General features: G+C 42.1%; 47 protein-coding genes, 2 tRNA genes and 3 pseudogenes. 19 read left to right on the top strand and 33 right to left on the bottom strand.

Annotated elements, in window-relative coordinates; translation table 11 throughout:
- Window positions 1–44: 44 nt before the first annotated feature.
- Window positions 45–327: pseudogene (locus HMPREF3034_RS12330) on the bottom strand (PaaI family thioesterase).
- A gap of 192 nt (window positions 328–519) precedes the next feature.
- Between HMPREF3034_RS12330 and HMPREF3034_RS08370 the strand changes: the two are divergent.
- The gene (locus tag HMPREF3034_RS08370) at window positions 520–1,185 is read left to right on the top strand and encodes a B3/B4 domain-containing protein (RefSeq protein ID WP_036899999.1); all 666 of its coding nucleotides are present in this window, start codon (window positions 520–522) and stop codon (window positions 1,183–1,185) included.
- Here HMPREF3034_RS08370 and HMPREF3034_RS08375 read toward each other — a convergent pair.
- Window positions 1,182–2,084: a YitT family protein gene (locus HMPREF3034_RS08375; protein WP_036900011.1), complete on the bottom strand. Its 903-nt coding sequence runs from the start codon at window positions 2,082–2,084 to the stop codon at window positions 1,182–1,184. The two genes, HMPREF3034_RS08370 and HMPREF3034_RS08375, sit on opposite strands and share 4 nt — an antisense overlap.
- 394 nt (window positions 2,085–2,478) lie before the next feature.
- Here HMPREF3034_RS08375 and coaW point away from each other — a divergent pair, with 394 nt between their 5' ends.
- Genes coaW through cbiD form a run of 5 tightly spaced genes read left to right on the top strand, consistent with a single transcriptional unit; the run spans window position 2,479 to window position 9,586 of the window.
- Window positions 2,479–3,309 (top strand): type II pantothenate kinase, encoded by an 831-nt coding sequence (coaW, locus tag HMPREF3034_RS08380; protein WP_036900001.1) that lies wholly within the window; start codon window positions 2,479–2,481, stop codon window positions 3,307–3,309.
- A 5-nt stretch (window positions 3,310–3,314) separates the two neighbouring features.
- A complete protein-coding gene (gene cobJ, locus HMPREF3034_RS08385; RefSeq protein WP_062434761.1) occupies window positions 3,315–4,724 on the top strand; it encodes a precorrin-3B C(17)-methyltransferase in 1,410 nt (469 codons plus the stop codon).
- Window positions 4,725–4,750: 26 nt separating this feature from the next.
- On the top strand, window positions 4,751–5,956 hold the full coding sequence (locus HMPREF3034_RS08390; protein WP_062434764.1) for a bifunctional cobalt-precorrin-7 (C(5))-methyltransferase/cobalt-precorrin-6B (C(15))-methyltransferase: 1,206 nt from the start codon (window positions 4,751–4,753) through the stop codon (window positions 5,954–5,956).
- Complete coding sequence (gene cobM / locus HMPREF3034_RS08395; RefSeq protein WP_036900006.1) at window positions 5,953–7,713, top strand: precorrin-4 C(11)-methyltransferase; 1,761 nt, start codon at window positions 5,953–5,955, stop codon at window positions 7,711–7,713. Before HMPREF3034_RS08390 ends, cobM begins: the two co-directional genes overlap by 4 nt.
- Complete coding sequence (cbiD, locus tag HMPREF3034_RS08400) at window positions 7,661–9,586, top strand: cobalt-precorrin-5B (C(1))-methyltransferase CbiD (protein ID WP_231725649.1); 1,926 nt, start codon at window positions 7,661–7,663, stop codon at window positions 9,584–9,586. The genes cobM and cbiD overlap by 53 nt, the downstream gene beginning before the upstream one ends.
- 9 nt (window positions 9,587–9,595) lie before the next feature.
- Here the strand turns inward: cbiD and HMPREF3034_RS08405 are convergent, their stop codons facing one another.
- A complete protein-coding gene (locus tag HMPREF3034_RS08405; protein WP_062434769.1) occupies window positions 9,596–10,621 on the bottom strand; it encodes a FecCD family ABC transporter permease in 1,026 nt (341 codons plus the stop codon).
- Window positions 10,622–10,634: 13 nt separating this feature from the next.
- On the bottom strand, window positions 10,635–11,792 hold the full coding sequence (locus HMPREF3034_RS08410) for an ABC transporter substrate-binding protein (RefSeq protein WP_062434846.1): 1,158 nt from the start codon (window positions 11,790–11,792) through the stop codon (window positions 10,635–10,637).
- Window positions 11,793–12,016: 224 nt separating this feature from the next.
- Between HMPREF3034_RS08410 and HMPREF3034_RS08415 the strand changes: the two genes are divergently transcribed.
- The 3 genes from HMPREF3034_RS08415 to HMPREF3034_RS08425 all read left to right on the top strand — a co-directional run bounded on the left by HMPREF3034_RS08415 (window position 12,017) and on the right by HMPREF3034_RS08425 (window position 19,478).
- Complete coding sequence (locus tag HMPREF3034_RS08415; RefSeq protein WP_062434771.1) at window positions 12,017–13,483, top strand: SLC13 family permease; 1,467 nt, start codon at window positions 12,017–12,019, stop codon at window positions 13,481–13,483.
- A gap of 642 nt (window positions 13,484–14,125) precedes the next feature.
- Window positions 14,126–17,032 (top strand): TIM-barrel domain-containing protein, encoded by a 2,907-nt coding sequence (locus HMPREF3034_RS08420; protein ID WP_062434774.1) that lies wholly within the window; start codon window positions 14,126–14,128, stop codon window positions 17,030–17,032.
- A gap of 1 nt (window position 17,033) precedes the next feature.
- Window positions 17,034–19,478, top strand: coding sequence for a glycoside hydrolase family 2 TIM barrel-domain containing protein (locus HMPREF3034_RS08425; RefSeq protein WP_062434777.1), 2,445 nt, complete (start codon window positions 17,034–17,036; stop codon window positions 19,476–19,478).
- 224 nt (window positions 19,479–19,702) lie between these two features.
- Here HMPREF3034_RS08425 and HMPREF3034_RS08430 read toward each other — a convergent pair whose 3' ends face one another.
- Window positions 19,703–20,473, bottom strand: a complete 771-nt coding sequence (locus HMPREF3034_RS08430; protein WP_082721739.1) for a DUF4230 domain-containing protein — start codon at window positions 20,471–20,473, stop codon at window positions 19,703–19,705.
- 4 nt (window positions 20,474–20,477) lie between these two features.
- A complete protein-coding gene (locus tag HMPREF3034_RS08435) occupies window positions 20,478–21,158 on the bottom strand; it encodes a DUF4230 domain-containing protein (protein WP_062434780.1) in 681 nt (226 codons plus the stop codon).
- Window positions 21,159–21,410: 252 nt separating this feature from the next.
- On the opposite strand from HMPREF3034_RS08435, the gene HMPREF3034_RS08440 reads away from it, so the two are divergent.
- Window positions 21,411–21,998 carry a DUF4738 domain-containing protein gene (locus HMPREF3034_RS08440; protein WP_062434782.1) on the top strand — a complete coding sequence of 196 codons (588 nt, stop codon included), beginning with the start codon at window positions 21,411–21,413 and terminating at the stop codon, window positions 21,996–21,998.
- A 14-nt stretch (window positions 21,999–22,012) separates the two neighbouring features.
- Here the strand turns inward: HMPREF3034_RS08440 and HMPREF3034_RS08445 are convergent, their stop codons facing one another.
- From HMPREF3034_RS08445 to HMPREF3034_RS08460, 4 genes are read right to left on the bottom strand one after another with little or no spacing between them, the layout of a single operon-like run.
- Window positions 22,013–22,393, bottom strand: a complete 381-nt coding sequence (locus tag HMPREF3034_RS08445) for a DUF6557 family protein (RefSeq protein WP_062434785.1) — start codon at window positions 22,391–22,393, stop codon at window positions 22,013–22,015.
- A 22-nt stretch (window positions 22,394–22,415) separates the two neighbouring features.
- Complete coding sequence (locus HMPREF3034_RS08450) at window positions 22,416–22,913, bottom strand: 3'-5' exonuclease (RefSeq protein ID WP_062434789.1); 498 nt, start codon at window positions 22,911–22,913, stop codon at window positions 22,416–22,418.
- Between the two features lie 12 nt (window positions 22,914–22,925).
- Entirely contained in the window at window positions 22,926–23,402 is a 477-nt protein-coding gene (gene ribH, locus HMPREF3034_RS08455) for a 6,7-dimethyl-8-ribityllumazine synthase (protein ID WP_036896514.1), read from the bottom strand.
- Window positions 23,402–24,103 carry a tetratricopeptide repeat protein gene (locus tag HMPREF3034_RS08460; RefSeq protein ID WP_062434792.1) on the bottom strand — a complete coding sequence of 234 codons (702 nt, stop codon included), beginning with the start codon at window positions 24,101–24,103 and terminating at the stop codon, window positions 23,402–23,404. Before HMPREF3034_RS08460 ends, ribH begins: the two co-directional genes overlap by 1 nt.
- 164 nt (window positions 24,104–24,267) lie before the next feature.
- On the opposite strand from HMPREF3034_RS08460, the gene HMPREF3034_RS08465 reads away from it, so the two are divergent.
- Window positions 24,268–25,371, top strand: coding sequence for a DNA replication/repair protein RecF (locus tag HMPREF3034_RS08465; protein ID WP_062434796.1), 1,104 nt, complete (start codon window positions 24,268–24,270; stop codon window positions 25,369–25,371).
- Window positions 25,372–25,377: 6 nt separating this feature from the next.
- Window positions 25,378–25,668: a DciA family protein gene (locus HMPREF3034_RS08470; RefSeq protein ID WP_062434799.1), complete on the top strand. Its 291-nt coding sequence runs from the start codon at window positions 25,378–25,380 to the stop codon at window positions 25,666–25,668.
- 9 nt (window positions 25,669–25,677) lie between these two features.
- Here the strand turns inward: HMPREF3034_RS08470 and HMPREF3034_RS08475 are convergent, their stop codons facing one another.
- The 13 genes from HMPREF3034_RS08475 to HMPREF3034_RS08535 all read right to left on the bottom strand — a co-directional run bounded on the left by HMPREF3034_RS08475 (window position 25,678) and on the right by HMPREF3034_RS08535 (window position 40,300).
- A complete protein-coding gene (locus tag HMPREF3034_RS08475; protein ID WP_062434802.1) occupies window positions 25,678–26,220 on the bottom strand; it encodes a 5-formyltetrahydrofolate cyclo-ligase in 543 nt (180 codons plus the stop codon).
- A 46-nt stretch (window positions 26,221–26,266) separates the two neighbouring features.
- Window positions 26,267–27,916 carry a S41 family peptidase gene (locus HMPREF3034_RS08480; RefSeq protein ID WP_062434805.1) on the bottom strand — a complete coding sequence of 550 codons (1,650 nt, stop codon included), beginning with the start codon at window positions 27,914–27,916 and terminating at the stop codon, window positions 26,267–26,269.
- Window positions 27,903–28,340: a deoxycytidylate deaminase gene (locus HMPREF3034_RS08485; protein WP_036896505.1), complete on the bottom strand. Its 438-nt coding sequence runs from the start codon at window positions 28,338–28,340 to the stop codon at window positions 27,903–27,905. Before HMPREF3034_RS08485 ends, HMPREF3034_RS08480 begins: the two co-directional genes overlap by 14 nt.
- A gap of 2 nt (window positions 28,341–28,342) precedes the next feature.
- The gene (locus tag HMPREF3034_RS08490; protein ID WP_062434808.1) at window positions 28,343–30,424 is read right to left on the bottom strand and encodes a M3 family metallopeptidase; all 2,082 of its coding nucleotides are present in this window, start codon (window positions 30,422–30,424) and stop codon (window positions 28,343–28,345) included.
- Between the two features lie 322 nt (window positions 30,425–30,746).
- Window positions 30,747–32,828: a M3 family metallopeptidase gene (locus tag HMPREF3034_RS08495; protein WP_369796370.1), complete on the bottom strand. Its 2,082-nt coding sequence runs from the start codon at window positions 32,826–32,828 to the stop codon at window positions 30,747–30,749.
- A 103-nt stretch (window positions 32,829–32,931) separates the two neighbouring features.
- Window positions 32,932–33,618, bottom strand: a complete 687-nt coding sequence (locus HMPREF3034_RS08500; protein ID WP_036896500.1) for a Crp/Fnr family transcriptional regulator — start codon at window positions 33,616–33,618, stop codon at window positions 32,932–32,934.
- 14 nt (window positions 33,619–33,632) lie between these two features.
- Entirely contained in the window at window positions 33,633–34,658 is a 1,026-nt protein-coding gene (locus HMPREF3034_RS08505; protein WP_036896499.1) for an FAD:protein FMN transferase, read from the bottom strand.
- A 22-nt stretch (window positions 34,659–34,680) separates the two neighbouring features.
- Window positions 34,681–35,373 (bottom strand): DUF6048 family protein, encoded by a 693-nt coding sequence (locus HMPREF3034_RS08510; protein ID WP_197421750.1) that lies wholly within the window; start codon window positions 35,371–35,373, stop codon window positions 34,681–34,683.
- Entirely contained in the window at window positions 35,324–35,803 is a 480-nt protein-coding gene (locus HMPREF3034_RS08515) for a DUF6452 family protein (RefSeq protein WP_036896498.1), read from the bottom strand. The genes HMPREF3034_RS08510 and HMPREF3034_RS08515 overlap by 50 nt, the downstream gene beginning before the upstream one ends.
- Window positions 35,791–36,753 (bottom strand): glycosyltransferase family 2 protein, encoded by a 963-nt coding sequence (locus HMPREF3034_RS08520; RefSeq protein WP_036896497.1) that lies wholly within the window; start codon window positions 36,751–36,753, stop codon window positions 35,791–35,793. The genes HMPREF3034_RS08515 and HMPREF3034_RS08520 overlap by 13 nt, the downstream gene beginning before the upstream one ends.
- A 2-nt stretch (window positions 36,754–36,755) precedes the next feature.
- The gene (locus tag HMPREF3034_RS08525) at window positions 36,756–37,283 is read right to left on the bottom strand and encodes a DUF4199 domain-containing protein (protein ID WP_036896495.1); all 528 of its coding nucleotides are present in this window, start codon (window positions 37,281–37,283) and stop codon (window positions 36,756–36,758) included.
- Between the two features lie 162 nt (window positions 37,284–37,445).
- Window positions 37,446–37,519: transfer RNA gene (locus tag HMPREF3034_RS08530), tRNA-Thr, on the bottom strand.
- 198 nt (window positions 37,520–37,717) lie between these two features.
- Window positions 37,718–40,300: an endonuclease MutS2 gene (locus HMPREF3034_RS08535; RefSeq protein ID WP_062434813.1), complete on the bottom strand. Its 2,583-nt coding sequence runs from the start codon at window positions 40,298–40,300 to the stop codon at window positions 37,718–37,720.
- A gap of 136 nt (window positions 40,301–40,436) precedes the next feature.
- Here HMPREF3034_RS08535 and HMPREF3034_RS13085 point away from each other — a divergent pair, with 136 nt between their 5' ends.
- Together HMPREF3034_RS13085 and rpe are read left to right on the top strand one after the other, a co-directional pair.
- The gene (locus HMPREF3034_RS13085) at window positions 40,437–40,562 is read left to right on the top strand and encodes a hypothetical protein (protein ID WP_255347956.1); all 126 of its coding nucleotides are present in this window, start codon (window positions 40,437–40,439) and stop codon (window positions 40,560–40,562) included.
- Window positions 40,563–40,579: 17 nt separating this feature from the next.
- On the top strand, window positions 40,580–41,239 hold the full coding sequence (gene rpe / locus HMPREF3034_RS08540; RefSeq protein WP_062434817.1) for a ribulose-phosphate 3-epimerase: 660 nt from the start codon (window positions 40,580–40,582) through the stop codon (window positions 41,237–41,239).
- Here rpe and HMPREF3034_RS08545 read toward each other — a convergent pair.
- Together HMPREF3034_RS08545 and HMPREF3034_RS08550 are read right to left on the bottom strand one after the other, a co-directional pair.
- A complete protein-coding gene (locus HMPREF3034_RS08545; RefSeq protein WP_036896492.1) occupies window positions 41,236–41,832 on the bottom strand; it encodes a sigma-70 family RNA polymerase sigma factor in 597 nt (198 codons plus the stop codon). The genes rpe and HMPREF3034_RS08545 overlap by 4 nt on opposite strands.
- A gap of 461 nt (window positions 41,833–42,293) precedes the next feature.
- On the bottom strand, window positions 42,294–43,643 hold the full coding sequence (locus tag HMPREF3034_RS08550; RefSeq protein ID WP_062434822.1) for an MATE family efflux transporter: 1,350 nt from the start codon (window positions 43,641–43,643) through the stop codon (window positions 42,294–42,296).
- Window positions 43,644–43,788: 145 nt separating this feature from the next.
- Here HMPREF3034_RS08550 and HMPREF3034_RS08555 point away from each other — a divergent pair, with 145 nt between their 5' ends.
- The gene (locus HMPREF3034_RS08555) at window positions 43,789–44,484 is read left to right on the top strand and encodes an alpha/beta hydrolase-fold protein (RefSeq protein ID WP_197421751.1); all 696 of its coding nucleotides are present in this window, start codon (window positions 43,789–43,791) and stop codon (window positions 44,482–44,484) included.
- Here HMPREF3034_RS08555 and HMPREF3034_RS08560 read toward each other — a convergent pair.
- Complete coding sequence (locus HMPREF3034_RS08560; protein WP_062434825.1) at window positions 44,473–45,558, bottom strand: AAA family ATPase; 1,086 nt, start codon at window positions 45,556–45,558, stop codon at window positions 44,473–44,475. The two genes, HMPREF3034_RS08555 and HMPREF3034_RS08560, sit on opposite strands and share 12 nt — an antisense overlap.
- 236 nt (window positions 45,559–45,794) lie before the next feature.
- On the opposite strand from HMPREF3034_RS08560, the gene HMPREF3034_RS08565 reads away from it, so the two are divergent.
- Window positions 45,795–45,868, top strand: a tRNA-Pro gene (locus tag HMPREF3034_RS08565).
- Window positions 45,869–45,908: 40 nt separating this feature from the next.
- Here the strand turns inward: HMPREF3034_RS08565 and HMPREF3034_RS08570 are convergent.
- The 5 genes from HMPREF3034_RS08570 to HMPREF3034_RS08590 are packed head-to-tail and all read right to left on the bottom strand — an operon-like array spanning window position 45,909 to window position 50,672.
- Window positions 45,909–46,805: an outer membrane protein assembly factor BamD gene (locus HMPREF3034_RS08570; protein ID WP_052052768.1), complete on the bottom strand. Its 897-nt coding sequence runs from the start codon at window positions 46,803–46,805 to the stop codon at window positions 45,909–45,911.
- Window positions 46,806–46,815: 10 nt separating this feature from the next.
- Window positions 46,816–47,523: a glycoside hydrolase family 25 protein gene (locus HMPREF3034_RS08575; protein ID WP_062434828.1), complete on the bottom strand. Its 708-nt coding sequence runs from the start codon at window positions 47,521–47,523 to the stop codon at window positions 46,816–46,818.
- Between the two features lie 56 nt (window positions 47,524–47,579).
- On the bottom strand, window positions 47,580–48,278 hold the full coding sequence (locus tag HMPREF3034_RS08580; RefSeq protein WP_036896488.1) for a hypothetical protein: 699 nt from the start codon (window positions 48,276–48,278) through the stop codon (window positions 47,580–47,582).
- Between the two features lie 12 nt (window positions 48,279–48,290).
- Window positions 48,291–49,583, bottom strand: a complete 1,293-nt coding sequence (locus HMPREF3034_RS08585) for a Na+/H+ antiporter NhaC family protein (RefSeq protein ID WP_036896487.1) — start codon at window positions 49,581–49,583, stop codon at window positions 48,291–48,293.
- Between the two features lie 24 nt (window positions 49,584–49,607).
- Window positions 49,608–50,672, bottom strand: coding sequence for a LacI family DNA-binding transcriptional regulator (locus tag HMPREF3034_RS08590; RefSeq protein WP_062434833.1), 1,065 nt, complete (start codon window positions 50,670–50,672; stop codon window positions 49,608–49,610).
- A gap of 262 nt (window positions 50,673–50,934) precedes the next feature.
- On the opposite strand from HMPREF3034_RS08590, the gene HMPREF3034_RS08595 reads away from it, so the two are divergent.
- From HMPREF3034_RS08595 to HMPREF3034_RS08605, 3 genes and pseudogenes are all read left to right on the top strand, one after another.
- Entirely contained in the window at window positions 50,935–51,957 is a 1,023-nt protein-coding gene (locus HMPREF3034_RS08595; protein ID WP_062434837.1) for a sugar kinase, read from the top strand.
- A 13-nt stretch (window positions 51,958–51,970) separates the two neighbouring features.
- On the top strand, window positions 51,971–52,639 hold the full coding sequence (locus HMPREF3034_RS08600; protein ID WP_036896527.1) for a bifunctional 4-hydroxy-2-oxoglutarate aldolase/2-dehydro-3-deoxy-phosphogluconate aldolase: 669 nt from the start codon (window positions 51,971–51,973) through the stop codon (window positions 52,637–52,639).
- Window positions 52,640–52,906: 267 nt separating this feature from the next.
- Window positions 52,907–53,227 (top strand): annotated as a pseudogene (locus tag HMPREF3034_RS08605) (conjugal transfer protein TraG); the annotation flags it as partial.
- 24 nt (window positions 53,228–53,251) lie between these two features.
- Here HMPREF3034_RS08605 and HMPREF3034_RS12650 read toward each other — a convergent pair.
- Window positions 53,252–53,479, bottom strand: coding sequence for a hypothetical protein (locus HMPREF3034_RS12650; protein ID WP_156431084.1), 228 nt, complete (start codon window positions 53,477–53,479; stop codon window positions 53,252–53,254).
- Between the two features lie 159 nt (window positions 53,480–53,638).
- A pseudogene (locus HMPREF3034_RS08615) lies at window positions 53,639–54,616 on the bottom strand (hypothetical protein); the annotation flags it as partial.

Consider the following 54,616-nt stretch of genomic DNA (forward strand, 5'->3'; position numbering starts at 1 on the left):
CAAGTTATTAATTTGCATTTTGACACACCCTCTTCTGTTCGTCTTTAGAATTCTATATCTACGTCTTTTCGGTATCCACTCGATGTAAAGACGCAGAGAAGTTCATTATCTTCATTCGTAATCCTTACTTCTGCAAACGGCATACGATGATGGTTGACAAGTTCTTTAGCCTCTGCATATCCCCCCTTGACATACGCCCCCAGCATTTAAATGATTGGGCGTCACTTTCATTCTTACGCGGGCATATCCCTCCTTTAATTCAAGCAACTCTGCACCTACGAGAGCTGCAAATTTATCTTTTGCAAAGAAGCCTTTTAGTTTTTCCATTGTTTTATTTATATATAGTAGTGTGATTCAACGGTTGTGTAGAATCATTGTTGGCGAAGTTAGAAAGAAAAAGTGAGATAATTCTTTCTGTCCTGAAAATAGTATGATAAGATAGATGAGTGGCCATTTGGCTAGCCTAAAAGTTTTGATTAACATTGAGATTGTTTGATGGCTTTTCCGTAAATTTGCAGTATGAAGATAATCGTAGGGAAAGAAATAGAACAAGTATGTCCGCAGTTTGTGGGAGTATATGTCGAGGCACAGGTGGTTAACACTGCTTATTGCCAACCTCTTTGGGATGAAATCAATCAATTAGGTGAACACTTTCGAGCAACATTGACGACCGAACAACTGAAAGATATAAGCGGCATTGCAGCCACTCGGAAAGTTTATAGAGCCTGCGGAAAGGATCCTTCGCGCTACCGTCCGGCTGCAGAAGCACTCGTTAGACGTTTATTACAGTCGAAAGAACTTTATCAAATCGATACGTTGGTCGACTTGATAAACCTTGCCAGCATGTCTTTCGGTTACAGTATAGGAGGCTTCGATGCCGATAAATTTGTAGGCGACACACTGCAATTAGGTGTCGGTCGCGAGGGCGAACCATACGAAGGAATAGGTCGCGGAATGATTAATATAGCCGGATTACCCGTTTATCGCGATGAAATAGGTGGAGTAGGTACACCCACCAGCGACCATGAACGGACGAAAATCAGCATTAATACATGTCACCTTGCCGTTATTATTAACGGTTATGATGGTGATGAGAAGCGTGTACAGGATAATGCCGAGTTCATTCAGAAACTACTGCGCAAGTATGCTGAGAGCGATGGTGGGAGTTACTTCCTTTTTCGTTAGGCTTTCGTCTTTTGAAATTTAGACATTCCGGTCTTGAATTTATCAAAACCATTTCCATATACTCCGATGACATTACTTTGTGAAACGAATGCCGATGGGTCTATCTCGTTGATGATATGGAAGATGACTCCCGACTCTCTTTTCTTGGCTAGGATAAATAACATCTTTACTTCATGACCGGAATAGAAGCCATGTGCATCTATGACTGTGGCACCACGACGGGGTGAAACATTGATACGGCTTGCTATCTCTTTGTATTTATCCGAGATAATAAAGAACTGTACGGAGCGTCGCATGCTATTGACAACTTGGTCAATACAAAATGCTGTCACCCACAGAACCACGTAACCGTAAATCACTTGTTCGAAGTTGTGGAACACAAAATAGCTCGACGAGATGATGAAAATGTCACACATCATGATGACACGTCCCAAGGATATGTCTTTGTATTTATTGATGATGGTTGCAACAATATCTGTTCCGCCAGTGCTACCATTGAAAGAGAAGCTAAGACCAATACCACTTCCGCAGAAGATAGCTCCAATAATACTAGCCATGAAAGGCTGGTTTTCTAGCAAATGTACATGAACACAATTCCTAAAGAAAGCTGTTGAGACGGTCAAGACAAATACTGCATAGATAGTCTTCATACAAAATTTCAACCCTAATACGCGTAGTGCGATAGCTAATAAAATTGCATTTAGGGTGAAATAAGTATACTGTACTGGGATTCCAAGTCCCCAATAAAGAACAGAAGCAATACCGGGTACACCATTGGTTGTAATGTTGTTGGGGAGTAGGAAAATTGTCCATCCCATTACATAAGATACCATTCCGATTAGAATCATGAGATAGTCTTTAATCTCATTGGTAACAGCACGTCTGTCAGTTCTTAACATCATCATTTCAATATGCTATAAGTTGTTTATCTTGGCTAGTCAGTGTTTCATGCTATAAAGACGGTGCAAAGTTACACTATTTTTGATTTATCCACTCTTATGTGCCCCTTTTTTTCTTCATTATCGGCTACTTTGTATTTTTATTGAAAATATATTGATTTACTGCAGAGGCTTGATAGTATTTCTGCCTTGTTGTTTCAGTTTTGCTGATTGGGCTTTTCAGAATTGTTGCCTCGGCTTTGCAGCGCATTAGTCGACGAATAGACCTGTTGGCAAGTAGACGAGTTTGGGGTGTGAAGTGCTGTGTTTTCCACTTCTATAGTTTATGAGTTTTGCTACCACTATAATTCATTTAAATTGTTTATCTTTGTAGCGACAACACAAATATGAAGTAATGAAGAAAATCGTAATAGGCATTGATGTAGGTATTAGTACTACAAAGATTGTTGGTGTTGATAGTAGTAGGATGGTTATCAACCCTTTTCGTATCAAAGCTACCGACCCTGTGACAAGTCTCTATGGAGCATTTGGTAAGTATCTCTACGATAATAAGATAGAACTAAACGACGTAGAACAAGTGATGCTCACCGGTGTTGGGGCAGCATATATCAACAGTCCTATTTACGGGTTGCCCACCAGTAAGAGTCAAGAGTTTATAGCCGATGGGTTGGGAGCGCGGTATGAGAGTAAGCTCGACCGCATGATAGTGGTGAGTATGGGTACAGGTACGAGTCTTGTTATGTGCGATGGCGATGATATTCGCCATATTGGCGGTATTGGTATTGGGGGGGGGACGCTTCAAGGGCTAAGTCGTATCATGCTGAAGACCGATGATATTAAGCAGGTGGCAAGCCTAGCTATGCAGGGTGATATTAGTAAAATCAATCTGTTGATAGGCGATATTAGCGCACGTCCACTTCCCGGCCTGCCTATGAATGCAACTGCATCGCTCTTCAGTAATGCCAAGGCTAATGCCAGTAGAGAAGATATTGCTATCGGACTTATTTGTATGGTACTACAGTCTATTGGTAGTGCCAGCATCCTTTCAAGCCTTGGTAGCGGTATCAAGGACTTTGTGATGATTGGCAACCTTACACTGTTGCCACAATGCAAAGAAGTGTATCCGGGGTTGGAGAAACTCTACGGAGTACATTTTAGGATTCCTAAGTACAGTGAGTTCTGTACAGCCATTGGCGCAGCACTTGATTATATGGATAAGAAGTAAGCTTTATGAGCAATGGAAAAATTATCATCGCCGGTATTGGTCCGGGTAGTAAAGACGATATAACCCCAGCTGTGCTTGATGCAGTTCATGTTTCCGATGTTATTGTAGGATACAAATACTATTTTCAGTTTATCGCTCCATATCTCCGAGAAGGTGTGTCGTGTATTGATACCGGAATGAAAAAAGAGCGCGAACGCGCTCGAATGGCTTTTGAGGAAGCCGAGAAAGGATTGACGGTTTGCGTGATTTCTAGTGGAGATGCCGGTATATATGGCATGGCTCCGCTTATTTTAGAAATGAAACGGGAGCGTAGTAGTAACGTAGAGGTGGTGTCGTGTCCGGGTGTGAGTGCCTTTCAGAAGGCAGCTTCCTTACTCGGTGCTCCTATGGGACATGACTTTTGTGTCATCTCGTTAAGCGACTTGATGACTCCATGGCATCTTATTGAGCGCCGAATCATTGCTGTGGCACAAGCTGATTTCGTTACAGCTGTATACAACCCTAAAAGTAATGGCCGTTATTGGCAGTTATATAGATTGATTGAACTGTTCCTAAAGAATGGCCGAAATGCTGATACACCGGTTGGATATGTGCGTCAAGCCGGTCGACCGGAGCAATCTGTACATCTGACAACGCTTGGTGAATTCAATCCTGAAAAGGTGGATATGTTCACTATTGTCATCATTGGCAACAGTCAAACCTATCAATGGGGAGAGAGCATGATAACCCCTCGTGGATATTATCAAGCCAATGAAGCATCTGAAGACAAACTTGGTAGGCAGATCATGATTAAAAGTTTCCAGACGATTGCTAGCGAACTTAAAGATAAGGATATACCACTTGACCATCAATGGGCATTGCTCCATGCCATCCATACCACTGCCGACTTTGATATGGAGGATATTCTTTATACCGATAAAGGAGCTGTAGAGACGCTTTATAATGGGATTGTAGATGGTCGGATTGATACGATTGTCACCGACGTGACGATGGTAAAGAGTGGCATTCGCAAAGGAGCTTTGGCTCGACTGGGCGTCAATGTACTGTGTTATTTGGACGATTCGCGTGTCAAGGAAATGGCAGAGAAAGAGGGAATAACCCGTACTCAGGCCGGTATTAGACTAGCTGTGGTCGAGCATCCGCATGCTCTTTTCGCATTTGGCAATGCACCTACGGCATTGATGGAACTTTGTTCGCTGATGCGTCATGGTAAAGCTCGGCCGTCGGGTATAGTTGCTGCCCCTGTTGGATTTGTACATGTGTGTGAGAGTAAGCACATGGTAAAGACCTTTCAAGAAGTCCCGAAACTGATAGTAGAGGGGCGAAAAGGCGGAAGTAATTTAGCTGCGACGCTTTGTAATGCTATTCTCTGCTTTGACGATGCTGCACAATTGCGACCGGGTAGAGATTTGTAGAACTTTTCAATTCATCTTATAAACGCATGAGATTCATCGTTATCGGACTTTCAGATTCGCCTAGTTTTGAGTTGCCGGTTGCTGCTTTACAAGCAATTGAAACCGCTAAAGTGTTCTCTGGGGGAAAGCGTCACCATGAGCTGGTACAACATTTGTTGCCCATGGATGCTATCTGGATAGATATTGTAGCCCCGATGACAATGGTCTTTGATGAGTATGAGAGCGTCAGCAATGAAATGCGGGTCGATGAGATAGTAGTGTTTGTTTCCAATGATCCCTTGTTTTATGGTTTTGCCAATACTATTAAGCGCTTGAAGCCTGATGCCGAAATACAGCTATATCCCTATTTTAATAGTCTACAAATGTTGGCTCATCGGCTCGTGATGCCTTATCATGACATGCGAATCGTGAGTTTGACCGGGCGCCCTTGGCATGAATTTGACCGTGCCTTGATAGAACGAAGTCTGAAAATGGGCGTGTTGACCGACCGGGAACATACACCGGCAGCGATTGCCACACGTATGTTGGAATATGGTTTTGACGGATATGTGATGTCGGTTGGGGAACATTTGGGACATCCCGATAAGGAACGAGTTCGTAGTTTTGCATTGGAAGACGCTGTAAGGCATGAGTTTGAATATCCTAATTGCCTGATACTTCATGCTGATGACGATGCTGTGCCACAGCGTGAATATGGTATTGAGGAACAACGTTTTGCCCTTTTGGATGGTCGAGTCAATATGATAACGAAGATGCCGATTCGGTTGTTGTCGCTCCAAGCACTACATCTACGTAGCCATCAGGTGTTTTGGGATATAGGGTTCTGTACAGGGAGTGTCAGCATTGAAGCCAAGTTGCAATTCCCGCATTTACATGTTGTGAGTTTCGAGATTCGCCCCAAATGTGAGAAAATATTGCAAGAAAATCAAAGGCGATTCCATTGTCCGGGCATTACGGCGGTGATGGGCGATTTCATGAAAGTGGATTTAGCCAATTTTCCTGCTCCCGATGCCGTGTTTATAGGTGGACATGGTGGACGCTTAAAGGAAATATTGAATCGTGTTTATCTGCTATTACCGGTTGGAGCACATGTTGTTATGAATAGCGTCACATCGCAAAGTTTCGATTTGTTCAATGAAGCTGCTACAGAGTTAAGGATGCATACCATATCTCCAATGCGACTCACAGTAGACAATCATAATCCAATTTATATTTTATCAGCAACGAAATGAAAATAGCTATCATCCCTATATCAGCTCAAGGTAGAGCCATTGCCGACAAGCTAAAAGTAGAGTTACAGGGCGAAATTATAGTACGTGAAAGCGTAGGACGAGTTTTTCATGACTTTGATGCCTTTGTGTTTATTGGTGCCATGGGTATTTGTGTGCGTACGATAGCTCCTTTTGTGGAAGATAAACATACAGATCCGGCTGTAATTTGTATTGACAGCATGGGCAATAATGTCATCAGTGTGTTGAGTGGACATGTGGGTGGTGCGAACAAACTGACCCATGAGATTGCTGGAATGCTTGGCACTATGCCGGTCGTAACTACGCAAAGCGATTATGAAGGACTTTGGCCGTTGGATACATTGGCTAGACAGTTTGGTTGGACAGCCTCCAAAACGGAACTTAATGACTGTATTTTTGCCTTTACGAACCATAAACCGACGGCCTTACTCTTGGAGGTGAAAGATAGAGGAACAGAGTATTTAGAGCGTACTTGTCCTGATTTTGTGGATATTTATTATTGTTCGGAAGATATTGATACCTCTCGCTATGCTCTCATTTTGTCGGTTAGTTACCGGCAACAGCCTGTTGTTACTGATAATTTGACGCTAAATTATATACCTCGTTGTGTACATGTGGGATTGGGTTTGGCTCATCAAGCACAACCAACAGAGCAAATTCTTGATGAAATTTGGAGTGCTTTGTTGCGTCACAATGTTTCTCATGATGCTATTATAGACTTGAATACAATAGATGTAAAGGCCGATGAGCCGGTTGTTGCTGTATTGGAAGAAACGTATCCCTTTCATTTCTATACGGCTGAAGAGCTACAGAAGATAGATGTTCCTAATGGGAGTAAAGTGGTAGCTAAACATGTAGGTACGCCCAGTGTGAGTGAGGCTTCGGCATTATTGGCTGCAAGTGGGGGGCAACTTGTTGTGGAAAAGCAGAAAGGTGAGAAGTGGACATTGGCGGTAGCAGTTGATGTGGCTTTTCAACGTGGTGCGCATATTGAGTTTGTAGGAGCAGGGCCGGGCGATCCTGATTTGATTTCTGTTCGGGGACGCAATCTCCTTGAAACGGCCGATTTGATACTCTATGCAGGTAGCTTGGTACCTAAAGCGGTGGTAAGTTGCGCTAAAGCAGGGGCGACGGTGAGGAGCAGTGCTGATTTAGACCTTGAAGAGCAGGTGGAATTGATGCAGAATTTCTACCAAAAAGGAAAGCAAATAGTGCGTCTGCATACCGGAGACCCTTGTTTGTATGGGGCTATTCAGGAGCAAATGGCTTTGCTTGATAAGGCTCATATGAATTATCATATAACACCGGGAATTAGTGCTTTTCAAGCGGCGGCGGCAGAGTTGCGTTCTCAATTTACCATTCCGCAGAAGACACAGACGATCATTCTAACCCGTGGAGAGGGGAGAACCCCTATGCCTGAAAAAGAAAAGCTACACATGTTGGCTCACAGTCAAAGTACAATGTGCATCTATTTGAGTGCGACACTCGTAGATGAAGTGCAGAAAGAATTGTTAATGGAATATCCGGCTGAGACTCCTGTTGCAGCTTGTTATCGTTTGACATGGCCTGAACAGAAAATTTTTAGAGGTCAGTTGAAGGATTTGGCAAAGATAGTAAAGGACAATCGGCTGACACTTGATACATTGTTGGTAGTAGGAGAAGCCATTGGTAACAGGTCAGGATTGAGTGAATTATATTCTAGTCATTTCACCCATTTGTTCAGAAATGCAAAATCCTGAGTTGCGAGACAGAGACCAAGTGGTTGCCGGCAGTGTGCTTGTTTATGGCGGAACGACCGAAGGGAGGATTGCTGTGCAGGTGTTGGAAGAAGCCGGACGAACATTTTATTATTCTACAAGAACCGACTCGCAAGAGGTGACATTACACCATGGTACTAGATTGGTTGGTGTAATGACACATAAGGAGAAGATTACTTTTTGCGAAAATCATGATATTCGTCTCGTCATAGATGCTACGCATCCTTTTGCGGAACACATCCATGAGTCTATAGTGCGATTGGTTAGCGAATTGGAAATACCTTTAATACGCTTTGATAGAAAATCTATAAATCAAAGCTTAAATGTTTGTTGGATAGATAGTTATGCCTCTTTTGTACAAGAGATAAAATTGTTAGAGATGCAATCTCAGAAAACTGTTGTTTTGTCTCTTTGTGGAGTCTCTGCTGTCAAAGAACTTCATACTTTAGAGAGTGTGGCAAATGTGCATTATCGGATACTCAATACGCCTGCAAGCAAAGAAAAGGCTTTGGCTGATGGAGCTGATGAGAGCCATCTATATGATAGTCAGGAGGAACTGGAACCGCTCTTGGAACGGCTGCGTCCGGACATTATCGTTATCAAAGAAAGTGGAAGTTCTGGTGGATTCCAGCAAAAGGTAGAGGCGGCTTTACGCATAGGTTGTAAAGTATATGCTATTAAACGTCCCGATTATCATGCTGTGTTGTCTCGTTTTCGAATACCGAAGAGTTGTTATCAGATAGTGAATGGCCCCTATGGACTACGACGTGCAACCGAAAAACTCTTCCCCAATTTCTTTGAATTGAAGAGTGGGCTCACTACAGGAACATATGCGACGGTAGCCGCTATCGGTGCTTGTAGACGTTTATTGCAATTAGATGAAGCTCCCATTGCGAGTGTTAAAGTTGTCATTCCGAACGGTGAATCGCTCTCTGTACCTATATATGATGGTGAGGATGAAAGCGGAAAAGTTTATTGTATGTGTATAAAAGATAGCGGGGATGATCCTGATGTAACCAACGGATTGGAGGTTTGTGCCTACGTAGAGGTTGATGCTACTGCCAAAGGACAACCGGATGATATTGCAATAGATGGTGGAGTAGGGGTTGGCATAATTACCCTGCCGGGATTTGATACGCTGCCCGGTGAGCCAGCTATCAATAAAGTGCCACAACAGATGATTCGACAAAACCTGCGATTGTTGACTGATGAACCATTACGTGTGACGATTAGCGTGCCTCGTGGAGAGGAAATTGCCGGTCGGACTTTTAATCCCAGACTTGGAATAAAGGGAGGAATAAGCATTGTAGGAGTGTCGGGGATTATCAAACCATTCTCAAAAGAGGGTTTTCTAAATTCTATTCGTAAGTGTATGCATGTTGCTAGAGCTACAGATTGTGACCATGTCGTCATCAATAGTGGGGCAAAGAGTGAGCGATATGTAAAGGCTTTTTATCCACATTTGCCCTCACAAGTGTTTGTAGAATATGGAAATTTCATAGGGGATACAATTAAAATGGCTGCTGATGAGGGATTCACTAAACTCTCATTGGGTATTATGCTGGGAAAAGCGGTGAAACTAGCGGCTGGTCATCTAGATACACATAGCAAGCATTCTACAATGGACAAGGCTTTTATTGCGTCGATGATGGTAGAAGCCCGTTGTGGAAAAGAGGTATTAGAAGCACTTGACAAAATCAAATTGGCTAGAGAGTTATGGAAAATTATGCCTCAATCGGATGTGCAGAACTTTGTGAATGTAGTTCGCAGATATTGTTTATTATATTGTGAACCGTTAGCTCCGGACTGTGAGGTGGAACTCTTGTTAATAGACAATGATGGTCGAATTTGGTAGAATGGAGTCTTAGTACTTTCGTTGTCTAGAGAAAATGATGGAGGCAACGATGGGTGCACCGACTAAAGCTGTGACCGAATTGACGGGTAAAGCCCCTTCGATACCGGGGAAACGTACCAAAAGATTACAGACAAGAGCTAGTAGACTACCTGTTAACATGGTTGCAGGCAGGAGTATACGGTGGTCGGATGTCTGGAAGATAGAGCGACAAAGGTGGGGGACGGCCAAACCTATGAACATGATAGGACCGCAATATGCCGTAATGATAGCAACGAGTACGCCACTCGCAATAATAACTAAAGTGCGGGCACGCCGTACATTCAGTCCTAAATTTCGTGCATAGTCATCACCCAGTAGAAGCAAATTGAGCGTCTTAACCATTAGCAATTGTAAAGGTAATAGAATACCCATGATACATACAAAGAGCCACATCTCGCCACCACTGACACGAGCAAAGCTGCCCAACCCCCATACTACGAATGCTTTGACGTCTTCTTCGGGCGAAAAGAACTTTAATACTCCGATGATGGCTGTGGCTAGATAACCAATCATGACACCTATGATGAGAAGTGTTACGCTGCCTTGTACCTTCTGAGATACGGCTACGATAAGTGCCATAACTGCCAATGATCCAATGATGGCAGCTGATGTCATGGCTACATCGCCAAAGATACCAAGTCGGCTGAGAGCTACACCTCCGATGGAACCTGATAATAAGACAACGAAAGCAACGCCTAGACTGGCTCCGCTGGAGATGCCTAATACAGATGGACCAGCCAATGGATTGCGGAAAATAGTTTGCATCTGTAGACCGCTTACAGCCAATCCTGCACCGGCAACAAGTGCCACCATTGCCTGTGGAATACGTGATTTGAGAACGATGTTTCGGGAGATAATCCCTACATCTTGCCCATCTACTAAGAGGTGATAGACGTCATTGAAAGGAACATGCACTGAACCAATCATGACATTGAGAATCCAAAGCAGGATAATCAGTAGGAATATAAGGACAAATATGATGAGATGCTTGTTCAAATGAGCAGGGTTTTTATTTCAGAAGTTGATAATATTTGGGTTTGTAATCTTTGAGTAATTCGGGATGGAAGATGTGAATGAGATCTTTGAGCAGTATATCCGGCTCGACAGGACTACTTTCATAATAAGGAGATTGCTTCATGTTGCAATAGATGACATGTTTTTTCTGCCATGCTTTAAAATCCTTGTTACGTGGGTCGCTCTTTGCTAATGCGTCGTAAGAAAAGTGTCCTTTAAAACTGTTAAGAATACGCCAATAGTCGGCATTAGCCCCTTTAGCATACATTTCTTCGTATTCTAGTGGATAACCTCCGCTGTGTTTATCATGTTGTAGAATGTATTCTGCTCCTGCATCGTGAAAGAGTTGAGCAAGATGGTTGCGCCCTCCGACAGCAAACCAACGTCCGAAATGCATCTCACCACTCATTACGGTAGGACGGTTAGTAGTCCTTAAGGCTAATTTCTTGGCTTCTTCGTAACGCTGTACGATTGCGTTGAATAGCGAGTCGGCTTCTCTTTCCTTTCCTATAAATAGTCCAACAAATTTTAACCATTCTGCTTGACCGAGTGGAGTTTCCTCTTTATATCCTAAGTGTGGAATCAAGACGACACTGGTTTGTTTGATAGCGTCATATCCCCCACGCTTAAATGGAGAGATAAAGATGAGTTGTGGATCGGCTGCTATAATCTTTTCGTTGTCGAAATTGCCCTCGTGCCCAATTTTAACTATGTTACCAGCCTTTACAAGTTGTTTGACTTCTTGGTTGAATAGGTTCTTTGTGCTTGTGATACCTGAAACCTTATCTAGTGCATGGAGAGCAATAAAATCGGCCAACTGTAGAGTTGTCATGGCAATACAGCGAGTGATAGGAACTTCAATACGGGTGTATCCGGCTGGATTTTTTATCTCTGTTCCTCTTGGAATTAAGGCGAATTTGTAGTCTGTGGGCATTTCTTCAACACCTTTCATCGCCTTTATTGGCTTCACTTCAACGAGTTTTACGCCATTAGGGAGACTTTGTACGCTAAACCCTTGAGCGTAGTTGATATGAGTGGTATCGCTCGTTTCTGATTCAATGTTCTTATTGCTGATAGTTTGTTTATTACTTCCTTTGCAAGCAATAAATAATAAGGATGTAAATAACAAGACATATGTGGCATATTTGTTCATATTCATTGTATTCTTATATTATTCGCAAAATTAGCAAAAAAAATGATTTTAGGTATATGTAGACGTATATTTTGGGTAGTTGTATCTATATTGGAATGCGAAAGGAGATACTAAAAATGCCGCTTTTTTACATAAATTTATAGGTCAGATGCGCTTGTTATATGTTTTTTCTATACCTTTGCCAGCATGTCTAAATCTAATTATTAACTAATTAACAATCTATTATGCAAGAAACACTTCACAAAGTTTTATCGGGTGATTTCAATAAAACGAAATTCCTGATGTTTGCGATTACGATGCTTGTCACCGTAATCGTATGGAATCTTCCAACTTCTTTTTTCGGTATTGATGGACTTACTGTAGTTCAGCAACGCGTTATTGCTATCTTCGTCATGGCTGTCTTGCTGTGGATAACTGAGGCGATTCCCGCGTGGGCAACCTCCGTTTGTATTATCTTCGTGCTGCTCTTCTTTGTATCCAACAGTTCTTTTAAGTTTTTCCAAGGTGCAGAAGGGCAGTATGGACAGTTGCTTGACTCTGTGGGTATCATGGCTTGCTTTGCCGATCCAACAATTATTCTGTTCTTAGGTGGTTTTGTTTTGGCTATCGCTACAACCAAGAGTGGTCTTGATGTGATGATGGCTAAGGCGATGATAAAGCCCTTCGGTAATAAATCAGAGAATGTTCTTTTGGGCTTTTTGCTTATTACCGGTATCTTCTCTATGTTTATTAGTAATACGGCTACAGCTGCTATGATGCTGACATTCTTGGCTCCTGTGTTTCGTGCATTGCCTCCTGAGGGAAAAGGGCGTATCGCTTTGACATTGGCAATCCCTATTGGTGCAAACATCGGTGGTATGGGTACACCTATTGGAACACCTCCAAATGTATTCGCAGTCAAATATCTGAATGACCCGGCAGGATTGAATATGGGGATTACTTTCGTCCAATGGATGATGATCATGATACCACTTGTTATTGTCTTATTGACTATTGCATGGTATCTTCTTACTAAATTGTTCCCCTTTAAGCAAAAGACTATCAATCTAGAAATCAATGGTAACATGAATCGTAATTGGCGTACGGTTGTTGTAGCTATTACATTTATTGCCACGATTTTGTTGTGGGTATTTGGCGATAAAGTCGGTATTAATGCTAACACTACAGCTATGTTACCAATTGCTGTGTTCGCTTTTACCGGTGTTTTGAGTGCTAAAGATTTACAAGATATTGACTGGGGCGTCATTTGGATGGTAGCTGGAGGATTTGCTCTAGGTATGGCTATGAATGGAACAGGCTTGGCTGAACAGGCTATAAAGAGTATTCCATTCGGCAATTGGAATCCGTTTGTTATTCTTATTGTGGCATGTTTGATTTGCTATGTATTAAGTAACTTCATTAGTAATACTGCTACAGCGGCTCTATTACTTCCTATTCTTGCCGTAGTTTGTAAGGGTATGGGTGAAAATTTAGGTGCTATTGGTGGTACAGTAACTGTTCTTGTAGGTATCGCAGTCGCTGCTTCTGCTGCTATGTGCTTGCCTATTAGTACTCCTCCTAATGCTATAGCTTTCTCAACAGGGTTGGTTCGCCAAAACGATATGCTTAAAGTTGGTATCATGGTGGGTGCTATCACGCTTGTACTAGGTATTAGTGTCCTAATCGTATTTGGTAAATTAGGTATATTCTAGCAAGATATTAGATTAAAAAAATATTTCTATATCGTATTAGGGGCTAATTCTTTATTGAAGGATTAGCCCTTTTCTTTTGGGTAAAATAATTACTCTTTAAAATAAGAATACATAGTTCTCTAAACAACATTGGCTCTTTAACTGTAGTTTACATTCCTAAATAGAACATAATTATTTGATTTGGAAAGCATTATAGGATTAATTAATTGTTAAAATGATACTGAATTAACAATTCTTATTATTAAGAATCGAACTTCCTTTTTAATTTAATTTTATATTTGTATCAATCGAAGTAAAATAGAATTATACGGATACCATGTCGCAATCTATCATGAATAAAAACTCCATTTAGATTTGTGTATCATGTATTTGTATGGTATTAGAATATATTTATAAGATGTTAAGTCTGATTGCTATAGTATTCAAAGAGTATGAATACTGCATGAAGGGTAGATATTAGGTATTTTATCTATCTGGTTTTTAATTCAAATTGGGATATGGTTGGGATTTCGCCGTGAGGTGTAATCCCTTCTTTTTTATATAGTGGTTGGAAAATTATAAATTGTTTGAATCTTAAAAGAATATATATGACTTTGATATAAATATAGTATCTTTGTAGCAAACTATTATACTAAACAATCAATGAAAACATTTAAAACATTTTTTTTGGGGGGTATTATATCTTGTTATGCCTTAAATGTAGCGGCAAAAGGCTATGTACAACAAGGTGATAAGTTTACCATTCAAGTAGAGAAACAGTCTTCGGAGAGTCCAAGACTAGTTCGTCTTCAAGTGATTAACGATAAGATTATCCGTGTAGAGTCTACAAGGGAAACTTCTTTCCCTGTGAAGAGTAGTCTTATCATCGTCCCACAATTGGTGACACCGAAGTATAGTGTGACAGAACAAGATAATACGTTAACAGTCACTACAAAGCAGTTGCAAGCAATTGTGGATAAGCAGACTGGCCGTGTACGCTTTTTAACTCGTGATGGTAAGCCTCTATTATCAGAATCAGAGCCGCAAGGCAAGACTTTTAAACCATTTGTTGTTCCACAACGTGAGATTGGAGTAGGAACACTTACCGATACTCAAAAGAATGGATGGACGTGGCATGCTGTTTTTGATAGTCCTGCCGATGAGGCTTTCTATGGATTGGGGCAGCATCAATCTGAAGAGTTATCAATGAAAGGTAAGAATGAAGGTTTATTTCAATACAATACGAAGATTAGTGTTCCTTTTGTGATAAGTAATAAGAATTATGGCCTATTATGGGATAGTTATTCTTATTGCCGATTTGGTAATCCAAATGATTATTTACAGTTGAGCAGTGCTTTTAAGCTGTATGATAAGAATGGAAAGGTCGGCTCGTTGACAGGAACTTACATTTCAAAGGATGGACATAAGTTGGAACGAACCGAAGACAGTATCTATTTTGAAAACTCAGAGACGATAGGTAATCTTCCTCAAGGATTTAAACTTAACGGTTCACATGTGACGTATGAAGGATTTGTAGAGGCTCCTGTTGACAACCTTTATCGCTTTATCCTTTATTATGCCGGTTATATCAAGGTGTTTATAGATGATAAGGAAGTGGTTCCGGAACGTTGGCGTACGGCTTGGAATCCCAATTCTTATAAGTTTACCTATCCCTTGAAGAAAGGTGTAAAGGCACGTTTACTGATAGATTGGTATCCGGATGGTGATGTTTCCTACTGTGGATTGCGAGCTGCTGTGCCACAAAGTGAGGCAGAACAAAATAAACTCAGCATTTGGAGTGAGATGAGTCGTGATATGGATTACTACTTTATTGCTGGACAAAATATGGATGATGTAATTTCCGGTTATCGTACATTGACCGGTAAAGCACAAGTATTTCCTAAGTGGACATTGGGCTTCTGGCAGAGTCGGGAGCGCTATAAGTCATCTAATGATATTGAAAGTACGCTTGCGGAATTTCGTAAACGTCATATTCCTATTGACAATATTGTACAAGATTGGAACTATTGGAAACTAGATAGTTGGGGAAGTCATGTCTTTGAACAGTCACGTTATCCCAATCCGCAAGCTATGCTCGATAGTGTACATGCTATGCATGGGCGTTTTATGATTTCTGTTTGGCCAAAGTTCTACTGCTCTGTAAAGAACTATAAGGAGCTGGATTCCAAAGGTTGGATGTATCATCAGGCTGTCAAAGATAGCATTTACGACTGGTTAGGTTTCATGGGTTCGTTCTATGACGCTTATGATGCGGATGCTCGTAAGATGTTTTGGCGCCAGATGGATGAGAACCTATACACTAAATATAAGTATGGTATAGATGCTTGGTGGATGGATGCGAGCGAACCAAACGTCCGTGACTGTACCCCGATGTGGTATCGTAAGGCTTTAAGTGGCCCTACTGCGCTAGGTTCAAGTACAGAGTTTTTCAATGCCTATAGTATTGTTAATGCCGATGCCATCTATAATGGGCAACGCTCGGTAAATCCTAATACTCGTGTATTCTTGCTTACTCGTAGTGGTTTTGCCGGCGAACAACGCTATGGAACAGCATCGTGGAGCGGTGATATTGGTACACGTTGGGAAGATATGCGTGCTCAGATGACGGCCGGTATGAACTATTCGCTGTGTGGATTGCCTTTTTGGGGCATGGATCAAGGAGGTTTCTGTGTAGAGAATCGCTATATGGCTGCTCAGCAACATTTTGATGCTACGGGTGAAGAGAATGCTGACTTGACGGAATGGCGTGAATTACAAACACGTTGGAATCAGTTTGGTTGTTTTATTCCATTGTATCGTACACACGGTCAATGGCCTTTGCGTGAGGTGTGGAACATAGCTCCTGAGTCTCATCCGGCTTACAAAACGATAGTTGCTTATGATAAGTTGCGTTACCGATTGATGCCTTATCTTTATAGCATGGCAGGTGCTGTACACTTCAAAGATTATACGATGATGCGTGCTTTGGTCATGGACTTTACCAGTGATGCAGCTGTTAATGACATTAAAGACCAATGGATGTTCGGTCCGGCATTGATGGCTTGTCCTGTCAGTGTGTACAAGGCACGTAGTCGTCAAGTATATTTGCCTAAGCAGACGGGTTGGTACGACCTTTATACAAATCAGTATTATCAGGGTGGTCAAACCATTACGGCGGATGCACCGTATGAGAAAATTCCTGTATTTGTACCACAGGGTGCTATCATTCCTTTCGGTCCTGAAATAGAATGGAGTGATGAGAAACAGCCCGACTTGATTACTTTGTATGTTTATGCCGGTAAGAATGGAGAGTTTACGCTGTACGAAGACGAAGGTGTGAACTATAACTATGAAAAGGGAAAATATACTACTATCGCAATTAATTACGATGATAGCAAGCATACTTTGACCATCGGTAATCGTCAAGGAGAGTTTGATGGCATGTTGAAGCAGCGCAAAATTAAAATAGTATTGCGTACTCCCGATCAGAAAGTGGCGGGGCTCAATGTAGAACAAGCGCAAGGTCGTGTCGTGACTTATAACGGTAAATGTATAACAGTAAAGTTATAATATGAAGAAAACTTTTGCTTTTTTATTCCTACTGATGGTCTGCCGACTATCAGTAGGCTATGCGCGTGAACGCCAACTGTTTACTGACAGTTGGCTATTTGCTTTAGCCGATTCTGTGGAGATGTCTCAACCTGATTACCAAGACAAGTTTTGGAGACCGCTCAATTTACCACACGATTGGGCTATAGAGGGCGATTTTCATGCCTCAAATCCGTCCGGAGCCAATGGTGGTGCTTTGCTGGGGGGCATTGGTTGGTATCGTAAATATTTTACATTACAAAATATAGAACGAGGAAAACGCTATTTTATCGAGTTCGATGGTGTTTATATGAACTCTACTGTTTATATAAATGGACATAAACTAGGTCAGCGCCCGTATGGATACATTGGATTTGAATACGATCTTACCCCGTACTTGGTTAAGGGAGACAATGTGATAGCTGTCAAGGTTGATAATTCCGATCAGCCCAACTCGCGTTGGTATTCGGGTTGTGGTATCTATCGTAATGTTTGGTTTACGAAGACAAGTTCTCTACACATTGCTCATTGGGGAGTACATGTACAAACGACTCCTAAAGGGAAAGTCGCAATAAATGTCTCATTGGTAGATGAAGACCATTTAGGACAGAAGCCCACAATTCGTAATACCATCTATAATGCTAATGGAAGTGTAGTTGCACGCCATGCAAGCGGTACTCTCAGTCAAGTTCTACGTGTCAAGAATCCCCGCTTGTGGTCTACGGATATTCCTTATATATATAAGGTGAAGACAGAAGTTATTATTGCAGGAAAGACGATAGATGAGGTAATCACCACTACCGGTTTTCGTGATTTCCGCTTTGATAGTAAGACCGGTTTTTGGCTGAATGGTAAGAATATGAAGATAAATGGTGTCTGCGAGCATCACGATTTTGGTTGTTTGGGCTCTGCTATCAATAACGATGCCATTGTACGAAAATTACATTTACTAAAAGAGATGGGCTGTAATGCTATTCGCTGTTCTCATAATCCACCTGCTCCTGAGCTACTTAACCTCTGCGATTCTTTAGGATTCATAGTGATGGATGAGAGTTTTGACATGTGGCGACAGAAAAAAACGGAGTTTGATTATGCTAGATTTTTTGATCAGTGGGCAAAACGTGATTTGACAGATTTAGTACTTCGTGACCGCAATCACCCCTCTATTCTCATGTGGAGTTTAGGAAATGAGGTGTTAGAGCAATGGAATCCTAAGAAGGGGGTAACAACTGGTGATGTCAATATATTGTTAAATGCAGCCCGTGACTCATCTGCTCTCCGACAAAATGGCAAGTCATTAAGCGACAATGCACGTTTGACGATTTGGCTAGCTGATATAGTTCGTAAGTTGGATACTACACGTCCCATAACAGCAGGTTGTAGTGAACCCTCTCCACAGAATCATCTTTTTAAGAGCGGAGCACTTGATCTCATTGGCTTTAATTATCATCATCAGAACATCAAAGATGTTCCGACCAATTTTCCCGGTAAGCCTTTTATCATGTCTGAATCGGTATCGGCTCTTCAAACTCGTGGTTACTACATGATGCCAAGTGACTCTGTGTATGTAGCTCCCACAGATTGGCGCCTGCCTTATACAGATCCTTCCTTCTCATGTAGTGCTTATGACAACATGCATGCACCATGGAGTAGTACGCATGAAACTACTTGGGATGTAGTGAAACATACTCCTTATGTGGGCGGCCAGTTTATATGGACCGGTTGGGATTACATTGGTGAACCCACTCCGTATAGTTTCCCGGCACGTAGCAGTCATTTTGGCATTATTGATTTGGCTGGTTTCCCGAAAGATATTTATTATATGTATCAGAGCGAATGGACTGGCAAGCCTGTTTTACATTTGTTCCCACATTGGAATTGGTTACCGGGGCAGGATATTGACATGTGGTGTTATTACAACCAAGCCGACGAGGTGGAACTTTTCGTCAATGGGAAGAGTGCCGGTGTTCGTAAGAAAGGAGAACACGATTACCATGTGATGTGGCGTGTAAAGTATGAGCCCGGTGCGGTGAAAGTGGTTGCTCGAAAGGGTGGAAAAGTTGTACGTGAGCAGGAAATACATACAGCCGGAGCACCAGCCCATCTACGTATGTCTGTTGATAAGCCAACTTTGAAGGCTGATGGAAAGAGTTTGGCATTTGTAACTATTGAGGTTGTGGATAAAGACGGAAACGTTTGTCCGAATGCCAACAATCAACTTTACTTCTCGATACAAGGGAATGCGAAGATAGTGGGAGTAGATAATGGCTGTTCATACTCTATGGAACGCTTTAAAGATAATAAACGAAAAGCATTTAATGGGCGTTGTCTAGTTGTGTTACAGGCAGGGAAAGAGGCCGGACAAATTCAATTGAGTGCACGTGGCGTTGGGATAAATGATGGAATAATAACCTTGCAGGCAAAATAATTCCTCACTCCTGATTCTTAATTGATAATTTGTTTACTTATCGGCGAGTAGACTTCAAAAAACTGTATGGGCTTTTCAAGTCTGCTGTTCGGGCTTGTCAGCATTGCTGCCATGGCTCTTCAGAGTGGTTGCTAGGCCATAGCAGTGATTGAAGAATAGTATTTAAGGAATTAATTAGAAGAGGGTGTGTCAAAATGCAAATTAATAACTTGACAACTTTCAATCTATAAGTAGGGTTCTTCTAAAGGCAAAAAAAAGACCATTTCTTTACTCAAAATCGAGTACAGAAATGGTCTTTTTAAATGAATTGTTTCAAACTGTAAGGTTATCAAAATGGCATTTTCATTTTGACACACCCTCTTCTTTTCATTTGTTTGGAATGTGATACGGACATTCTCATAACCCATGGATTTGAAGAGACTATAGAATTGCCGTGTGGCATTTTCTTGTGCATGTTCTATGTTTTGCGGCGTAAGACATCTTTGTTTCATCAGCTTATATGCTTTCTTATAAAGTAATTCACGGTCGACATTGGTCCATTTGCCTTCTTCATAAAACGATTGTGTTTTTGTCTCATCAATGAAATCGTTGTCTAGAAGTTTGATAGGTGGGAGCGTGGCTTGGATGGTATCACCATCGGTTTGAATCCAATCGGGTGTGGCTTCATGCATGTTGATACCTATTCGGAGCGTTCCGTAATAGATACGTGCAAGTTTAGAATCGCCGAAGAAGCCTCGTTTCACAGTGTCTACAAACTCTTCGTCGCTGATAGACAAGAACTCCCATTCACCGATATTCTCGATAGACCGAATCTGAGTAGGGGTTATATCTATACGATTGTCGCTGTTGATGGCTACATGATTGTCGCGATTATACCATGTAAAGGTAGTAATGGCGAGTATTATCAATAAGAATAGGGTGATGATGGTAATCCATACAGCTTTTGAGAGATGTTTTAAAGCTGCGAGTATGGGATTGTTATTGGGGTGCTCCATGTGTCTAATTGTTGATCTTCTCTATTGTTGAATAGTCTAATAGTGTTGGTAAGTCGCTGATAGTAAACTCTTTGCGGAATGTTATAATGATATTTTCTTCTGTATATCCCATTTGTTTGATGATAGGAATCAAGGTCCGTGCAGCGCTCTCTTTGGCTTGATTGATGATGCCTAAATGGGGAATATCGTTGATGATAGCCTGTCGCCCTTGCTTCTCGAACGATGTAAGTTCGGCATCACTGAAGTCGGAACGAGTGAACGCTACATATTGTTTTACTTCTCGATGGTTTATCTTCGAACTGGTAAGAACTAGTTTCGGGTCTGGTAATATAATGTTGATTTTATCTCCTTTTTTACGTATGTTCTCTTTTGAGAAGTTGTCGAAGTCAATGTATGCTTTGATGGTTGCGTTCATTGGAATGGCAACTTTGCGATTACCGAGGGGAAGATTGATACTGAAATCCTTGCTCATGAACGAGCCAGAAATCTTCTTTTGGTCATCATGGGTGATGATTTTATGTACCTTACATTCTGCCGTATAGAGCCGAGATGTTCGCTGTATTTGCATAATCATCTGTGGGATGGTGTCAATAGGAGACTCGTTCGATATTTCTGTAGTCTTATGTTGAGAACAGGAACAAAAGAAAACTACAGACATAAATATGTAAAAAAAGAGATATTTCATTTGATGATACTTGTTTAATTGGTGCAAAGATAGTGTAAATGAGCCCAAAGAAAACTTTTTTCTATTTGCCAAATGCAACCTATCTTATGCAAAGATAGCAAAAAAACATAAATGTCTCGTATTTCATATATATTTATTAATTGGGCTTGAATCTTTTGGCAGTAGAAACTGCTAAATTTGTTTTAGCGGTAGATGCCGTTGTTTTTATCGCGGTTTTTTATTAACTTTGCTTCCTAAATGAACCATTGTACGATGCAACGATTTTTACCTTTCATAGTGATAAGCATGCTTGTTGGTGGACTTACTGGCTGTAAGGAAGCCAAAAAGAGCCAAGATATTATCACCCATAAGCCTAAAGCTCAGGTGATAAATAAGAAACCGCAAAAGATTGGAGACTATTTACAAACGCGAAATGTGGAATGGATTGGAGCAACTTATAAGGTTGTGGTATCCAGACAGGCCGATGAAACTTTGAAATTGGTTGTTGATGATAGCGGAAATCGCTACTATGATAACAAAATAACTGTGAAAATACTGCGTAAAGATGGTTCGGAATTCTTTAATCGTACTTTCACTAAAAGTGATTTCGAATCTTATGTGGATGATATTTACAAGAAAAACAGTGCGCTGTTAGGCGTCGTGTTGGATGCAGCACAGGGCGACAGATTGCGCTTTGCAGCCAGCGTGGGCTCACCAGATAAGATGAGTGATGAATACGTTCCTCTGGTTTTGATGATTTCAAGGACAGGAACTGTTGCCATTTCGAAGGATACCCAATTGGATACAGGAGATGGAACACAAAAGACAGAAGACGAGTTGTCTGAGGAAGAGGGGATTTAGTCCCCTCTAATTGTTTATTTTAGAAGTTTTTTGCGAGTAGCTTCAAAGGCTTTGGGATACTTGCTGATGAAGCACATGTTGACTAGGCAATTGGCCAAAATCTCTGCGTTGCTGAGGTCTACACCGCCTTCTTTTGAGATATCTTTGCCAAGGCATACCTCCCATGTAGTCATGAAAGCACTGTCCTCTGCCCCCATATACTGTTCTCCCTTATTGTCTGAATCCATTATTTTATAGCGGATTGCAGCTTTGTTTGGGACTGGTTTCATCTGAAGGATGAGATTGTATGCTGTTTCTAGTGGTTCTCTGTACTTGCTAGTTCCGGGGAACATATCGTTGATGATGGGCATGACTTCATCGAAATCGTATGCCTGAAAGAGTTGATGTAATTTCATTTTGTTTTATTGAATGGGGCGCTTATAATATCTTAATAGCTATATGGGCGCATGCTTCAGCATCGGCTAAGGCGTGATGGTGGTTTTCTAGTATGTAACCGCACTTGGCTGCGACTGTATGTAGTTGATAGTTGGCAATCTCAGTCTTGCGGAATCGTCGGCGTGCACCAGCGAGAGTACAGGAGAAAGGATAGTTTGGATAGGCCAATTCGTAGGCATTGAACACGGCTTTCAAACAGTTTTCGTCGAAAGCTTTGTTGTGAGCGACGAGTGGAAGATGCTTGATCTTGGGAGCAATCTCAGTCCAAACATCAGGAAAACTAGGTGCATCGTCAGTGTCTTCGCGCGTCAATCCATGTACAGCAGTATTGTATGGATTGTAATAATTAGGTACAGGACGAATGAGGTGATAGTATGAATCGGTTATAATCCCATTCTCTACTATCACCACACCTACACTACAAACGCTTGTTCGGTAACCATTTGCAGTCTCAAAATCTATAGCTGCAAAGTCTTTCAACTATACTATTCTTTAGAATTTAGCCATCTTAATGGCAACAACCGCGCATTCATCCCCCTTGTTACCCAGCCGACCACCACAACGATCTTGAGCTTGTTGCAAGTCGTTAGTGGTCAATAGGCCATAAACTACGGGGATTTCACTTGTGGCATTGAGCCTTGCGATGCCGGCAGTTACGCCTTGACAGATATAATCAAAATGCGGTGTTTCACCACGGATCACACATCCAAGAATGATAACAGCGTCATAGCCACCATTGAGAATCATCTGATGTGCTCCATAAACAAGCTCGAAACTTCCGGGAACAGTCTTCACATGGATGTTCTCTGGCAATGCTCCATGCTTCTCAAGAGTCTTCACTGCGCCATCAAGTAAGGCTCCTGTTACCTCTGGGTTCCATTCTGAGACAACGATACCGAAGCACATGTTGCTTGCATCAGGAACCTTGCTGAGGTCGTAATCTGAAAGATTATGTAATGCTGTTGCCATTATCGTGAAGCGCGTTCTATGTATTTGTCTATTTCCTGACTTTGAACGAGGGCTGAGTTTACATACTTACTCTTGATATCTTGATAGATTTTCAGGGCTTCATCTTTCTTACCTTGGCTCTCCAATAGTTCACCGGCTTGTAATAAGAAAGTTGGTGACAGACTTACATTTACACCATCATTGCCTTCGCTATCGGCCATATCTGCAGCTTTCTTCAAGTTGCTGATAGCCTTATCCAATTGGTTTACATGAGCGTAAGCATTGCCTAAAGCAGCAACTGCAGCCGGACTTATCATCGCATCATCAGCAGGTGAATACTGATCGAGATATTTTACAGCATCATTCCACTTCTCTAAATTGGCGTAGCAAAGACCTGCATAAAGGTTAGCCAAGTTAGCTGCGTCTGTTCCACTGAAGTCATCTGCAATCTTAACGAAGCCGGCATAACCAGCACCATCGCCATTGAGAGCCTTGTCGAACATCTCGTTGTTAAAGTATTCCTGTCCCTTTCCTAGTTCCGTGCTTGCTTTTTCTTCACGTGGACCGGCTACATAAGCCTTGTAAAGGAAGAATCCTACAATGATAACAATAAGGGCAATGACTGCACCGATGATGGCTTTCTTGTATTTATCAAAGAAAGCTTCTGACTTGTTGAGAGCTTCATTAGCTTCGAAAACTCCCTGTTCGTTCTGTTTTGACATTACTTTATATGTTTTTTATTATTTCGGCTAAAAAGCAAAGGTATACATGTTGAGACCTGTATACCATATTTGTCGCAAAAGTACTGAATATATCTCATATATTGAAATTTATTTATCCCTTTTTTTCGTTTATGAATATCAAAACCCCTAACTTTGCATTTACGATGTTATTGGATAAGATTTCCATTATTAATTTTAAGAATATTGAGTCGGCTGATTTGCAGTTGTCTCCGAAATTGAATTGCCTAATAGGAAGTAATGGTGAAGGGAAGACCAATTTACTAGATGCTATTTACTATCTTTCTTTTTGCCGAAGTGCTTTCAATCCGATTGATTCCCAAATCATGAAGCACGATTCCGACTTCATGGTTTTGGATGGTAAGTATCTCAATGATGCCGGGGATGTAGAGGATGTGTACTGTGGTATGAAGCGCGGACAGCGTAAACGATTCAAGCGGAATAAGAAAGATTATAAGCGATTGATTGAACATATAGGACTAATACCATTGGTCTTTGTGTCTCCTGCCGACAGTATCTTAATTGAAGGGGGCAGTGATGAGCGTCGCAGATTGATGGATATTGTGATTTCACAATATGATCATGGCTATATGGAAGCCCTGATGGCTTACAATAAAGCGTTGCAGCAGCGTAATGCTTTGCTCAAAATGGAGGCTGAACCTGATGTGCAACTGATGGAAATTTGGGAACAACAGATGGCTGAGAATGGTGAATTTGTGTTCCAAAAACGTGATGCTTTCATCCGGGAATTAGTGCCATTATTCCAACAGATATATCAATCTATTTCTGAAAATAAGGAGACCGTATCCCTAAACTATGTATCACATTGCCAACGTGGCCGCCTTTTGGATGTGATACAACGTGATAGATTCAAAGATAGGGCAGTGGGTTATTCGCTTCACGGTATCCATCGTGATGACATAGAGATGCTTCTTGGAGGCTATCAGTTAAGACGCGAAGGGAGTCAGGGACAGCATAAGACATTTGTATTGTCACTTAAATTGGCGCAATTTGATTTCTTAAAGCGCACATCTTCCAATACAGTTCCTTTGTTATTGCTTGATGATATTTTTGATAAACTGGATGCTCGCCGGGTTGAGCAAATCGTAAAACTGGTATCGGGAGATAGCTATGGGCAGATATTTATGACCGATACTAATCGCGACCACCTTGATCAAATTTTGCAAAGTAGCCATTGTGATTATAAGCTATTTTCAGTTGAGAATGGCGAAATAATAGAGAAAATATAATCAGATATGTTCAAACGACAGGTCTTAACACTCGATGAAGTCCTTAATAAGGTTTTGCGTGTAGAGGGATTGGAGATTCCTCTCAAGCAAAAACGGCTGATTGATTCATGGCCGACAGTCGCAGGACCGACCATAGCTCGTTATACTCAGTCTCTATTTATCAAAAACCAAACCCTCTTGGTCAAGATTTCTAATCCGGCATTACGTCAAGATCTCAGCATGATGAAAGGAAAGTTAGTCACTCGTTTGAATGAACAGGTGGGGGGATTTATCATCTCTGATATTAAGTTTTACTGATTCTCGGCGTTATAAGACTTCATCCATAGGAACATCGTATTCCGATGTCGGTACATAATCTACTTTCTGAAAGTCGAAACATACACCTATTTTATATAAATGTGGTATCTGTGTGAGCAATCTATCATAATACCCTTTGCCTCTTCCGAGTCTGTTTCCATGATTGTCGAGACTCATACTGGGGATAATACCTACCTCTATTTTCTCATACTCAGTAAATAATTCGCCCGTCGGCTCCAATATATGAAAGGCATTATCTGCTTTCAAATCTTGTGTGCCGGTGTATCTTCTAAGGATTAAATCAGTCTCACCGACTATGACAGGTAGGAGGATTTGCTTTCCCATAGCTATCAGTTGGTCGACTAAGCAATGCGTATCAATTTCGTCGGGAAGCGAATAATAGAGTAGTATATATTTAGCTTGCAGGATACGAGGATGTGAAAGCAATCGTGTAACAATTTCCTTTGACATGGCAGTCAATTGTTCCGGAGTATATTGTTTCTTTCGTTCCCGTATGATTCTGCGTAATGCTTTCTTATCTGTTATTTTCATATTATGATAGCAAATAGGAGTGTGGAAATTCCACACTCCTATCTTTTTATTTCTTGTTCTTTGGAGTCGCAGGCTTTTCAATTACTTTTGGGAAAGCTGCATTTGCTTTGAATACCGCCAAAGTTCGACTGATAACCGGATCTGAAATGTTGATATATTCATTCCATGCTTCTTCATCTAGCATATTATAGATGATTCGGCTGTTGATATACTTGTTGAGTAGGGAGTAGCTACGTTTGATAAGTAGATTACGGCGTTGCAGTCCTTTACCCTCTGCATAGGTTGCAAACTTATCTACTAAGTTCTGTTTTGCAAGATAATCGCTTAACTCCGACATTTCTTTAAAGTTGTTCAACTTCAGTCGATTGTCGTCTGTATAGGTGAAAGCATACTGCAAGATGAGTCCGCTTATGGCTGCTTGCTTGTAGTAAGAAGTCATACCAAGCGTATCTTCCGGTACGAATATGTCCGGCGTAATGCCACCTCCACCATATACTGTACGTCCTATGCCAGTGTGATATGCTGGTCCTGTATGTTTAATACTGTCTTGCGAGAAGTATTCACCATGCTGATAACGGCTTATCAAATCCTGTTCATACTCATTGTATTTGCCGCCTGTATAAGGCTTTTGGATACATCTTCCAGATGGAGTGTAGTAGCGTGCGATGGTTAGTCGAATCATGCTGCCGTCCGGAAAACCGATTTGTTTCTGTACCAATCCCTTTCCGAACGAGCGCCGACCGATGATAGTAGCGCGGTCATTATCCTGCATGGCACCGGCAAATATTTCAGCCGATGAAGCCGAACCTTCGTTGATAAGTACTATCATTGGGATTTTCTGATAACTTCCATGTCCATCAGAACGATAGTCTTGGCGTGGACTCTTACGTCCTTCTGTATAAACGATAAGCTTATTCTTTGGTAAAAACTCGTTAGCCATTTGTACGGCAGAGTTCAAATAACCGCCTGTATTGTCGCGAAGGTCTATCACTAGATTAGAGAAACCTTCTTGTGAGAGCTTCGCCAATGAGATAAGGAGCTCCGGATATGTAGTTTCTCCAAAGTTCTTAATGCGTATGTAACCGGTATTATCATCAAGCATATAAGTGGCAGCGATGCTCTTTACCGGAATGTCAGCACGTGTAACAGTGAAGTATTTAGCCTCTTTGACACCATAGCGCAGTACTCCAATCTTGACTTTTGTGTCTTTCGGACCTTTCAATCGGTGCATAGCTTCGCTTTGTGTTACCATCTTTCCGGCAAAAGGTTTACCGTCAATGCTTACGATTTTATCCCCTGCCAAGATGCCGGCTCTTTCTGCCGGCCCGTTTTTAATGACGTTTTGGACGTGTATAGTATCTTCTCTAATGGTGAATTCAATACCGACTCCAGAGAAAGAACCTTTCAAATCATCACTGGCAGCCTGTACATCTGCTGCACTGATATAGACTGAGTGGGGATCCAATTCAGACAGTATCTGCGGGATGGCATGGTCTACCAAAGAGTCCATATTCACCTTATCCACGTATTGATCATCAATGATGTGCAGCAGATTGTTGAGCCTGTTACTACCCGAATTGATAATATTCAGTCTGTTTCCAGAGAAATGATTGGCGTAAAATGTACCGATAATAATACCTAAGACAACACTAAGTGCCATCAATAGCGGCATATAACGATTCTTATTTTGATTCATTGTCGTCAGGATTTAAATATATTACTTCTATATTTGCCCTCTTTAATAAGTTGATACCATCTTCCAAACGGTACTTCTCACCGTAAACAACGCGTTTGATACCGGCTTGGATAATCAGCTTGGCACACTCTATACAGGGAGAAGCCGTCACATAGAGCGTACTCCCATCGCTGTTGTTTGACGATCGTGCCAACTTGGTGATGGCATTGGCTTCTGCGTGTAGCACGTAGGGCTTGGTCAACTTGTTCTCGTCTTCGCACACATTTTCAAAACCACTGGGCGTTCCGTTGTAGCCGTCACTGATAATCATCTTGTCTTTAACCACCAATGCGCCTACCTTTCTGCGCTCACAATAAGAGTTTTCTGCCCATATTCTAGCCATGCGCAGATATCTTAAATCTAGTTTCTCTTGCTTCTTATTCATGGTTATGCTTGCTTGATACCATTGCGAACCAACAATGCTTCAATGGTAGGCTCTTGTCCGCGGAATCGCTTATAGAGCGTCATAGGGTGCTCAGTACCACCTTTTGATAGCACGTTATCTCTAAAACTTTGGGCTGTTTTTACATCGAAGATGCCGTTTTTCTTAAATAGACTGAACGCATCAGCATCTAATACCTCTGCCCACTTGTAGCTATAGTAGCCTGCCGCATACCCTCCGGCCATAATGTGTGAGAACTGCACGGTCATACATGTATCGGGTTGTTGCTTGGTAATGATTGCTTCTTCCCATGCCTTCTTCTCAAATGGGATGATGTCGGCATCGAAAACATCTTTCCGTGTGTAGTAAGCCATATCTAAAAGTCCAAAACTTACTTGGCGTAAACAGTTGTAGGCGGCCATGAAGTTGCGGCTACGGACAATGCGGTCTATCAACTCGTCGGGTAATGGCTCGCCTGTTTGATAATGGAAAGCAAAGGTGCGTAGAAACTCTTTCTCTATCGAATAGTTCTCCATGAACTGTGATGGTAGCTCAACAAAATCCCACCATACGTTGGTACCACTTAGGCTCTCGAAGCGAGTATTGGCAAACATGCCGTGGAGGGAGTGTCCAAATTCGTGTAAGAAAGTTTCTACTTCGCTCAGTGTCAGCAATGCAGGCTTCTCGTCGGTAGGTTTGGTTAAGTTCATTACTACGCTTACGTGCGGACGCACGTTCACTCCTTTGTGGTCTATCCACTGGCCTTGGAATTCTGTCATCCATGCCCCGCCTTGTTTGCCTTTGCGCGGATGGAAGTCGGCATAGAATACAGCCAAATAGCTTCCGTCTTTGTCGTAGACCTCGTATGCTTTTACATCAGGATGGTACACCTGTATATCTTTGGCTTCTTTGAAAGTGATTCCATAAAGCCGGTTGGCCAATCCGAATACGCCATCAATAACTTTTGACAATTCAAAATAGGGGCGGAGCATTTCTGCATCAAGATTGTACTTCTCCATTTGCAGCTTGTGGCTGTAGTAACCGAAGTCCCATGGCTCCAGTTGGAAGTTGTCGCTTTCGGTCTGTTTAGCCAACTGTTCAATCTCTTTTACCTCTTCTATGGCAGTCGGTTTGTATGCTTTGAGGAGGTCGTCTAGGAGTTTATATACGTTGTCTATATTGCTGGCCATACGATGTTTCAGTACATAGTCAGCGTAAGTGTCGTATCCTAACAGTTGGGCAATCTCTCTTCTAAGGTTTACTAGTCGCTTGCATATCTCCAGATTGTTCTCGCTGTTGTTGTGTGTACACTCAGTGTTGCGAGCCATGTACATTTGCTTGCGTAATTCTCGACATGCAGAATAGGTCATGAAAGGACTGTAGCTGGGGTAATCGAGTGTGAATATCCATCCCGTCTCATTCTTTTCTTTTGCTGTTTGCGCAGCAGCTTCGATAGCTGTATCAGGCAGTCCTGCAAGGTCTTTCTCGTCTGTCAGGTGTAGCGTGAAAGCTTTATTCTCTTTCAACAGGTTTTGTGAGAACTGTAAAGAGAGTACGCCGGCTTCTTCTGTCAGTTTGCGTAAGGTCTCTTTTTGTTCATCATTGAGCAGCGCACCACTTCTAACAAAACCGTCATAACTGGTTTCGAGCAACATTTGCTCTTCGGGTGTAAGGTCGCGATGATGGTTGTAGACATATTGGATACGCTCGAACAAACGCTTGTTTAGTTTGACATCGTTGGCGTGCTGTGTCAATATTGGGCTGAGTTTTTGAGCCAATTCGTCTAGCTCATCGTTGGTCTCGGCACTCAACATGCATGAGAAGACGTTGGATACGCGGTCCAATAAGTCGTAATAATGTTCGCCTTTCTCTGTGTCTACACGTATAATGGTGTTCTCGAATGTCGGTGTTTCCTTGTCGTTGATAATCTTCTGAATCTCTTCATCATCACGACGGATTCCCTCCATGAACGCCTCTTCAAAGTCAGATGTCTGAATGGAGTTGAAGGGGATAGTATCATGTGGAGTATTATACGGTTTAAAAAAAGGATTAATACGATTTTCTTTCTCTATTTGATTCTCATTCATACTAATTTAGTAAAAGCTATTTGCAGCTGTAAAGTTACGCTAAATCAGGATAATAACAAAATTTACTATCGCTTTTTTAGCTAATTTATGGAACCGAGCATACTATGCTTGTTTTGCTGCAACAACTTGGCAATATTGCTGTTTAGATTTTTCAGTAAAACTGCCGCTTTTAGGCAGAGAAATTGTTAGGCCTCTGCAGTCGTCTGATAAGAAATATATGGTAAGGTAAATGAGTCATGAATGCATCATAACGATGTCTTGATAGACTGTATAAAAAGAAAATCGAGTAGTCCGATAACAGACTACTCGATTTTCTTGATGCTTATAATCCCTTTGCCTTGAGCAGTGCTGCGGCATCAGGTTCTTTTAATCCTGTGAAATCGGAGAAGATGCTCATTAAGTCAAGGGTGTTGCCCTTGCTTAATACTTTGGTGCGGAAAGCGTCACCAACTTGGCGTGTCAATGCTCCATGGGTAGCGAAATAGTCGGCAACATTGACTGCTAACACCTCACTCCAAAGATAGCTATAGTATCCGGCTGCATATCCACCGCCCCATACATGATTGAAATATGAAGTGTGATAGCGGGGAGGTATCTGATTGTCTAAGAGGCCAATCTCTCTCAATGCTGTAGCTTCAAACTCGTTAGCCTTATCTGCTGAAGGCACTTGAGAAGTCTCAAGGCAATGCCATGCCATATCGGCACAAGTGGCAGCGAGGTTCTCGCCAAGGGCGTAAGCAGATTGGAAGGTGAGCGAGTTCATCATCTTGGCTTTCAAATCTTCGGGCATCGGCTCGTTGGTTTGATATTGGCGAGCATAATTGTTGAACACTTCGGGAATGCTGGCAAATGATTCATTGAATTGCGATGGCATTTCTACGAAGTCGCGTGTTACAGCTGTTCCACTTAAAGTATTGTATTTACAATTGGAAAGCATACCGTGGAGGGCGTGTCCAAACTCGTGGAATAGCGTACATACATCGTCCCATGTGATGAGTGTTGGTTGTCCTTCGGGAGCCTTTGCGTAGTTGCAAACGTTGTAGATGAGTGGTAATTGACCACGTAGTTTGCTTTGTTTGGCAAACGAACTCATCCATGCTCCACCTCGTTTGGTTGGTCTACGATAGTAATCGCAATAGAATAAAGCTATTTGCTTGCCGTTCTCGTCCAGCACATCAAATACTTGCATGTCCTTATGATAGGTGGGCAGATCCTTACGTTCTTTGAAATTGAGACCGTAAACACGATGTGCGGCGTAGAAAACACCCTTGATGAGTACGGTATCTATATTGAAATAAGGTTTTACATCGTCGTCAGAAAAATTGAACTGCTCCTTTTTCATCTTTGCAGAATAGTAGAAACGGTCGTAAGGTTGGAGTTTAAAATCAGCTCCTTCTGTCTTACGAGCATATTCTTCGATAGCTTTTGTTTCGGCTTCAGCTTTAGGTTGGTATGCTTTGATGAGTTTTTTCAAGAAGTTGTAGGCATTAGTTGGATTCTTGGCCATTGCTTTGTCAAGAGAGTAAGAAGTGTAGTCCTTGAATCCCATGAGTTGAGCTTTCTCAGCACGCAAGCGTGCAATCTCCGATACAAGTGGGAATGTGTTGAAGCTACCGGTGCCATCAGCGCGGTGGATTGAGGCCTCGAAGACACGTTGACGTAAGTTTCGGTTAGCAAGACTTGCCAAGATTGGCTGTTGTGTGGTGTTGGTAATGACGATACAGTAAGGCGCTTTACCACCACGACTTTCGGCATCTTTCTTGCATTGTGCAATATCTGCATCGCTCAATCCCGCGAGTTCCTTGACGTCATTCACCCATACGGCTGCGGCATTGGCAGCTTTGGGAAGCATGTTACCAAACTCTTGTTGCAGTTTGGCCAAACGATTATTAATGGTCTCCATGCGCTTCATTTTCTCAGGAGACAGCAAGGCGCCGGAACGCACGAAGCCTTTATAGACGTCTTCAAGCAGTTTGCGATCTTCTCCGGTAAGCGATTTCAGTTGATGATCGTAGACGTATTTGATACGTTTGAAAAGCTTTTGATTGAAGCTAACTTCATTTTCAAAGGCTGTGAGTAGCGGTATAATGGTATTCTCTGCTTGCTCTAACTCCGATGTTTTGTCGGCTTCGGCCACAGCATTGAATATACTGCTAACGCGGTCTAAGAGTAAACCGCTCTTCTCGTATGCCAAAATCGTGTTGTTGAAAGTTGGAGTTTGCTTGTTATTAACGATGTTGGCAATCTCCTGTCGTTGCTGTTTGATACCGGCTTGAATAGCAGGTACATAGTCGGATGACTTGATTTTGCTGAAGTCGGGTGCACCAAATGGGAGTGTACTGGGTGTCATGAGTGAATTGGTTACGCGAGTTTGTGCTTTCTTTTTAGTTACGCCTTGAGTCATTTGTAAGCATGGAATGGCGCAAGTAAACGTAGCGATAAGAAGCACTTTCTTTGTTTTTGTGTTCATAATTTATATGCATTGCAAATTAAATATTTTTGGAATTTTATGTGATAGGCTTACCTAAATGCTCTAAAGCTGGAATGATGATATAACCACGTTTAAGAGTTAGTTGGCCTAAGTCTTGCATTTCGTTGAGTGCACGGGATATGTCTAACCTACTATCATTCAGTTCTTCAGCCAGTTGTTGCATCTTAATTTTGATTGTCTTTGGCCCTGCTGGGCGTAGACAGCGGTCGGTGACGAAGCGAGCAATACGCTCCTTGAGGTTTTCTGGAACGTGTCTTAAGGGGGCATGTTGCATTCGCTGACTCTTAGTAGAGATGATGTTGAGTAGGCTCATACGAAAGATGGCATACTCAGTTGATAATTTCATTATCTCGTTTTTGTCGAGACTCATCACGTAACATTTCGTTTCGGCGGTGAAGGTTTTGCTGAAACGTTGTGTAAGACCAAAAAGATGTTCGGGTTGAAGAATGTCTGGAGTCGAGATGTGTTCTGTGATTTGATAGCTGTAATCGTCGGCTTGAGTCGTGACAAGCAGGTTACCTGTCAGTAGAAAATAAAGATGTGTGCAGGGCGAATCGGCAACAACAATGGGTTGTCCGGACTCGTATTTGTGGAAACCAAACTTGGTTTCTCCCACAATCGTTTCAAGTTCGGAGCGACTTAAGCCTTGGAATAGTGGGAGAGTAACGAGTTTGTGATATAAATGAATATCATATTCTTGCATCTGTATAGAGGTTCCTATTTTACAATCTTGTTCTTAAGCGATGGCGAATACCATACTGCTAGGCGGTTGTTATTATCGGAATAGATGAAATAGGCCATGAGGTCAGGGTGCTGGTTCAACACTTTCTTGGCTTCATCAATACCCAATACCATGAAAGCTGTGGCATATGCGTCGGCTTTGGCGCATGTATTGGCAAGCACAGTAGCCGATAAGAGGCTGTGTTGGACGGGATACCCAGTATGCGGATCAATGGTATGAGCATACTTCTTGCCACCTTTGTAATAGAAGTTGCGGTAGTTTCCGCTGGTAGCCATGGCTTTGTCGGTGACGTTCAAGACGGTTTGGAGTTCTTGATTGATTTGCAATGAGTCGTCGGTAGGTTTGGTTACACCAATCTTCCATGGCATTCGCTTCTCGCTGATACCACATGTTACAACCTCGCCACCAATTTCTATCATGAAGTTTTTGATACCTCTGCTTTTCAAGAATCTTGCTACACAGTCACTTCCGTAGCCTTTTGCGATGGCACTACAGTCAAGCATAACACGCGGGTCGGCCTTGGTTACAGTATTGTTCTTGAGTGATACCTTGTTGTATCCAACGATATTTAAGAGTGAATCAATCTTTTGCTTATTGGGATTCTTGCCTTGTTTAAAACCGAATCCCCATAGATTGACAAGTGGAGCCACGGTAATATCAAAGGCACCATGGGTCTGTAGAGAAATCTCTTCGGCCATGTTGAAAACCTCATTGAACAGTCTGTCGGTCTTGACGGTCTGGTTATTGTTGATTCGTGTGATGATGGAAGAGTTGTTAAAAGTAGATAATGAGTTATCTACTTTATTCAGTTCTGCAACAATTTCCTGATTCAGGTCGGTTTCACTTTGGTAAGTAATGTTATACACTGTACCAAAGATATTGCCTGTATTGTGCTGATAAGGCATTGAACGTTGCTGCTTGATAATATAAATTGTACCGATAATCAGTACAATCAAGAATGGTAATTGCCAAGCGAGTTGTTTTCTTTTTTTCGTCTCCATATCTTTTCGTATTGTTAAAAGATTAGAATTCAAGTGCGACATTGAATGTTCCACCTAGTCGGGCATTGCCATATCGTCCGTATCCCGGTACATACCACGGAGCACCAATGTCTCCATGGTTGTGTATTAAGCGCCGACGATAGCGGAAACTCCAACCTAATCGGAGTGGTCCCCATATTTTTGCATCAATAGCAAAGAGTGCTTCGAGCCAATGAAAAGAACCACTGATACCGGTAGCAGAAATGTTTGTATTGCCTTTCCAAATCGGATCTACAAGTCCGGAACTAGCTACATTATATTTAAAAATCGTGAAAGCATAGCGAAAACCGCCATATATGCGGTATATATCGTGCTTATCTTTCATTAGATTGAAGTCTACACCTGCTTTGAAATAAGGCGCATTTGTTTTATAAGTGAGTTTGGTTGAGGCATTCTCGGCATTGGCTTTACCATAACCAAGTTCCACTGTCGGAAAGTATTTATCTTTTAAATTCACTTTAACAGCACCTTCGTATTGTCCATAATCGCTCACGGCAAGTTGCACAGGACCTACTAAATCGGTTGAAACTTGCACTCCGCGGAATGTTGGTATCGTGTCTTGGACCGGTACAATTTTCTTTTTATACTGTTGTGCAAAGGACGGAATGCACACCAAGAACAAAAGACTACTGATAGCGATCTTTGAAAGTGATGTTGAAATGGCTTGGTGTTGCATCGTAGTTTACGTTGGCATTGTTAATAGAAAGATTCTCAATCATGTGGGTAGTGAAGCGTACCGACTTGATAGTATGAAAGACAACTGCATTACAATCTACCGATTCAAAGTGTGGTTGATTAGTCTTTTCCACAACAATGGTATCTCTTCCGAGCTTACCGCTCTTATTGGCATATAAGAAATAAAAGGTGTCTGCGTCGTTGGCATAGCTCATTGGTAACTGAAAACTATCCACTTCAATAGCTCTATTGAGAACGATTGAATCGACGCCATTGCCCAAATTAGCAAATACTGTCAACGAATCTTGAAGTTTCTTCACAGTACCTTGAAGCTTATACGTGGTATAAACTCGACTGTTCATGGGGCATTCGATACTCGAACAAGCAGCTAACAGCACACCCGATAAGATGAGTAGAATCAGTCTTCGCATCTTAATTTCTTTTCTATTTGATAATCATTGCGACCGGGATTGCTTCTGCTGATGAGGTCACCAAGGAATCCTGCAAGGAACAACTGGGTGCCGATGAGCATGGTGGTCAATGCTATATAAAACCAAGGGGAACTTGTAATCAGGCGTTGGGGAATCCCGTTAGAGAGTGCATAGAGTTTATCTGCTCCAATCAAAAGAACCGCAATGAAGCCTATAAAGAACATGATTGAACCCAAAAGGCCAAATACATGCATTGGTTTTTTACCGAAATTGCTGAGAAACCACAGGGTTATCAAGTCTAGATAGCCGTTGAAGAAACGATTGATACCAAACTTTGTAGAGCCGTATTTGCGTGCTTGGTGGTGCACAACTTTCTCGCCAATTTTATCAAATCCTGCATTCTTGGCCAAATAAGGGATGTATCGATGCATCTCTCCATACACTTCTATGTTCTTTACAACCTCTTTACGATAAGCTTTCAAGCCACAATTGAAGTCGTGAAGATTAGGGATGCCACTGATTTTTCGTGCTGTTGCATTGAAAAGTTTGGTAGGAATGGTCTTTGATAGTGGGTCGTAACGCTTCTGTTTGTATCCGGAAACGAGGTCGTAACCATCTACTGTAATCATTCGATATAGCTCAGGAATCTCGTCGGGAGAGTCTTGTAAATCGGCATCCATGGTGATAACAACGTCTCCTTGTGCCTCTTGGAATCCGCAAAAGAGTGCCGGACTCTTTCCATAATTGCGACGGAACTTGATTCCTTTGACGTTATTATCTTTCGTACTAAGTTCCTCTATGACGTTCCACGAGTTGTCTGTAGAACCGTCATTGATAAAGATTATCTCGTAAGTAAAGTTGTTGGCCTTCATCACACGCTGAATCCAAGCGTGCAATTCGGGTAAAGATTCATCCTCATTATAAAGAGGTACAACTACTGATATATCCATATTTAGTGTTTTATAATGTTCTTTTTAGTTCGTCTGAAGCAGAAAAGGGCAATTACAGGCGTAACGATGAAACCTAAAATGATTTCATCTATCATGAAGATGGAGGTCAACGACAGAGGCGACATTTGAGTATAGAAGCTTATGGCTTTAGTATATTCGTGCCCTTTTGAGCCGGTTATGGTGTCCATTAATATGGCCGTTGATGTCAACATCGAGGTGAACTGCCCATCATCTACAAGGCTTAGATAGAAAAATTGGAATGCTGAAAAGATGAAAGCACCGCAGAAGAACACATCCATACAATATAGTATAGCACGTCCAAGAGGAATGATGCCATCTAAAGCGTAGTCTCTAAATTTTGTCAATCGCCACCCTACGAAGAACGGAGTGAACAAAACAAGGAACCCACCAATTCCTATTTCAGGTAAATAGATCGTGCTTAGGAAACTTACAATCCATAAAATGGCCAAATAGACACCGTCTAATCGGGCGAAAGCTTGCATTTGTAAGATGGAACGAATGTTTATCATTAACAGAAAAATGCGTTTGTATTTAGTTGCAAAAATACGCAAATTCCCACATAATATGCCATAAGTTGAGAAAAATTGTGTTTTTTTAGACGGGAGCTAGAGGTCTGCTTGAAAATGTAAAAGGAACAGAGCTACAATGAATGTACGTTCTATTCCTTCTTGAGCCTCTTGTCGGATTCGAACCAACGACCCCGAGATTACAAATCACGTGCTCTGGCCAACTGAGCTAAAGAGGCAGGTGGGCAAGCTGTTCATATCGCGCCGCTACAACCTAATACCCTTGCTGCGTTCCCACCCTGGGGGATTCAAAGGGAGCTGGCCGTATGAGACTTGCCCATGTTTTGCTTATAAAGCGGGTGCAAAGGTACATAATTTGAATAATAAAAGGAAGAAACCAGCTTGGAATTCTGCTTTTATTAACATATATTTATAACTTACATGTCCACGACGGTGATTCCTGCACCACCGAATTGTACGTGTTCGTCGGCATATCTAATGACGTTAGGGATAGTCGCGAGATATTGTCTGATGAGTTGGCGGAGGATTCCATTACCTTTCCCGTGGAGTATTCTGACTCGGCTCATTCCCACAAGAATAGCGTCATCAATAAAATATTGCACGGCATTCAGTGCTTCGTCGCCTCGCATACCTCTCACATCTAAGTCTTGATGGAAGTTTTGTCGGTGGTCATCAATGGTGTCGCGTGTCTGCTTATTTACTCCTGTAGAGATTTTCTCAATGGTTTTATTGCTCTTTGTCAAGTTGGTTTCCGGAAGGTCTTGTACTGCTTCTAATCGATCAAGTTTCAACTTTGAACGCATGCCACCGAATATTGCGGTACATGAGTTGCCCTCTATAGTTTCAATCGTACCAATCGTTTTTAGTCCCTTGATGCGTACGGTATCACCCACAACAAGCGGTTTGTTATGGGTGCTAGGTGTACGTTTGTCTGTAGCATTGCGCAAAACCTCAACCGCATGTGCCTCTTGGTGGGCCTTGTCTTTCTTGCGTTGAGCTTTTCTCTCTTTGCGTTGTTTAATCTGTTCAATCTTACGAGCGATGAGATCGTCGTTAGCTTTTGTGTCAATATCGCTGATGCTTTCCTCAAATTTCTTCAGTTCTTGTCGAATACGTTTGGTTTCTTCTTTCTCAGCTTGTTTTTCTCGAATCTCTCGAATTGTATTCTCAATACGCTTATTACTCTCTTTGATGAGTTCTTCTGCTTGCGCTTTTGCCTTTCTAAGTATTTCTTTGCGCTGTTGCTCAATCTCGTTGATGCTGTCTTCGTATCGGGCTATAGTCTTTTCCATGTCTTTCTCACGGAGTCGGGCAGTCTGTCTTTTGCCTTCCCAATATCGTTTGTCGCGTACAATGTCTTGTAGATATTTGTCGCTTTGAATGTAATCGTTCCCCACAATCTCTGATGCTTCATTGATAACGGCTTCGGGTAAACCGGTCTTTCGTGCTATCTCGATAGCAAAGGAACTTCCCGGTCGGCCGATAGCCAATTGGAAAAGCGCTTTCATTTCATGTCGGTCATAGAGCATTGCACCATTTGCGGCGCAGTCATGATTGTCTGCGAAATGCTTTAGATTCTGATAGTGAGTGGTGATAACGCCCCAAGTTCCTTTGTCGGCAAGATTGTTGAGTACACTTTCAGCAATAGCTCCACCAATCTGTGGCTCCGTTCCTGAGCCAAATTCATCAATCAATATAATTGTTCGATCATTGGCTTGCTTCATCATATTCTTCATGTTCATCAGGTGACTGGAGTATGTACTTAGGTCGTTTTCCATGCTCTGTTCGTCTCCGATGTCAATCATGATGTTCTCAAATACGCCTGCTTGTGAACGGTCGCCAACCGGGATGCTCAGTCCGCATTGCAGCATATATTGTAATAATCCTACAGTCTTCAAGCAGACACTTTTTCCTCCAGCATTTGGACCGGATATAATGAGGATACGCTTTTCTTTAGTCAGCGTAATGTCTAAGGGCACTACACGCTTCTGTTGTCTCTCTAGGGTAATGCGTAAGAGGGGATGAATGGCTTGTATCCAATCGATTACAGGTTTTGACTCTACTGTAGGCTCGAAAGCAAGCATCTGTTTTGCAGTCTCCGCCTTAGCCCGTATTAAGTCTACCAGTCCCAAGAAATGATAGGCGTCGAGCAACTCGTGTACATGTGGACGAATCTTCTTAGTGACTTCTGTCAATATGCGAATGACCTCATGTCGTTCATCGCTTTCTAGTTCTCGTATTCTGTTGTTGGCTTCTACCACTTCGGTGGGCTCTATATAGACTGTTCGTCCCGTTGCCGACTCATCATGTATGATACCTTTAATTTTGCGTTTCAGGGTCGGGGCAACAGGTATTACGAGGCGTCCATCGCGCAAAGTGGGAGCCACATCTTTGTCTACGACTCCTTCGCTTTGTGCCATATGTAATATATTATATAAGGTACGCGAGATAGAACCTTCTGTTCGTTTCAATTCGCGACGTATGTTGAGAAGAGTGGGAGAGGCGTTATCGCGTAGACGACCAAATTTATCTAGAATTTGGTCTATACGCTGTATGAGCAGCGGAAAGGTGGCAACACCGTCGGCCAATGTGTAGAGAGACGGGTATTCTCCACGTTCTCCGGGCGTGGCAGCATAATCACTGGCTTCGTCATCTTCCTCTACACCACGTGAAAGAAACTTCACAATGCGTCCGATAGTGTCTATTGAACGTCTTAAATCGAAAAGTTCTTCCTCTTCCAAGTGGGTGTTTTCGAGTCTGATGCGAGCTATGGCAGCACGCATATCGAAGAAATATTCCAATGGGAAATCTTCCTGTGATTCCAATATACGACGGAATTCTCTGATTTGCTTCATCCACTCGTTGATGGTATCGGGTTCGTCAGTGAAGGTTATCTTGTCTATTTCTTCTTTACCCAGTGTCGACAGGCAATGCGTTTTCAGCAGTTCTCGGATTTCCCGAAATCCTATTTTTTCCTCAAAATTAGTGGGATATATCATGATAGAGTAGCTTCTTTTCTTTATTGAATATGGGCGCGAAGTTACACATTTTTCTTCGACTGTGAAAATATTCGGTTTTCGATGTAATAAAGACAAGTCCACGTCGTTTAAATAATAAAACCAATAAACATTGCCTATGAAAATTTTTACCCAAGAAGAATTGAAACCGTCAGAGCAGACCTTGCATATTATTAGGCAGATAGCCTATCATTATCGTGTTGCCAATGTGAATGGTAAAGAAACTGTATGTTGTTTTAATTAATCCCATCTATTTAAAGAATGAAGACTATTGTATCTCCTTCGTTGTTGTCGGCCAATTTCATTGACTTGAAGAGCGATGTGGAAATGATTAATAAAAGTGATGCCGACTGGTTGCATATGGATGTGATGGACGGTGTGTTTGTGCCGAACATATCATTTGGTTTTCCTGTTTTGGAAGCTGTAAGTAAAGCTTGTAATAAGCCGTTGGACGTGCATTTGATGATTGTGAACCCCGAACGCTATATAGAGCAGACTGCTAAATGCGGTGCCGAATATATGACAATCCATTATGAAGCATGCACCCATCTGCATCGTGCTATTCAACAAATTCATGCAGCAGGAATGAAAGCGGGAGTAAGTTTAAATCCCTCTACACCAGTTTGGGTGTTGGAAGATGTTATCAAGGATTTGGACTTGGTATTGTTGATGAGTGTGAATCCCGGATTTGGTGGACAGAAATTTATAGAAAACACAATTGATAAAGTGGCTCGACTTCGCGAGTTGATACAGCGTACAGGTAGTCATGCGCTCATTGAAGTCGATGGAGGGGTGCAGGGGGAAACGGCTCCCCGGCTCGTAGAAGCTGGAGTAGATGCACTTGTAAGTGGTAGCTATGTGTTTAAGTCAAGGGACCCTATAGCCACCATCCATTCTCTAAAAGAATTGAAGAAAATTTAATCAATCACCAGCGCTACGTTGTGTTCTTTAGCCATTCTGCGCATATTGAGCAGAGCGTAGCGCATTCTTCCCAACGAAGTATTGATACTTACATTGGTAAGTTCGGCAATTTCTTTGAACGATAATTCTTGGTAATAGCGCATGAATACCACCTCGCGCTGTGGGGCTGGGAGTAGATTCATCATCTGCTTTACGTCGTTGAGTGTCTGTTGATAGACGTAATAGTTTTCTATATTGCTTGTGATAGTTTGCTGTACATGCAGGTTTGAAAGGTCGTTATCTTGTGTCGGCTCAACTATCTTTTCCGTTTTTTGGGCTCTATACCAGTCCATGATAACATTATGGGCTATACGCGTAAGCCAAGCAGAGAATTTCCCACTTGTCGTATACTTACGTTGTTTGAGTTTGCAGATAACTTTAACGAAAGTTTCTTGGAATATGTCGTCAGCAACTTCGCGGTCTCTGACAACGAAAAGTATGTAGGAGAAGAGTTTGGATTGGTTGCGTGACAATAATAAATCAAAAGCCCTATTGTCTCCGTCTATATAACGGAGAGCCAATTCCTCATCGGTCATCTCTTGGAGATTGTTCATTTCTTAAAAGTTAATTGTTTCAAGTAAATGTGTATCGATAGGCTGATAAACTTATAAAACTATTGTCTTAGAACTGTTAATTATATGCAAAGTTAAGATGATTTTACCAATTTACCAAATTTATGATATAAAAAAGAGGTTGGTGCAGGATGCTACCAACCTCAAAAATAGATTTCGATAAAATGGTCGAAATCATGAAAACTAATACCGCAAATGTAGGTTTTTCATTTGATAAAAGCAAATTTTAGACCCACAAAAGTCTTTTTTTTAACATAATTGTCTATTTCTTGACTTTGTTGCAAGAGCTTAACAGTATGGCTGCCAAGCTTTTGCAGCATTGCTGAAAAGGCAAGACAGCACTCTTGCCGAGGCTTGGCAGTAAGTGGAGAATGATGAGTTAGGAGTGAGAAGTGGTGAGTTAGGAGTGAAAAACGATGCGGTATGAGTGAAGAGTGAGGGGATTATGAGTGGACAGAGTGATTGGTGTAGGAGTTTAATCGACGCTTGAAAAAATAATAATATAGGATTCCTGCAGTGGTCAGGCCAATGGGGAAGGCAGCCCAAATACCCAGCAGGCCGTATTGATAGCGTATGCCTAAGAAGTAACCGGTGGGTAGGGATATGACAAAGTAGGCTATAAAGGCAACGATGGTTAGTGGCTTTACATCTGCCATTCCACGTAAAGCATTGGCGTAGTTACATTGCATGCCATCGCCAAACTGATAGATGAAGAGTACGATGATGACTTCTGATACAAGCGTTGTCACCTCTAGGTTGTCGGTAAAGCAACCACCGATAGAGCTACGAAATGCCAATACGGGGATAGAGATCATTACTGCTATCGCGAGAACAAGATGAAAGCCGGCTGTAGCTGTGCATTGGATATTCTTATAATCGTGCTGTCCATGGAAGTGACTGGTTCTTACGGCGACAGCAGCAGCCATGCCATAGTAAACCATATAAAAGTATTGTGAAATGGTTAAAATGACTTGATGGGCTGCAAGAGCAGTGGTTCCAATCCATCCTACCATAATAGAGCTGAGACTGAAAGCTGCAGTTTCCATTCCCATCTGAAATGCCAATGGCCATCCAAGTTTGTTGAGATGGACGAAATCTTTGCGATTGAGATTACCTTCATGATAGCCTCGGCGTATTTCCTGATGTCTGTTGGTGAAGAAAAATATGTAGAAGTATGCAATGGCCATGATTATGCGAGAGACCATAGTAGCGATTCCGGCACCTAGCAGTCCTAATTCCGGCAGCCCCATCTTGCCATATATCAGAATATAGTTGCCTAGGATGTTTAAGAGATTGCCACCTAACAGTATCCACATGGGTGTCTTCGTGTCGCCAGTACCATCGGATAATTGCTTGAATGTGTTGAACCATGCAACAGAAGGTATGGAAACTAGATTGATGATGAAATAGGGACGCATAAGCGGAAGTAACTCTTTGGGCTGCCCTAAATGGTGTATATTGAGATATAGAAAGCCTAGTAAGCCCATAACAATGATGGCTAACAGGCTGTTGGCAAGGAGACTGTTCTTTAGAAATTCGCCAATTCTTCGGCTTTTTCCTTGTCCAAACATCGAGCCTACAATAGGGGTGAAACCATAAGAAAAGCCCATGGAGAAGATGAGGACTAATACAAACAGATTGTTGACAAAGGCTGCTGCCGCCAGTTCTTGCGTGCTATGATGTCCTATCATCAGTGTATCGGCAGTACCGAGAATAATGGTTCCGATTTGCCCGACAATGATGGGAAACCCTAAAGTGATTAACGACTTGTAATGATTGGAATATGAATACATCTTTAACATATGAGTGCAAAGATAGTTAAATTATGAGGTGTGGTGGGTATGAGAGATGGGAAAAATATAAAAAAGTACCGTTTATGGTGGGTTGGTACAGGAAAATGAATAACTTTAAAGGTGATTTTAGCCAAAGAAAGAGGAGATGGAGAAAACGGAAATCTTGATAAATAAGCGTAATTGCCGTATGTATGGAAATGTAGATGCAAATTATGTGCTGATCCAACCGGTTGATGAGCACAATCTAGAAGTGCTTGATGAGGAAGTGGATATGATTGCGGGAGCGGTTGATGAATCATTTCTGCTTGTCGCATATCCCATCGAACAATGGTTGGAAGAGTTGTCACCGTGGTCGACTCCGCCTGTATTTGGGAAACAAGCGTTTGGTGATGGTGCAGCCGATACGTTGCAAGTTATTATAAAACAGATGATTCCTGCATTGCGAGATAAGCGTGTTGTGGCGAAGTCACCTATATATATAATAGGTGGTTACTCCTTGGCGGGGCTATTTGCCTTATGGGTTGGCTGCCAGTCAAATATGTTTCAAGCAGTTGTAGCAGCTTCTCCGTCGGTATGGTTTCCGCGTTGGTTGGAGTTTGCAGAGCATCATCCGCAGCATGTAAAGGCTGTCTATTTAAGTTTGGGGGATCGCGAAGAACATACTCGCAACCAACAGATGGTTTTGGTTGGGGAATGCATTAGGCGACAATATGAATTATGTCAACAGCAAGTGGGGATGTCATCAATCTTGGAATGGAATCCCGGTAATCATTTCCAACAGTCGGTTGAGCGAACCGCCAAGGGCTTTATATGGGCTTTGAGGCAATTGTCAGCGTCGTAAAGCAAGGTTGTAATTATAGTAATCGGCATTGCCGGTGATGTCTTTGATGACTTTAATAAAAGGTGGAAACTTCACGTCTTCTTGCTTTTCTACCCCTTTCGTCTCAAGTATCACAAGGTTTTCAATGGGGCTGAGATACGTGTCGAGTTCAAAATATTGTCCTTTCCAAATGAAACTCTTGCGCATTTTACGAATCGTTTGTCGGTAAGGATCGGCCTGTTGTAGCATCGATGCATAAAGGTTATTGCTGATTTGACGCTCTGTCTCTAGTTGTTCTGTTTCGGAAAGCCTCTTCTTAGTGGTGTGTACATTTACATTTTTACCATTCCAACTACGCTGGCGAAGTCTTACTTCGCAGCCGGGGTCGGCCACTAAGTAGGTTTGTGTTATCTCGCTCTCAATGCTTCCGGAGATGTCGGCAATACATTCTACGATATATTTCCGTTCCTCAACAATAGGCTGGGGAAGTCCAAGTACACTTGAGATTTCTTTGAGTACGCGATAGAGTTTGTTATCGAAATTCTCGTGATTGTTGATGACGCGCAAGTGCGGATGGCCTGTCCAAGCTTCGATAACTTTCTTATCAAGTTGCCGAGCTAACTCCAATCCCTCGCTTCGATGCTTGTTGTTGCTATTGGTGTAATAGTTTTCTGCACCGTCGGCAGCCGAGACTAGGTGGAGTACGGCGTCGTATCGAGCATCGCGCAATTGTGCTGTTGTGACGCCAATATCGCCAATAATCTTATCCCACATCTCAGATTTCATGTAAGCAGAGATGTCCATTACGCCACGATCACAAATGATGACAACGGGTTCTGTACATGTTTCGGCCATGCGAATGAACTTGTTTTCAAGCTCTAATTGTACTTCTAAGGTGGCTTTTTCACCTTCGTAGAACAGTTGAGGGTTTGAGGTGAGATAGTCCATACCTGATTGACTGAAGAGAGTAGGGACTTCAGGAATAGTAAAAACTTTAAAGCCTAGGCTGGAAAAGTGCTCTATCACCTTGACTAAAGCTGTGGTTTTACCGGCGCATGGGCCACCTGTAAGTACGATTTTCTTGATTTCTTTCATTCTCTTCAATCTGTTGTTATGGTTGTAAATGAGTGACAAAATTAGTCAATTTCCTGCATAGTGCCAAATTATACCTTTATATTGTAGTTATTGATAATAAGCTGTCGACTCATAATTGTCAACAGATAGATAAATAAAAAAGGTCTGGAAAAAGTGAAGATAAAATTTGGTAGTATTAGAAAATGTTGTTACCTTTGCACTCGCAATTCAGAAATTACGGTTTCTAAACATTGCAACGGGGTGTAGCGCAGCCCGGTAGCGCGCCTGGTTTGGGACCAGGTGGTCGCAGGTTCGAATCCTGTCGCCCCGACAAAAAAGCATACCAATTAGGTATGCTTTTTTATTTTCGTTTACTCAATGATTCTCGACATATTGAGTTCTGTTATCTTTCCGTCGGGACCAGTCTTCGCATTGAATCTGTATTTGGTCTTCGTATTCTTGCTAGCATCAGTATATTCAGTACTTTGTATGGCAGAGAAAGTGACGGTATATTCGTATTCGTCTAGCCCAACTTCTTTCTTTGAAATCTTATAATTATTGTTGAGAATCCATTGCATACTCGTCATGTCGTCCTTATATATCTTATGCATGAAAGTAATAACATCGCTTTTGATGGCATCTTGCTTGCCTAAGAATGAGGTAAGGATGTTATTGACTGTGCTTAGTAGAGCATCTTCGTTCCTTGTTTCAATGGCATGGAAGAAGTTACGGAAACTTGTGCTAATCATTTGTAGCTCTTCCGGTTGAACAGTTTTGGCCTTGATGGTCTTGATGGCATCCTTGGCTTGCTCGAAGAATGCACCACTTGGATGGTCTTCCATGTATGAATTGTAAGCGTCGATACTGTTGGCTGTCGACACCGTTTGCCAATCTATGGAGTCAATCTTGCTGAGAGTTTCTTGCTTATGGGGCGAATTCGGGTGAGCAGCTAGGTAATCTTCCAGCATGGATTTGGAGTTGCTGACCACCGCATTGGTCCAGTCTTTATCAATAGACCTTAACATAGATAAGTGGGCTTGGATGCTATCGCGATGCTCCTCCGGTGCGTCGGCATAGCTATCAAGGTAACTCTGCAGTACGTTAGGGTCTGTACTCTTCATCGCGTATTCGTATGCTTCCTTCTCTTTATTGCCGGATGTGTTGGTATAAAAGTAGAAAAAGATACCACAAGCGAATATGGCAATGACGAAACCAAGGATGAATGAAGTGCGTTTACCGCTTTTTTGATTGTTTTCTGTTGGTGTCATAGTAAATGATTTATCTGTGTCTGAATCTGATTTCTCTTAGACTGTGATTGCCCATCATGCGACTTTTGTCTACGTATCCATTGATACCATTGATTCTACCTTTACCGGTATATTGCCACATAATGAAGTCTCTGTTGTCTTTCAAGACCGGTTCTCTCTGTGTATATTGGGCTATCATTAACTCGTAGTTGTCGAGTTTGCCCAGTAGATAGTTGTCGTAGAAGTTTGTGAAAGTGTATATTAGTGGCTTTTGATGGTATGCAGCTTCTACCATGTCAATGAATTTGAAGAGTGAATCGCAAAATTCGTCAGTAGAAAGACCACTTTTTGTCTCAATATCAATCATTGGAATGAGGTCTTGGTCGGCTGGTCTACACTGTGTCATGAAGTTTTGTAACTGTGCCGTGAGATTTGTTTTAGGGCGGAAGAAATGGTAGGAGCCTACTTTAAGTCCGTATTTATGTGCCAACTCAATGTTGCGTTCGTACTTAGCATCAATCCTGTCTCCCCCCTCGGTAGCTTTCAAATACACGTATGCCATCTTGGTGTTGTCTCCTATTGTCTCCCAAAATACATCGCCTTGATAGTGACTTAGGTCAATACCATGGATATGTGAACAAGTGTCTTCACATTGTATATAATAGTCCTGAGCTTGTAATTGGATAGAGAATAAGAGCCCGAAAAGGATATATATAGCTTTCTTTAGAAATTGATTCATATTTGCAAAAATACGGTAAAAGGCAGTAATGACAAAGAAAATTAAATATATTTTGCTTATTCTTCTATCTCTGAAAGCGATCGTGCAAAGTTTCCTATGAAGTTACTAATGGTCTCTATGGGTGCAAACTTGACATAGCGAATGCTTCTTCTCAGGTTTTTGCGCAATAAGGTAGGGTTGTTATGCACGAATCCAGTTTTATCTTGTCTAAAGTGCCATTCTTCTTTTTGGTCGGATTCTGTGTGAGTTACCGTCCTATTCATGAGCCTGAAAGAGTCTTTTTCTAGGAATTCGACAAATGGAATCTCATCTATTTCAAAGCCAAAGAACTGTATAAGGATACTTCCTTGCAACTGAGCCATTCGGCTGATGTGCAATTTCCGAAGCCATTGTTCTAGTTTTATGAAATCTACCTTATCGCCTTTGGTGCGCAAATATTGTCCCAATAGAATGATTCCTTTGATAGAAATACCGCTGTTTATGGTTGCATTGATGTTGGAAACAATAATATTTAAGAGGTCGAGTGTTTCCATAGAAGTGTCTATGGCATGTCGTTCCGCCTCTTGAATATGTTTCAAGCGTCTGTTGAGAATAGGAGTACTAAGTGTTGCTTTCCCTTTGTTGTTATAGTCAATATTCGCCAATAATCCCTCTAATCTTTTTTGTTTGAATCGAGACATTGGCTCCGGCTTTTCGTCGGAGGCAAAGTGTTGTATTCTTAACTCTGCAAATAGGTTTCGTTTGATGATGTCCATACTTGAATCGTTTTAAGAATATTGTTTTGGAAGTCTAAGTAGAATGGCCAGTAAAGCAAATACTCCAATCGCCATAGGGTAATATAGACAAGGGATAATATCTATCGGATTGATGTCGGCAAGGCCCGCAGCCAACAGCATTTGTATGCCGTATGGTATGACACCTTGCACACAACAAGAGAATGTATCCAGTATACTAGCTGCCTTTCTATTGTCTACACCATATTTATCTCCTATCTTTTTAGAGATATTACCAACTGTCAAGATAGCCACGGTGTTGTTTGCTGTACAGATATTGACGAATGATACCAGTGCGGCGATGGTAAGTTCGGCACCTCGTTTACCGTTAATATGAGCTGTCAATTTTTGTATGATGAAGTCTATACCTCCATTCTCTCGTACGATTTCCAACATTCCTCCAGCCATCATGGCTATGATAATGAGTTCTCCCATGCCTAGTATACCGGTTCCCATCGTACCAAACCATTGGAAAATATTGTAATTCCCATTGATAATACCAATGATTCCGCAGAGTAGAAGTCCGATAGTCAGCACCGCCATGACGTTCATTCCCAAAATAGCAGTTATCAAAACCACGAGGTAAGGAACTACTTTTACGTATTCCACAGGTGGAAGTTGGGATGGCAATTGTACATCCGTGCCGATGGTAGCGTATGCTATCAGTACCAAAATGGCTGCAGGAGCTACAATACGGGCATTTACTTTGAACTTGTCGCTCATCTTACAGCCTTGCGTTTGTGTGGCAACGACGGTGGTATCTGATATGAATGAGAGATTGTCTCCAAAGTATGCGCCTCCCACAATAATCGCTGTTACCAATGGAATATTGAAGTTTGTGGAATGGGCGATGCCTACTGCGATAGGTGTCAGGGCTACGATGGTTCCTACACTTGTCCCTATTGAGATAGAGATGAAGCATGCTGCCAGAAAGAGACCGGGCAAAAGGAGACTCGCCGGTAGCACACTCATGGCAAAATTTACTGTTGCGTCGATGCTTCCCATGCTTTTGGCGGAGGACGCAAAAGCCCCTGCCAAGATGTAAATCCATAGCATTAGCAGTAGATTGCTACTTCCCGCTCCTCGGCTATAAATCTCTATCTTTTTGTTAAGAGATGATGTTCCGGGTATGGCAATGGCATATACGCTGGCCACAAGAAAAGCTACTGTTAGCGAAAGGTTGCCCTCTTGGTCTGTCTTGCTAACAGAATATATAGTGAATATCACAATGAATGTGAGTAATACAGCAAGTGGCGTGAGTGCCAACAACCCTCTCTTGGTTTTCAATATTTTATATCCTGCTAAAACGATTTATAATTGTGTGCGACGGTAGAAGTCTACATTCTCTTTCGTGAGAAGCTCTATCGGCATGTAGTTGACCGGTTCTACTTTCTTTTTCAATACGATAGCTTTGAACAAAGTCTCTATACAACCGTAGCCTTGTTGGAATGCATGTTGGGCAATCAAGAAAGATATGCTACCTTGTCTGAGGCATTGAGCATTCTTCTCTACCATATCATAGCCCATAATCTGAACGTCCCGGCGATTTGTACGGAGTAGGAAATCACCGACAAGATGTGCTTTAGAGTTCAGTGTAATACAGTGATGCAGGTGTGGATGTGTCGAAAAGAATTGCTCAAGAATATGGTCGTATTCTCTCTTAGAGCCATCTTGAGGCAGATTAACTTCGATAATCTTAATCTCAGGGAAATGGTCATTCATGTAATGTCTAAGTCCAACTTCGCGGTTATTTTGCTGTTTACTGACCACAATACCATTCTTCATCTGCTTCATCAACATGATTTCCGACTCTTGTGAAGCTATCAACATCAGCATCTTGGCTGCAAAGTATCCACTAGCAAACGAGTCTTGACCGAGGAAAGACAGTGGTCTTAAATCGGGCATATAAGAGTCTAGCATGATGAAAGGGATGTTCTGATCGTGCAGTTTATCCGTAAATCTGCGTGTGATTTCTAATAATACCGGTACTACAACTACACCATCGGGAGCGGCTTCCAGACAAGTCGCACATGTATTGTTGAAAGACTCGTCATCAAATCGGTCGTAGAAGAGAATTTGGATTTCAATATGAAAATCTCTACGAGCTTCTGTTGCTTTCTTTGCCCCTTCTTCAATCTCTTCCCAATAGGCTTCCGAGTCGTGCTTGGGTAGGATGAGATAGAATGTATACGACTTGTTATAGGCCAATGCGCTGGCATACATATTGGGCTGATAATTCATTTCTGCCAATGCTTTCTCTACCTTTCTACGTGCTTCTGCCGACACATTGGGGCGGTTATGTAGGATACGGTCTACAGTTCCAACGGAGACTCCTGCTCTTTTCGCAATGTCTTTGATTCTGATTCTTTCAGTCATTGAAATTCTAATAGATAGTTTGCAAGAACATAACGACAAAAGGATGATTCCCTCACCGTATGCTTTTATACATATTATACTTTGCAAATTATACTTTGCAAACTTACATATTTTTTTTTGAATTTTACGCGCTTAAAAAGAAAAAGGTGTGTGCCTACACAATGAATTTTAATTTTGTGCTTTTAGTTTTTCTGCTTTGCAAAATATTGTTTATATTTGCCGAAAAGATAATCAATATCTGACAAACAATAAATTAATTGTAATGGCAAAAGTAGTAACAATGGGCGAGATTATGCTTCGCCTGTCTTCTCCCGGACAAAAAAGATTTGTACAAAGTGATTCCTATGACGTAGTTTATGGAGGTGGTGAAGCCAATGTAGCAGTGAGTTGTGCCAATTATGGAGATGAAGCTTACTTCGTTTCCAAGGTTCCTGTTCACGAGATAGGGCAGTGTGCTGTTAACGCTTTACGGCGTTTTGGAGTCAATACATCGTATGTGGCACGTGGTGGTAATAGGCTTGGAATCTATTATTTGGAAAGTGGTGCGAGCATGAGACCGTCGAAAGTGATATACGACAGAGCCGGAAGTAGCATGGCCGAGGCTGAACTTTCAGACTTCGACTTTGATGTGATAATGCAGGATGCACAGTGGTTCCATTGGAGTGGAATAACTCCGGCTATCAGCGATAAGGCTGCTGAACTCACTAAGTTGGCTTGTGAAGCCGCACAAAGACATGGTGTAACCGTGAGCTGTGATTTGAATTTTAGAAAGAAACTATGGACACCTGAAAAGGCGCAAAGCATCATGAAGCCTCTTATGCAGTATGTCGATGTGTGCATAGGTAATGAGGAAGATGCTCAATTATGCCTTGGATTTAAGCCTAATGCTGATGTGGAAGGGGGCAAAACAGATGCTGAGGGATATTACAATATCTTCAAAGCCATGATGGAACAATTTTGTTTTAAGTATGTTGTCAGCACGTTAAGGGAATCTATCTCTGCTTCTCATAATGGTTGGAAAGCGCTCATCTACAATGGTAAAGAATTCTATCAGAGTAAGCGTTACGACATTTTGCCTATCATAGACCGCGTTGGTGGAGGCGATAGTTTCTCTGGTGGACTCATTCATGGACTGTTAACTTACGACAACCAAGCTGATGCTTTGGAGTTTGCGGTGGCTGCCTCTGCTTTGAAACATACGATTCCCGGTGACTTTAATATAGTCTCTGTTGCAGAAGTAGAGAGTTTGGCAGGGGGTAATGCAAACGGTAGAGTACAACGATAATACAACTACGACAATGGCAAGATTTAATAAAGTTCAGGTGATAGAAGCCATGCGGGTTACCGGAATGGTACCTGTATTCTTTAATAACAATGTAGATATTTGCAAGAATGTCATCAAAGCGTGCTATGAGGGTGGCGTGCGAGTGTTTGAATTTACCAATCGTGGTGACTTTGCACATGAAATTTTCGGTGAATTAGTAAAGTGGGCAGCGTCTGAATGCCCTGAGATGATACTGGGTGCAGGTACAGTTATAGACGCTCCTACGGCTGCCTTGTATATGCAATTGGGTGCCAACTTTATTGTAGGCCCTAATTTTAATCCCGAAATTGCACCGGTATGTAATCGTCGATTGGTACCTTATTCTCCCGGATGTGGCAGTGTCAGCGAGATTAGCGATGCACAAGCAGCCGGTTGCGATGTCACGAAGGTATTCCCTGCAGGCAATGTTGGTGGTCCGTCGTTTGTGAAGAATGTGCTTGGTCCGTTGCGTTGGAGCAATATCATGGTGACTGGTGCTGTGTCGCCCGATGAAGAGAACCTCACTTCGTGGATAAAGTCGGGGGTACTTTGCGTCGGTATGGGGTCGCAATTGTTCCCTAAAGATGTGATAGCAGCTGCCAATTGGCAGGCTATTACTGCTAAGTGTAAAGAGGCTTTGGGCTATATTGCCAAGGCTAGATAGAACATATTCTTTAATAAGAATACTGTTATTAATAATTTTAATAGCCTCTGTGATATTACTGCACGGCTGTGGCAGCATTGCTGAAAAAACCAAACAGCAACGCTGAAAAGTCTAGGCAGCGATATTGCAGAGGTTTTGCAGTATATAAGGAGTGATTGGGTAGGAGTGAGTAGTGATGAGTTTTTAGTATTAATTTGATGACTGTGCCCCCAGGGAATTGTCAGTTCTTTTATTGGAAGAGAGTCAGATATTTGTTTCAGAGTCAAGCTTATCCCTGCATCGAAAATCAGCAACCTTACCCAAGGTATGTTTGTGGGAGCAGTCTCCGACAACTTTGACGAGCGCATCGACCAAAAGATTTTCCATGCAGAGATAGTGGTGGATAGTGCCAAGGTTTCTGCCGAAATGAAAGCCTATCGTCTCATTCCCGTCATAGCCGAGTTCCAAAACGAAGAAGGCTCCGATAATCTCAAAGAGACTATTGAAGCCAACTATCGTAAAGTGAAGCAAGAAATACTCTCACTGGTGGATTCAGAGATTGAAAGAATTAAAAATGACCCCAAATTGAAAGATTTGATAAAAGGCTAATAGATTCTATATAAATCTATTGGTCTAATAGAGGTTATAAATAGAATATTCTAGATAACATAACATCTGAAGCGAATCCATAGAGGGGAGATACCAGACTGTGAGTAAACTGTCTGAACGGGAAGCTTGCCAAGTATACGAAGGGTCTGTATGCGTGGTGACTTCTTTCTGCTCCTTCAAAAGACTTTCCCTATAGAGGCGGATGCAACAGGTGTTGCCGTACTCCAATGCGATGATTTCCTTACTTGTCATACCTTTATCTTACTTGCTGATTACTTTTTCATTGAACTCTGGTTGGAGGGCGCAACCAGAGAGGGGGCAAAGCCCCGAAAAAAAATATTGCCGACCGGCTTCGCCAGAATGTAAGCCTGTGGCTTTGAAGGCCACAGGCTATCAATCAAATGAATCGAATTATTTTGCGATGGGAAGGATGGGGAGCCCCAACACCCGATTGTCATCGCCGCAACTTATCAGAGTATTGTCGATTTTCAGTCTATAGCCGGACGTGTTGTAAAACGGATTGGATGTCCAATAGTATACGGTGTTACTCGAGGTGTCGTTCAACTTGCCGTTCTCGTCGCGACAAGGCAGAGCGGGAAAATATAAGGTGACATCAGGAGAATCGTTCTTTTTGAAGTGCCAGCCCTGGTCCCACTTACCGCTTACTTTCATTAACCAGCCGATCGATTCATTTATCGTGAAACAGTTGAAAACGTTTGACGCGGGCACGTGGAAACCGACGGGGCAGGGGTCGAAGATGGTCTTAACAACGTTATTGCCATTGGGATCCGGTTCGGTGTTATCCATCGACCAGAGGTTGTAGTAACCGTAGTTATCTTTCCAACCCGTGCCGCTAGTGTAGTAAAGTTCAGGATACATGATACTGTGCGCAACGGACATTTCATCACCGGTTTTTGTTTTTAACTCACCATCGGCAATATGCTCACTAGCGACATTTTTATCGAAACTGATGCTGGGGAAGGCATCCTTGCGACCGAACTGGTAGAGAGTGGAGGAGAACTCCTTGAAGGTGGTGACGGCTTCCTGCGTGATGTCGATGGTGGCATGCTTCTTTTCGCCGTTGCCGTAGACCTGTTCCACCGTCAGGCGGACCGTGCGCTGCTTGTTGAAGGGGGACCCTTCCCATTTACGGTAGGCGAAACCAAGCGGCTGCTTGGCGAACTTATAATGATGGTTATAGGCTTTTATGGTCTCAAGCGCGTCCTTTTGGGCGAACCACAGATGCCATGACCACATAACTCTAATATTTCCTTTCTTTCCGTTCGGTCCGTGCAGTCCGTTCTTCACGGCGATGACGGCGTTGCCGTTCTTGATATTTTCGCGGGAGACATGGAACTTGAGGTAAGCGTTCTCGTCAGGACTTTTTCC

It is taken from the genome of Prevotella sp. DNF00663 (genome assembly GCF_001553265.1).
In the GTDB taxonomy this organism is placed as follows: Bacteria; Bacteroidota; Bacteroidia; order Bacteroidales; family Bacteroidaceae; genus Prevotella.

Coding starts and splice junctions, on each gene's coding strand:
- HMPREF3034_RS08425 (WP_062434777.1), top strand. CDS start 17,034: ATGAAGAAAACTTTTGCTTTTTTATTCCTACTGATGGTCTGCCGACTA.
- HMPREF3034_RS13085 (WP_255347956.1), top strand. CDS start 40,437: ATGAAAATTTTTACCCAAGAAGAATTGAAACCGTCAGAGCAGACCTTG.
- HMPREF3034_RS08575 (WP_062434828.1), bottom strand. CDS start 47,523: ATGAATCAATTTCTAAAGAAAGCTATATATATCCTTTTCGGGCTCTTA.
- HMPREF3034_RS08475 (WP_062434802.1), bottom strand. CDS start 26,220: ATGAAAATAACAGATAAGAAAGCATTACGCAGAATCATACGGGAACGA.
- HMPREF3034_RS08500 (WP_036896500.1), bottom strand. CDS start 33,618: ATGCAAGAATATGATATTCATTTATATCACAAACTCGTTACTCTCCCA.
- HMPREF3034_RS08505 (WP_036896499.1), bottom strand. CDS start 34,658: ATGGAGACGAAAAAAAGAAAACAACTCGCTTGGCAATTACCATTCTTG.
- HMPREF3034_RS08460 (WP_062434792.1), bottom strand. CDS start 24,103: ATGTCAAAACAGAACGAACAGGGAGTTTTCGAAGCTAATGAAGCTCTC.
- HMPREF3034_RS08375 (WP_036900011.1), bottom strand. CDS start 2,084: ATGTTAAGAACTGACAGACGTGCTGTTACCAATGAGATTAAAGACTAT.
- HMPREF3034_RS08435 (WP_062434780.1), bottom strand. CDS start 21,158: ATGAAATATCTCTTTTTTTACATATTTATGTCTGTAGTTTTCTTTTGT.
- HMPREF3034_RS08525 (WP_036896495.1), bottom strand. CDS start 37,283: ATGATAAACATTCGTTCCATCTTACAAATGCAAGCTTTCGCCCGATTA.
- HMPREF3034_RS08445 (WP_062434785.1), bottom strand. CDS start 22,393: ATGAAATTACATCAACTCTTTCAGGCATACGATTTCGATGAAGTCATG.
- HMPREF3034_RS08535 (WP_062434813.1), bottom strand. CDS start 40,300: ATGATATATCCCACTAATTTTGAGGAAAAAATAGGATTTCGGGAAATC.
- HMPREF3034_RS08470 (WP_062434799.1), top strand. CDS start 25,378: ATGTTCAAACGACAGGTCTTAACACTCGATGAAGTCCTTAATAAGGTT.
- HMPREF3034_RS08510 (WP_197421750.1), bottom strand. CDS start 35,373: ATGCAACACCAAGCCATTTCAACATCACTTTCAAAGATCGCTATCAGT.
- HMPREF3034_RS12650 (WP_156431084.1), bottom strand. CDS start 53,479: ATGACAAGTAAGGAAATCATCGCATTGGAGTACGGCAACACCTGTTGC.
- HMPREF3034_RS08520 (WP_036896497.1), bottom strand. CDS start 36,753: ATGGATATATCAGTAGTTGTACCTCTTTATAATGAGGATGAATCTTTA.
- rpe (WP_062434817.1), top strand. CDS start 40,580: ATGAAGACTATTGTATCTCCTTCGTTGTTGTCGGCCAATTTCATTGAC.
- HMPREF3034_RS08580 (WP_036896488.1), bottom strand. CDS start 48,278: ATGGACATCATCAAACGAAACCTATTTGCAGAGTTAAGAATACAACAC.
- HMPREF3034_RS08545 (WP_036896492.1), bottom strand. CDS start 41,832: ATGAACAATCTCCAAGAGATGACCGATGAGGAATTGGCTCTCCGTTAT.
- HMPREF3034_RS08410 (WP_062434846.1), bottom strand. CDS start 11,792: ATGAACAAATATGCCACATATGTCTTGTTATTTACATCCTTATTATTT.
- HMPREF3034_RS08550 (WP_062434822.1), bottom strand. CDS start 43,643: ATGTATTCATATTCCAATCATTACAAGTCGTTAATCACTTTAGGGTTT.
- coaW (WP_036900001.1), top strand. CDS start 2,479: ATGAAGAAAATCGTAATAGGCATTGATGTAGGTATTAGTACTACAAAG.
- HMPREF3034_RS08415 (WP_062434771.1), top strand. CDS start 12,017: ATGCAAGAAACACTTCACAAAGTTTTATCGGGTGATTTCAATAAAACG.
- HMPREF3034_RS08490 (WP_062434808.1), bottom strand. CDS start 30,424: ATGAATGAGAATCAAATAGAGAAAGAAAATCGTATTAATCCTTTTTTT.
- HMPREF3034_RS08590 (WP_062434833.1), bottom strand. CDS start 50,672: ATGACTGAAAGAATCAGAATCAAAGACATTGCGAAAAGAGCAGGAGTC.
- HMPREF3034_RS08420 (WP_062434774.1), top strand. CDS start 14,126: ATGAAAACATTTAAAACATTTTTTTTGGGGGGTATTATATCTTGTTAT.
- ribH (WP_036896514.1), bottom strand. CDS start 23,402: ATGGCAACAGCATTACATAATCTTTCAGATTACGACCTCAGCAAGGTT.
- HMPREF3034_RS08570 (WP_052052768.1), bottom strand. CDS start 46,805: ATGACACCAACAGAAAACAATCAAAAAAGCGGTAAACGCACTTCATTC.
- HMPREF3034_RS08595 (WP_062434837.1), top strand. CDS start 50,935: ATGGCAAAAGTAGTAACAATGGGCGAGATTATGCTTCGCCTGTCTTCT.
- HMPREF3034_RS08370 (WP_036899999.1), top strand. CDS start 520: ATGAAGATAATCGTAGGGAAAGAAATAGAACAAGTATGTCCGCAGTTT.
- HMPREF3034_RS08465 (WP_062434796.1), top strand. CDS start 24,268: ATGTTATTGGATAAGATTTCCATTATTAATTTTAAGAATATTGAGTCG.
- HMPREF3034_RS08560 (WP_062434825.1), bottom strand. CDS start 45,558: ATGAAAGAAATCAAGAAAATCGTACTTACAGGTGGCCCATGCGCCGGT.
- HMPREF3034_RS08440 (WP_062434782.1), top strand. CDS start 21,411: ATGCAACGATTTTTACCTTTCATAGTGATAAGCATGCTTGTTGGTGGA.
- HMPREF3034_RS08515 (WP_036896498.1), bottom strand. CDS start 35,803: ATGCGAAGACTGATTCTACTCATCTTATCGGGTGTGCTGTTAGCTGCT.
- HMPREF3034_RS08495 (WP_369796370.1), bottom strand. CDS start 32,828: ATGACTCAAGGCGTAACTAAAAAGAAAGCACAAACTCGCGTAACCAAT.
- HMPREF3034_RS08430 (WP_082721739.1), bottom strand. CDS start 20,473: ATGGAGCACCCCAATAACAATCCCATACTCGCAGCTTTAAAACATCTC.
- HMPREF3034_RS08600 (WP_036896527.1), top strand. CDS start 51,971: ATGGCAAGATTTAATAAAGTTCAGGTGATAGAAGCCATGCGGGTTACC.
- HMPREF3034_RS08390 (WP_062434764.1), top strand. CDS start 4,751: ATGAGATTCATCGTTATCGGACTTTCAGATTCGCCTAGTTTTGAGTTG.
- HMPREF3034_RS08485 (WP_036896505.1), bottom strand. CDS start 28,340: ATGAATAAGAAGCAAGAGAAACTAGATTTAAGATATCTGCGCATGGCT.
- cobM (WP_036900006.1), top strand. CDS start 5,953: ATGAAAATAGCTATCATCCCTATATCAGCTCAAGGTAGAGCCATTGCC.
- cobJ (WP_062434761.1), top strand. CDS start 3,315: ATGAGCAATGGAAAAATTATCATCGCCGGTATTGGTCCGGGTAGTAAA.
- HMPREF3034_RS08555 (WP_197421751.1), top strand. CDS start 43,789: ATGGAGAAAACGGAAATCTTGATAAATAAGCGTAATTGCCGTATGTAT.
- HMPREF3034_RS08480 (WP_062434805.1), bottom strand. CDS start 27,916: ATGAATCAAAATAAGAATCGTTATATGCCGCTATTGATGGCACTTAGT.